This window comes from Vibrio sp. S9_S30 (assembly GCF_014694455.1).
Taxonomy (GTDB): domain Bacteria; phylum Pseudomonadota; class Gammaproteobacteria; order Enterobacterales; family Vibrionaceae; genus Vibrio.
Genome location: NZ_JAAUWT010000003.1, coordinates 1 through 57,671, shown reverse-complemented (window position 1 = coordinate 57,671; position 57,671 = coordinate 1). Strand labels below are relative to the sequence as shown.

The window sequence follows — 57,671 nt, the reverse complement described above, 5'->3', positions numbered from 1 at the left end:
CTTCTTCGTTATGGGGATTTTTCTTTCAGGTGGCGATTCTCTACCTTTGTATCGGCCAGAAGAGTTTGCTTGATCATGCAAGTTGGATTCATCAGCCTTTGAATGCGGGGGATCTTGCCGAAGCAAGAGAGAAAGTTGGTTGGATAGTCAGCCGAGAGACCAAGCAGATGTCCGAGTATCAAATCACATCCGCAGCCATAGAATCGGTACTAGAAAATGGCAACGATGCCGTTTTTGGTACGCTTTTCTGGTTTGTATTGCTTGGCGCACCAGGCGCCGTTTTATTTAGGTTAACCAATACTTTGGACGCAATGTGGGGTTATAGAAACCCCCGTTTTAACAGCTTTGGGTTCATTGCCGCCAAAGCGGACGACGTTATGGGGTATCTACCTGCAAAAGCTACCGCTGTCAGTTATGCGATCCTTGGTAACACTAAGCAGGCTATGGAATGTTGGAAGGCACAAGCTCCCGCTTGTTCTAGCCCTAATGGCGGTCCAGTCATGACGTCGGGTGCGGGTTCACTTAACATCAGAATCGGTGGTCCTGCGATGTATCATGGAAAAATGCATAATAAAATTCACATGGGATCCGGTGAGCTCGCAAAGCCAGAAGACATCCCAAGAGCTTGTCGACTGGTCGTACGAACCAGCTTATTGTGGTGTGGCGTGCTCATACTGCTCGGTCTTGTAATGCTGGATTGGAACACGCTGCTTTCAGGAGCCAACGTATGATTCATCATGGCGGCAAACTATTGGAATTTTCTGCTCGTTTTGGTATTCCTGTCGAAGATTGGCTGGACCTGTCCACTGGCGTGAGCCCATACACTTACCCAGTCAGCGATATACCAACAAACGTGTGGAATCGCCTACCAGAGGACGAAGATGGGTTGATCGAAGCCGCGCAGCAGTACTACCAATCACCTCACCTTTTACCGATTGCGGGCAGCCAAGCGGGGATTCAGTTATTACCCTCTCTGCTATGCGAGCACCGTGTGTTGACCGAAGTTCCAATTTTGCCGACGTTCAGCACTAAACCGCTTCGAGTCTTACTGCCCGCAGTGGGTTACAAGGAGCACCAGCACGCGTGGCAACAATGTGCGGCTAAAGGGTTGGCGGAATTGCATTTTTACGATGGCAAGCCAGACGAGCAATCCATTGCCAATTGTGATGTGTTACTGGTGATCAACCCAAACAATCCTCAAGGGGGGAAGATGGCACCAGACGTGATTCAATCGTGGCTGTCCATTCTGCCAGCGCACGGCGTTTTAGTGGTCGATGAAGCGTTTATGGATATGACGCCTAATGAGTCTGTTTTGCCACTCTACCCACAAGGTGTTCCAAGTAACCTTTTTGTTTTTCGCTCCGTTGGCAAGTTTTTTGGGTTGGCGGGAATACGGCTGGGCTTTTTGTTCGCGTCCACGAGTTGGCTAAAAAGGGTTCAGGTTCGATTAGGGCCATGGACGGTGTCTGGCCCCGCACGCTACGTCGCGAAGCAAGCCTTATCGGATCACCAATGGCAACAGCAGAACCGTGAAAAGTTGCTGAAAGACGGTGAAAAAATGCGAACGTTACTCCGCGCATTTTTCTGTGAGGTCGAAGGGCAAACCCTGTTCCACACTGTGGCATGCGAAGAGGCAGAAAAGCGGCATACACAGCTTGCCCAAAGAGGGATTTTAGTCAGATTGTGCGATGAAGGTGATGCCTTGCGGATTGGATTGCCTTATGGCGAAGCACAATGGTGCAGATTGGAAGAGGCGCTCAGAGCGATACTGAAGTAAACCAAGATGGACGATAACCCCTCGCTGGAGGAGGGGTTAGCTTTGTACAGCAAGGGATCCGGTGGTTCGTTAGCGCGGTGCTAGGAGTTCCACAGGTTGGCGTGTGATGCCAGAAACCTTATCCGCAATGAAATGGTTGTATGTGCCATTCATGTACTCCAAGCCTTGAATTCTTCCTTCTAAGCCGTAGTTGGTTTTATGGTCTACATCCGCCGCAATCACACGATAGTTGTACAGGTAAGAAGGCTTGTCAAAAACGGTGTGCCCGATAATGACCTCTTGTGCCCCAAATTCGGCAAGCCCCTGTTCTAGCTGAATTTGAGATAACGTTTCGCGTGGGACGGAGCGATCCCAGTAAAGCCGTGAAGGCAAGTAATACGCGTCTTTTATCAGTTTACCTTGATCGTCGTATCGGATGTAACCGGCCTCCATGTGTTCACGACCATAGTCATTGATGTCGCTCAGCAGTAAGGTTTTGTCTTTCAGTGCCGCCGTGAGATCGTTGTTAAACCCAGCATGCACAAACAGCGTGTCACCCGCCCTTTCCATGATGTTTTTCGAACGCAGCCATTGCCCGAGCACGGTGTTTTTAGCGTGAAGTTCTAGAAAGGTTTTGCCCATTAAACTGGCGTTTTCAAAATAACGTGGGTGTACGTAGCGGAAATCGCCATAAAAGTTCATTAAGTCGTGATTGCCTAAAATGAAATGCACATTGCCACCAGCACGTTGCGCTTGGTTTTCTAGGTGATAGAAAAGCCACAAGCTTTCCGTCACATACGCTCCTCGGTCGAACAGATCCCCTAAGTGGTACAAGTGACCAGAGCCATAGGTCCAGTTGTACTCCTTGTCCATGATGCCTGCCTGAACGAGCATGTAGACCAGTGCCTCGATATTGCCTTCGACATCGGAGGTCACAAAAAACGGATCGGGCTTAGCGTATTGATAGGGCGATGGTGTCTTGTTTTCTTTAAGTTGGACGTTAAAGCTGCCTAATTCACCAGGTAGATTGACGGTAATCCCTTCATCCGGCGCTTGGTTATAGGTGCGTTTCGTGACTCCCGATGCATTGACTGCTTCAACGCGAATGGATCCATTTGGAAGCTGAGTAACGTAAGGACCGTCTGGTTCGCCTTGGTAGTTCAGTTCTTTATTTAACGACGCATTGAATTGGACATCGTTCGTTGAATGGTTGACCTGATTGTAAACCGCGACAGCGATGACGTTCTCGCCTTTCAAGAAAGCGCTGGCTGGCAAAACAAAGGTGTTTTCTGCTTCTTCGGCGTATTTTGAGTAATTCATCGGAGACGTGGTATTGGTGAGCGCTTGATCGCGTTTCAAAAGGGGCGAGCGTGCTATTTCAATACCGTTCACCCAAACAACGGCGGCATCATCGACCCGCATTTTTAGGTACACATCTTTTAGGATAAGAAGGTTGTTTACGTTGATGGATTTCCGAAAGTAATAAGCGCTTGGCGTCGCCTCTGGGAAGCTCATGGTTTTGTAGTCTGTGAGGGCGGTATTGCCTTCCACTGGGTGCTCGTAGCCGTACGAAAATATGCCTTTGCCCTGTTTCCAATCGGCGTCGTCATAGCTTGGTTGGTTCCACTCTAATGAGGGTTCATACCCGCTATCCAAGTAGCGCCATTCTGAACCATAGTCGAAGAACATGTCTTCATTGTCTTTACACGCTGTCAAGGCAAGCACTGCGACAAGCATGAGCCAATATTTGATAGGCATCGTTTTGTTTCCTCTAGTAAAATTGTGTGCGTAGGGATGTGTGGGCACAGCATAGTGGTGAGTTACTGCACTGGTGTTAAGAACATATGAAAGCAAAGTGACAGAAGAACAAGACAACAATGAGGCTTTTGAGAATATGCACTCAGTTTTTTATGTATAATTCTTTGCAGTAACGAGCGAATTGGTAGCTTTATCTCGGAATTGATAGCTTTATCTCGGAATGGGCTGCGTTATCATTGGAATGGGTCGCGTTATCTCGGAACGAGAAGTTGCCTGATATCAAGATAAAAAAGAGGGGACTGAAGGTTCAGTCCCCTTTTAAAACACCTAATAGGGGGGTGGGTGTAAAAAGAAATGGCGCTGACTTGCTTTGATAGCGTGTTTTTTTAGATTTTTCCTTCGCTGCCGCACATGCGAATTTTATCGATGACGACTTGCTTCATTGCTGCTTTGCCCGGTGTAATGTATTTGCGAGGGTCATTTGCATTCGGGTTGTCGGCAAAATGTTGCTTAACCGCATCAGAGAAGGCGATCTTCAATTCGGTCGCCACGTTCACTTTGCATATACCCAAATCAATACAGCGCTTAACGACGTCATCTGGTATGCCGGAAGCACCATGAAGCACCAAGGGGATATCGACTTCCGCGCGAATTTTCTCTAGCCGGTCAAAGTCGAGTTTCGGTTCGGCTTTGTATAATCCATGAGCCGTACCAATGGCAACCGCCAGTGAATCAATCCCCGTTCTGTGAACAAATTCTGCCGCGAAAGCTGGATCGGTCATGAGGGCATCCGCACTGTCTACGATCAAGTCGTCTTCCTGACCACCAAGTCGCCCGAGTTCCGCTTCGACACTGGCATCATAGCGATTACATAGCTGCACGATAGACTGCACGATATCGATATTCTGTTCAAATGCGAAGTGAGAGCCGTCAATCATGACCGAACGAATGCCTTGCTCCACTTTATGGCGGATATCTTGTTGATCTTCGTGGTGATCTAAGTGCATGACTAACGGCATGGAGTGCTTGTGCGCGGCCTCTTTACAAATGCTAACAAGGTAATCGGTGCCTGCGTATTCGTAGGTGCCTGGAGTGCCGGCCAAAATAACGGGGGAGCCCATTTCAGAAGCGGTTTCCACAATCACTTGTACCGTTTCAAGATTATGAATATTGAATGCAGGTACCGCGTAGCCACCATGTTGCGCGCGTTTCAGCATTTCACGAGAAGAAATTAGATACATAAAGCCTCCTAATTGGGCGTCGAAACCGAATTGAATACGAGACGCCCGTTAACCCAAGTGTGAGTAATGGAACAATCTGAATTTAGAGCCACCATGGAAGCGCGTTTGCCGACGTCCAAAGTGCCGAGTTGATCTTGAATGCCAAGTGATTTGGCGGGAGTAAGTGATGCCATTAGCCACGCTTTTTCGAGCGGAAGTTTGAGCCACTGTTGAATGTTGTACACTGCCTTATTCAGGGTGAGAGTGCTGCCTGCCAAGCCGCCAGAGTCGGTTTTAACTACGCCGTCTTTCATTGTTACGGTGTATTCACCCAATGTGTACTCGCCGTCTGGCATGCCAGATGCGCACATGGCATCGGTGATCAAGGTTAAGCGAGACGAACAGCAACGGTGGGCGACATCGATAGCAGCAGGGTGAACATGATGGCCATCAGCGATCATTTCGACGTAGCAATCAGGATGGATAAGGCCCGCCCCAACAACGCCCGGATCGCGATGATGCAGCCCTCGCATGCCGTTATAGCAATGGACAATCCCGTTCGCCCCTGCATTAAGCGCGTGTTGCACTTGGTCAAAACTGGCATCAGTATGACCAAGCATGACCTTTATCCCTTGCGAACGCAGATACTGGATCGCTTCGATTGCCCCTTTCTTTTCTGGCGCTAACGCGAAGCTGATGAGTTGGTTATCGCTGTAAGAAATCCAATCGTCGATCTCCTCGTTGGAGAGCTCTCTAAACCATTGGGTTGGGTGCGCCCCTTTATGCTTCGAAGTGAAGTAAGGCCCTTCAAGATAAGCACCGAGGATTTCTGCGCCGTCTACCCCTTGTTTTTTACTTTGTGCGACTTGCGCTAATGCCGCCCGAATTTTAGCAACCGGTGCGGTTACCGTTGTTGCGACAAACGCGGTTACGCCTTGAGTGGCAAAGAACTCAGACATGGTATTGAGGCTGTTGTGGTTGGCATCCATCACGTCACACCCCTTCGCACCATGGACATGCGTATCAATCAGCCCCGGCAACAGGTTAACCTGACCAAGATCGACCACCGACGTGTGGCAGGAAGCGTCGAACGGCTCAATGGCACGGATTTCCCCATGCTCGTCTACGCTGATAATGGCGTCATCGAGCCACCGATGACCGTGTAAGATCCGTTTGGCACGATAGATGTTTTGAACATGACACGATGTTGAAGACGGATTCGTTGAATGCTGGCTCTTGGTATGCCGATTAGATCCCATCTTCGTCTACCGCTGTTGTTTGGTTGGCTTTTTGCGCCATTTCTGCGGCGAGGGACGTGATACCACGGTGAGCGCATTTCAATGCTTGGTCTCGAAATTCGGTGAGGTTTAGCTCGTCTCGTTCGAGCAGCATTTCAGCCACCATCTGCAAATTTGTGCCAGTCACCACTTCGATGTCACCGCGTTCTTGGCTAATCAGGGAAGCCGTGCGAAATGGGGTACCGCCAAGGAGGTCGGTAAGGAAAACGATGCCGTCACCCGAGTCAATATCGTCAATGGCTTTGCGCATCGCCTCTTCTAGCTGAGGTGTGGTGGCTTCTTCTGGAAAATCGATAGATTTAAATTGTGGTTGGTCACCAATAATTTGATGAATTGCTTGAGTAATACCGGAAGCGAACCCTCCGTGACCAGACAAAATGACAGCAATCATATGTTATTCCTTTTTTGGGGCTGACCATTCAGCCCCTCTTTTATTTCATGAAAAGCAGTGCTTCGTGAAAAACAATGTTCATTGAAAAAGCAGTGTTTCGTGAAAAACAGTGCTTCGTGAAAAACAGTGCTTCGTGAAAAATAATGTTCAGTGAAAAAGCGGTGCTTACAAGAAGCCCATAAAGCGACCCGTCACACCAAGCGTTACGGTGATGCCAATCAGTTTTAGAGGGCTCCAGCCTCGTTTTACCAAGGCATACATTGCTAATGTGTACAGCAGTGGCAAAAAGGCGGGCATGAGTTTGTCGATAACATCCGCTTGCAGTTTGACCACGGCATCACCCGCCGTAATTTCAGCTGTCGTCGATAAGCGAACGTATGTTGCGACCAATGCGCCGATAACGGTCATCCCAACCATGGAGGCGGCGTGCCCAACTTTTTTGGTGTTGGATTTAATGATAGGGATGGCAGCCACCCCCATGCGATACGCGTAGTGCGCTAGCCCAAATCGCAAGCCAAAGTGCACAACGTTGAACAAAACCATAAAGAACACGGCACCCATAATGGAGCCTTGCAGTGCCAAATCAGCACCGATGCCCCCACAAATGGGCAGCAATGTGAGCCAGAACATGGCATCACCAATCCCCCCCATCGGTGCACCAACGGCGATCTTGGTACTTTGGATACTGTTGATGTTCTGTTTAGAACGTTCCATAGCCAGCACAATGCCCATAACAAACGTTACTAAGAATGGGTGGGTGTTGAAAAAGCCCATGTGCCCTTGCATGGCTTTTGAAAGATCCGCTTTGTTGGTGTGAATCTTTTTCAGTGCTGGGATCAAGCCGTATAACCAACCCGATGCTTGCATACGTTCAAAGTTGAACGACGCTTGTAGCAGAAGGGAACGCCATGCCATTTTGTTGATGTCTGCTTTCGTCAGCTCAGCACCGATCTTTTTGTCTTCGTATTCGTCCTGTGCCACGCCTGATGCGGGTTGCACAGCGGTGTTTTGCGTGCGGAGGTCAAGTTCTTTGTTCACATTAGATTCCATCTTCAAGGTCCTCAGTGGGGGCAGTAACAGGGGTGGGTTCTGATTTGCGCATAAAGTCGATAATCGCCATCGCGGTTGCGGCGGCGGCTATTGCGAGGATAGGCAGCTCAAGCCAAGCCGCGGCCACAAAACCGAGAATGAAATACGGGATGTAAACGTTTTTCATCATGATTTTCATTAAGACAGCGAAGCCAATGGCGGGCATGATTCCACCGGCCACCCCAAGCCCATCAATCAGTTCTTTCGGAAGAGTGCTGACGACAGCACCAGCGTGTTCAGCACCCAGGTAAATGGGTAAGAAGGCACAAAGAAAATAGAAAGTTCCAAGTACACCGAGTGCAAAATAGTTCACGTTTTCAATGCCCTTCGTGTCGGCATTGCGGGCAAATCCGTCACACTTAGACATCACCGCAGACATCGCGGAAAAGAGTAAGGTAATCCCCATTTGAACCGCGACAGCAAATGGCACAGCAACCCCAACGGCCACATTGGGCTCAACGCTGGTGGAGATAGCAAAGGCAGTCCCCACGATGGTTCCGATGATGACGTTAGGCGGTTGAGCACCAGCGAGCGGAGCCAAACCCATCCAGATGAGTTCGAGTGTCCCGCCCACCAAAATGCCGGTTTGAACATCGCCAAGAATCAAACCAACGAGCGGACCAAGTACGACAGGCCGGTGAAAGTGAGTGAGACCATTGAACAAATCAAGTCCAGCAAAGAAGGCAAGGATGCCGAGCATCAATGCCTGTATGAGTCCTATTTCCATGAGTGTTTGTCCTTTTTTTGTGTAAAACTTATAGTTTGTCGAATACTTATTTATTGCTGAATAAGCGTAAAAAGATCCGTTGCGCTTTCAGTTGGAACACCTTGCACCGTGCATTTCACTCCAAGCGCGTTGAGTTTTTCAAATTCTTCGATGTCTTCGGCGTCGACCGACACCGTTTTCGCTATCTGCTTTTTTCCTTCTGCAAAGTGCATGTTGCCAACATTGATATTGGTAATCGGGACGCCGCCTTCCACCAATTGGCGAAAGTCTTTAGGGGTGCGGCAAACCAATAAAATACGTTGGCGGTCGGCGGCTTTATGGATGGTGTCGAGTGCCTTTTGCACCGTCCAGAATCGAATGGCGATACCATCGGCTAGCACCATCTCCATTAGGTTTTGTTGGATAGAATCTTCAGCAACTTCGTCATTGACCACGACGACAATATTGGCATCGGCAAAGCCGACCCATTGCACGCCTACTTGTCCATGAACGAGACGCTCATCAATTCGACTTAAAACGATATTTGGCATGATTAATTCCTTTTCATGACATGATTAAATGGGTGGATAGTGACACCTTGTACGACTCGGTTAACCTCACCTGTTGGGCATGGGTTGTCTGGCCCTAGCCCAAGTTGGAGTGATTTCTCAAACGCCAACATTTGGCAAAACACGATGTAAGGAAAGCAGAGCCATGCTTCATCCACATCCAATTGCCCAAGCTCGAATGCATTTGCGTTGTCTAACGTTTTTTCAGTTAGGGCAATGTGCTTCAAGGTTTGTTGGTCACGTTGGATTTCGTTGAACAAGTCAAGGTCGTATTGACGGGTGTAGTTGGCGCGGGAGAAAAGCTGAATAACCAACGCTTTATTGTTGATGGTGAACTTAGGACCGTGACGGAATCCGAGGGAAGAGTCGAACGCGGTCATGACGGCACCCGCACTGAGCTCCAGCGACTTTAATGATGCTTCACGTGCAAGTCCGGAAAACCCACCGCTACCAAGCACAATTAAGCGCTCATATGGCAGAGCAGCCAGTGATTTGATGGCGGATTGCCATTGGTCAACTTTGGCTTCGCATACGTTGGCAATCGTTTCGATGCTTCTGTTCAATTGAGGTGCCGTGCTGCGGCTCAGCAATGACAGTGTCGACATCAGCATGCAGCTGAAACTTGATGTCATAGCAAAGCTTTTATCGTTAGAGCCTTCAGGCATGATCATGCAATAGGCATTGGTCGCGGTATCTGCGTAGCGAGAAAGTGCACCGCTTTCATTGCACGTTAGAATCAGGTGAAAACATTCAGGAACGAGTTGATCAACCAGCTCGACCGCCGAGACACTTTCAGGGCTGTTACCAGACCGAGCGCAGGAAACCAGTAAAGTAGGGTGATCTGGGTTAATGTATTGCTCCGGATTTGAAACCAAATCCGTTGTTGGAATCGATTCAACCTGAAACCCCAGCCCTGCTTGAATGAAAGGCATTGCAGTGTCACCAATGAACGCCGAAGTACCAGCACCTGTGAGAATGATACGAATGTCGGTGCGCGATAACAGAGGCGATAAAAACGCGTTAATTGAATTCGATTGGCTTTCTAAATCGCTTGCTAACTGTCGCCATAAACGCGGTTGATGTTCTATTTCTTGAGCGGTGTGAATGCCATTGCGTTGGTCTAACCAAGTGGACTCGTAGCCTAAATAGGTCGTCATTAATTTGTCTCCTTACTCACCACGGAATTGGAATAACAAGCTGCGGAATAGATCTCAGTCACTTCCATGATCTTGTGTATAACAATGTCTGCGGGCCGGTTTTGAATTTGATTTTGAAGGATGGCTTTTGCCTGATTGGGTAAATACTGACTGAGCAAAGTCAGAGGTAATGGGTTTGCCAGTAGATTGCTAAATAATGCGTCTTGCGCCTTTCGAACGTTAGGGTGTGACCAGTAATAGCGAATTCGGTCGCTCAGGCTGTAGCTGCAATCCAGAAATTGTTGGTGTCCTTCGCTTAAGTAATGGGAACGCCAATAGCTCGGTTCTTCATGCATGACCTGTTCTACGGTATCGCGTAGATGAGAAGCGTGATGACTACCCAACCACTCTCGTTCAGCACGTTCTAGTCCGTAGAGTGCTTCACGCAAGGCAAAGGTTAACGCGGGTCCGACTTTGAGTATCGCGAAGTGGTCCACAACCAGCTCATGGTATGCCGTTGGTTTTTGGTAGTCGGTCGAGTGTGCTTCAAAAACGAGGTGGGGTTGATCTTCCACTACTTTGCTTAAAAGCTGAGCCGCACTGCTTTGGTAGTGATGAATCGAGTGGTGATCAAACTCCACCCCCGGCTGAACCACTAAGCCAATAATGCGTGACCACACATGCCCCAGCCCTAAATCATGAAATGCTTGGTGATGGGCGTCTAATGTGGCTAGTGCTTCTTCAGGTGTCGTAAGTTTGAGCTGTTCTGTTTCCAATGATTCAAGGGCACCGCCGGGGGTGGGGACTTCGGTACCAATAACGTACAGTGGCGGTTCTCCACCTGTGTTGCTCCAAGCATTTTCAGCCACAAGGCAGAGTTGTGCTGCCCGTTCTGCCATGATGGTTTCACACAGTGGGGTCTTGTCGTCGGCGCAGGGCATGGAGCAATCAAGGTGAATCTTCTTAAAACCCGCGCTCACGTAGTCGTGAATCATTTGCGCGGAATATTCCATGGCTTGACGTGCTGGTAAGTGCTGCCAGCAATTGGGGCCTAGGTGGTCGCCACCTAAAACGATGCGCTCGGCGGGGAAACGGTGTTTTTCGGCAAGCTGATAAACGTGTTCGGAAAAATCCTTCGGTGTCATACCGGTGTAACCACCAAATTGGTTCACTTGGTTGGAAGTCGCTTCAATTAAAACCAATTGGTTGTCTACAGCAGCCTGTTTGATAGCGGCTTCCAACACCAATGGATGGGCTGAGCACACGGAGTAAATGCCAGTTGTTTGCCCTTGTTTATGTTGTTTAATCAGTGATTGTAGCGTTTTCATTGTGGTTCCTAATTGATGGTTTGGTCTGCGAGAATGACGTCGACACCCATGTCGAGCAGCGCTTGGTGAGTGGCGTGAGGAATGTTGCTGTCGGTGACCAGTACATCGATTTGGTTGGCCGCTCGGATCATGCAAAAGCTTTTGCGTCCGAATTTGCTTGAATCGGTTACGGCGATAATTTGCCTTGCAACATCGCACATGGCACGGTTGATCTGAGCTTCGTGGTTGTCTGGCGTGGTGATACCCGCAGCAAGGTCGAAACCATCAACCCCTAAGAAAAGTTTATCGAACAGGTAGGAGCGAATTTGTTGTTCGCCATGATGCCCAGTTAATGAATACGACGCTCTGCGCAAGCTGCCACCGACGACGTGTAAATCGATTTTCTCGTTGTTGCTGAGTTGATATGCGGTATTGAGTGCATTAGTCAGAACAACGAGCTGCTGTTTGTTTGTCAGATATTGCGGCATTAGCCCAATGGTTGAGCCAGAATCGAGGATGATGGCTTCCCCATCTTGCACTAATGACGCTGCCGCGTGAGCGATTTTTTGCTTGGTACTGCGGTTGAGCTGATCTTTGCGATAAAGAGGCTGATCGAATGCAAAATTCGGATTCAAATTGGCGCCGCCATAACACCGAAAAACGCACCCTTCCTTCTCCAGCAGATTGAGATCATGGCGAATGGTGACCGCTGACACACCAAATTCATCGACGAACTCGTCCACTTTTCCAGAACCATGGGAACGAATGTGTTCCATGATTTTCTGTCGCCTTTCTTTACTGGTCATTACCGTTGCCCTTCTTTGTCTTTCATCAACAGCTGAAATGTAGCGTTGTCCGCTGTGTTGAATTAAATCAGGCATGATGAAACAAAAATGAAAGGTCGATCACAGGTCATTGCCTTTCGATTTTAGGGCTAAAACCCTTTCGTTTCACATTAAGTGAAAGGGTTGTCTTTCGTTTTTAATTTGATGATTCAGTCAGTAGGCACCATCACATCATTGTTCCGTGGTTTCAGAACTGAAAGCGAGAATGAAAGGGCCCCCAATAGTAGGATTTCGAAGAGCCGCATGCGTGAGATCACAATTTTAAAATTAAGGGAGGGGGAAGAAGGGAACAGTAAAGAGGTGAAGGATCGAGCTAGGTAGGCAAAAACAACCGCAATAAGATGGTTAAGTGCCCGTGACTATGTGCACATCAATGCCTTTGGCTTTAAGGGCTTCGGCGTAGCCAGCGGGAATACCACTGTCCGTAATCAGTATGTCGATCTGTTCTGGGCGTGCAATCGAGCAGAAGCTTTGGCGGTTGAACTTTGATGAGTCGGTAATAGCCACCACGGTTTGTGCAGACTCAAGCATCTTGCGATTGATGGTGGCTTCCCCTTGATGAGGCGTGCTGATTCCCGTTTCTTTGTCGAATCCGTCTACTCCAATAAACAAGATATTAAAGTGATGGTTCGCCAATAGATGCTCCCCAGCCGTGCCGTAAAGTGAGTACGAGTTTTTGCGGAGCGTCCCGCCAGTGACCATAACGTCTATTCCATCCTGATTGGCGAGGTGGTAGGCGATATTAATGGCATTGGTCATCACCGTTAAATTCTGTTTTCCCTTTAAGTGATGGGCAATGTGTTCTGTGGTGGAACCGGAATCCAGTAAAATGGTGTCACCATCTTTGATCAGGGTGGCGGCGTAAGCACCAAGTTCGGATTTGATGCGGTTGTTGATTTGCTGCTTTTCGTGCAAAGGCTGATCAAAGGCAAATTGACGGTTGAGTTTCGCCCCGCCATAGCACCGGCTGACACACCCTTGTTTTTCTAAGTAGTTTAAATCATGTCGAATGGTGACTTTAGAGACTTGGAATTGCTCCGCGAAGTCATTCACATCACCTTGTTGATGGATTTGGATGTGGTTTAAAATGGCATTACGACGCTGCGTAGTATCTGTCATAGATGGGGAGTCATATCGTTGTTATTAACCTCAGTCTAACTCACGCGCTGCCAGTATCAAATATCTTGCGCCGACCTAACATGTTACGCCGTGTCTGCGTTCATTGAGCACCTATTCAGACCGCTTTACTTGAATATCACAAAAGATCATTTAGAGGGGGCTTGCGCAACCCACAACCCCTAGCCCCCAACCCCTAGCCCCCAACCCCCGTTTTGCGAGTCTGAGCCCTCGGGTAGAAGGCTCAGTGATTGGGGTTCTGCTGTGGGGGAATGCGAGAGGCTATTGTTCAGACATCTCAACAAATGGATTTCGAAAACCGTTAGTTTTTCTCTTTCGGTTTGCGCTTATTCTTAGGCACATAATTCAGAATTGAAATGGGGACTTCTTTTTTTGGTGCGAAACCTTCCACTTCTTTACGCTCGATCAACTCACCCATTAGGCTTTCAATCATGCAAAGATTTTTGAAGTTGTCTTTGGATACAAAAGAGATCGCTTCACCGGATTTCCCCGCACGCCCTGTACGACCAATGCGGTGTACGTATTCGTCTGGCGGGAAAGGTAAATCGTAGTTCACCACTCGGCTGAGTTCGGTGATGTCTATCCCACGAGCAGCAACGCCTGTCGCCACTAAGTATTTCACTTTGCCGGATTTAAAATCGGCCAAGACTTGCCCACGAATGGCTTGGCTGCGGCCACTGTGGAACGCTTCCGCTTGAATGCCACGTTTCTCTAACTGAGAGACCAATTTTGCCGCCCCATGCTTGGTTTCAATAAAGATCAGCGCTTGATCCCAGTTATTCTCTTGAATCAAATGGCTCAATAAAGCGGATTTTTTGTCTTTATCTACTGTGATGAGCCATTGATCGATTTTTGGTTTTTCTGCGTTTTGCAGGTGCAGAGAGATTTCGACAGGGTTTGGGACGGCCGTTTTCGCCAAGTCGCGAACTTTACGAGAAAGCGTGGCGGAGAAGAGCAGATTTTGCACATCAACAGGCAAACGTTCGATGATTTTATTGATGTCGTCGATAAAGCCCATGTCGAGCATTTTATCGGCTTCGTCAAGCACCAGAATTTCCGCTTCTTCAAAATGCACGGCACGTTGTGTGTACAGATCCAGTAAACGCCCCGGTGTCGCCACCAAAATATCGATGCCTTCAATCAGCTTTTGCTTTTGAGGCTTATCATCTACACCGCCATACACCACAAGCGATTTTAGGTTTAGGTGCTTGGCATACACTTGGATGCTGTTATTAACCTGAACGGCGAGTTCACGAGTGGGGGTTAAGATTAAGGCTCTGAAGCGCTTTTTACGCTGAGTTTCTGATTGGCTCAGTTGTTCCAAAATCGGTAGCACGAAGCTGGCGGTTTTACCGCTTCCGGTTTGCGCGGCGGCAATGATGTTTTTCCCTTGCAGAGCAACCGGAATGGCTTGTTCCTGAATCGGCGTAGGGGAGTCGTAACCTTGCTCGGCAATAGCGGTAGTGATCGGACGGCTGAGTCCTAATTTGGAAAATGGCATGAGGAAATCCAATTGAATTATTAAGCGTGCACCGACAACTCGGTGTAAACAATGGCGCGGATTCTAGCATGGTTTGCTGGGTATTACTCTTACTACGTCCACCTAAGATTGGGGTAGAGCGAGTGCGCTCTACCCCAGTTGCATTACATGCAATTGTCACAATCAGTTTTAAAATATTCAACCATGGCTTGTTTAAGGTAACGAGACATATCGTCGCGATTGTATTTTCTCACGCTGTAACTCTGCTCAAGATGAACAAAGCGTTTCTGTGAGCTATTCGCATTGGTTTGGCAGGCATTGGATGAGTGATTGGTGAAGCGACCTTGTACGTTCCAAGTTCCGCCTAGACTGGTTGTGTCATTGCCATAAATACAAGCTTTAATGAGGTTTTCGCTTTCAACCTGACGGCGTAACGCGTGCATAAAGCTGGTGCTGCTGTCATTGGTTGGGTATCGCACGCCTTCGCTGACGTTAATCATCTTACTGCTGGTGGTATTACATTGATTTTGTAATTTCTTAAGTGTGGTGGAGCCAAATCCGTGGTATTGAATGAAAACTGTGTTCGGTGTGGCAAATTCATCAATGCTTTCATGCACAGATTGGAAGTAAGACGATGTTTGATGAGCCACATCACTTTCTTTGTAATTGCCGTTAGTACAAGAGCTGAGTGCCGTATTGCTGTTTCGGTGCGTCCCTGCCAGCATCAAATATTTGCTATCGGTGTAAAAAAAATCATCAATGGACTGAGTGGCGGTAAAGAGATCATGCATAGGATGCGGTGCCTGTAAAACTGCGCTGACGCCACTTGGGTTATAAACGTAGGTTCCACCACCGTTGGAGCGAGCGTCACTTAGTGGGTATATTTCCTGCAATACGTAAAACAGCTTCCCCGTTACCGTATCGTGGTATTCGAACATGCCGTAGCCAAGTGGAGAAAGTAAATCAGCGGCAGCGGAAGTGTTGTTATCCAGTAATGCTTGAAATGCCGATTTGAAGGTGGCGAGATCTTGAACCGATGGTTGTTTCCAAGCGTTGGCTTCTTTCTCGCCGTATTCGATTCCTTTTAAATGTGCTCTTAAATCCCCCAATACTATTTGTGTTTCATAACCTATGCCGATGTCCATGTCTATGGCATTGAGGTTGTTGGGCAGAGAGGGGAGTTCGCTAGCTGCTGCTGGGAAAACAGCTAAAGCGGAAGCGATGGCAATACCAACACACTCGGATTTGCATTTGGCTGAGAACTGACGGGTTGTTTCTATCAACATGGAGACTCCTTTCTAATATCGACCATTTCGTGGTTTATGAATCTAATGGTTATGGGATATGTAGAGTATAACCATGCAACATGCTGATTTTTAATTAACCTAGCGTTTTTCCATTATGTAGACACATGTTTCATGTTTGTGAAGAATTGTATTTGCTTTTGGAAAATGGTCAGCTCAAATTGAGGCAAAAAGCGCTTCTCAGCGTTTATGCCCAATTAATTCTCCCTGAATCAAACCTCTAGAGGTTACTTGGGTATATTGCCTGTAAAATGGCGATGGGAGCCATCATGCTCTTCAGCATGTCTAGAGCGACCACTCTTTTCGTTCCATTGGGCGAAGCGCTTTGTCATCTACTATCAATTCAACGTTGGGATGCAGTTTCAACAAGCTAGCAGGCAGTGACGTGGAAATGTCGCTCTCCAGCAATCGAGCGAGAATTTGTTGTTTGTGTTCCCCCGTTGCCACTAAGACAACTTTTTCACACTCCATAATGTCGCCAATTCCAATGGTGATGCCGAGCGATACCTCGTATTGATTTTTGACCATAGGGTGGTTTTTCGACATCGCATGCAAGGACACAACACTAGAGCGATAAGGCAAAGAGGGGGAGGGCTCAAGGAACCCAATATGCCCGTTCAGCCCTATGCCCAACACGCAAAGGTGCGCGGGCTGGCATGCCGCTAGCAGGCCGCTAACGCGCTCGGCTTCATTTAAAATATCATGTGCAGCGCCATCAAAAGAGAGGTAGTGATGGGGCTCGATCCTCCACGGTTTGATCACTTCATTCATCAACTGGTATTCACAACTGCTGCTGCTGGCTTCGGGTAACCCCACCCATTCATCCAACTTGATGATGGTAACGCGAGAGGTATCGACCCCCAAAAGTTGCTCCCCTGCCATCTCGTACGCTAACGATGGCGTACCGCCGGAAGCGAGTATGATCCGAGATTCCGGTGTCACTTGAATTTGATGAGTGAGCATTCGGGCTAGGTAGGCAGAGGCTTCTTGATGATTTTTTAATTGAGTGACGTTCATAACTTATCCTTTAATCGCACCAGCGGTTAGCCCCGATACAATCTTCCTTTGGAAAACCAAAACCAGTACCACGAGTGGTACGGTCACAATAACAGAAGCCGCCATAATGGCACCAAATGGCAATTCGTAACGGCTAGCACCGGAAATGAGCGCGATGGCAACAGGAACGGTGCGCATTTCATCATTGAGCACAAACGTGAGGGCAAATAGGAATTCGTTCCATGCGGCAATGAATGCCAGTAGCCCTGTGCTAACCAAAGCTGGTCCTAATATGGGGAAGAACACGTGAGTAATGATACGAAACGTGGAACAGCCGTCCATTCTTGCGGCGTCTTCCAGCTCTTGGGGCAGCTCCTTCATAAAAGTGGTGATGACCCAAACAGTAAAAGGCAAAGTAAAAATCATATAGGCAAGGATCAATGCCCAAAGCGTGTTGTACAGATCAAGCAAGTTGATCATGCCCAGCAGCCCAGACAAGATCACCACTTGAGGGAACATAGACACGCTCAAGATCGCCATCAATATGGTGGTTCTGCCTTTAAAGTTGACACGCCCAAGGGCGTAGGACGCGGTGACAGAGAGAAATAGGGACACAACGACAACGGCGGTTGCGACAATAACCGAGTTAAGAATATTGCGTAAAAATGTACCGTTGCTGAGTACGCTTATGTAGTTGTCCCATTGGATGCTTGGGAAAAATTCAACTTTGAATAAATCGGCACCTTGTTTAAACGAGGAGACGATAGACCAATAAAAAGGAAAGAGGGTATACAACGCGATAATCGCGACCAATATGTAAAACACCCCTCTACTGAGGCGAGTTCGGGTGGAGTTCTTCATTTCGACTCCTTAGACATTAAACCGTGGCGAGACAAATACAAATACCCAATGGTTACTAGCGCGACAATGAAGAACAGCAGGGTAGAGGCTGCTGCGCCGTAGCCCAAGTCTTGAAAATCAACCAATTGTTTCCGAGCAAAAATCGACATGGTTACCGTGGATTCACTGCTGCCTGTTAACACATACGCTAAGTCAAACATACGCAAGGCATCCAGCAGCCGGAACACCACCGCCACCAAAATGGCCGGTTTGATCAGGGGCAGGGTGATGTGCCAAAACACACGCCAAGCGGGGACGTTATCCACTTTCGCGACTTCGTAGATGTCTTTCGGGAGCATTTGCAAGCCAGCCAAAATTAACAGCGTCATGAATGGCGTGGTTTTCCATACATCGACAAAAATGATCGCCGCCATCGACCATTCTGGATCGGCGGTCCATGCGATTTTTTCACTGAGTATGCCAATCGACATGCCGATTTGATTGATTACGCCGTACTGATCGTGAAACATCCACTCCCACATTCTGGCAGAGACGATGGTGGGGATAGCCCAAGGCACTAATACGACAGCACGCATTATTCCTTTGGTTGGTAGGTTGGCATTCAAAATCAGCGCAATACCAAGCCCAATGAAGGTTTCCAATGCCACAGACACCACCGCGAAGTAGAGCGTGTTCCAAACGGCATTCCACCACGATGAATCGGTGATCAAGTAGGTGTAGTTTTCTAGCCCAACCCAATTGGCGAGTTCGGGCTCCATTAAGGAGGCATCGGTAAATGAGAAATAGAAGTTTTTAAGCAGTGGGTAAAGGGCGACCACCGCCAGTACTAGCGCCATAGGAAGAATATACATCCACGCTTCATACACTTTTTGTTGGTTTAACCTAAACCCGATCACCGATTGGTTTTTTCTATTCATACATGCTCAACCTTCTCACAAGTTATTTAGCGGCTGAGTTGCTGAGTGTCGATCTCTTTGGCTGGCAATGTTGATGCCATGCGTATCGAAACAATGGATTTGATCCCAGTTAACAGCTAAATGTACCTCTTCATTGGCATTAAAATGCTGTTGTCCATCAAGCGTCACCACAAGTTTGATACGTGAACCAAGGTTACAATATACGTAACTTTCATCACCCAATATTTCTGTATGGGTTACCTGAGCTTTCAAGTCGGCGTGTTTGGGGTGACTGGCGAGTGAGATGTCCTTTGGGCGAATACCAAGAGTCATTTTTTTATCCATCATCTTGGATTCCACCATATCGAGGCGGTAACCATGAAAATGAAAGCCGTCAGCCTTCATCTCTCCTTCAATAAAGTTCATTTTTGGTGAACCAATAAATCCAGCAACAAACTGATTTATGGGGTGGTTGTATAACTCCAGCGGCGATCCAAATTGCTCTATTTCGCCATTATTCAGCACCACAATTTTGTCGGCCAATGTCATGGCTTCAACTTGATCGTGTGTGACGTAAATGGTGGTGGCATTGAGTTTTTTATGCAGTGTGGCGATTTCGACTCGCATGTCCACACGAAGTTCTGCATCTAAATTGCTTAACGGTTCATCAAACAAGAAGATTTTAGGCTCCCGAACAATGGCTCTGCCAATGGCAACCCGTTGTCTTTGCCCGCCGGATAGTTGAGCGGGCTTTCTATCAAGCAGCGAACCTAGCTTTAAAATGTCGGCGGCTTTCGCGACTCGCTCTGAAATGTCGTGTTTAGGTAGCCGAGCCGTTTTCAAGGCAAACGCCATGTTGTCCCAAACATTCATGTGCGGGTACAACGCGTAGGACTGAAACACCATGGCTAGCCCACGCTGCCCAGGGGCGACGTCATTGACGTTTGTGCCGTCTATTCGAACGTCACCAGAGGTTTGCAGGTCAAGCCCAGCGATAAGGCGAAGGAGAGTGGATTTTCCACAGCCAGATTGGCCAACGAATACAATGAATTCGCCTTGATGAATCGACAAGTTAATGTCTCGCAAAACAGGGGTTTTGCTGTATGTTTTGTTTACCTGATGTAAAGACAAAACTTCCATGGGTTGTCTTCCTTTTTTAACTAGAACGTTAAACTCACGTATGACTGCGAACGTTAGTCCTTAACTTTTCGTCATTTTTGATGCGGCAAGCGCAGCACCAATCGTGCCGGCTTTGTTCGAAAATTGCGCTTTAAGGACGGGAATGTTTTTGCAGTCTTCGGCCCAAATTCGGTCTCGAAGCGTGGTTTCAATATAGCGATGGTAAAGGCCATCGGCGCAGCCAAGACCGCCCCCCAGAATAATGGCTTCTGGATCCAACATATTCACCATTTGCGCCAGCAGGCTGCCCAGCACCTCTCCAGCGAGTTTAATGTATTGGCGCTCTTTACTTGACCCCATTTCGGCTCGGAACAGAAGTTCAGGTAAATTGTGGTAGCGTTGCATGGGGTGCCTCATGTTCCAGCAATCAAGTAACCCCGCACCGGAAACCAACGCCTCAGGCAAATAACTCAGAGGCTGCATGTCGGGTGTACACCCAGTGAGTGTGCTGCTAGCAAAATGAATGGCGTAACCGTTTTTTCCACGCCAAGGTACGCCATTGTTAAATAAGGTATAAGACAACCCTGTTCCTAGAGAGACGTAGACGAACGACTGATAGGGCTTGCCTGCCCCCAGCATCGCTTCCGCTAGACCCGCCACCCGAACATCACTCTCAAACAAGACATTGTTGAGTGGGAAATCCGAGTTGCACAAAGAACGAAGATCGAAATTCCAATCACTGACGATGTTTCCCGAGTTGTTCACTAATTCAGGAAAGGCAATACCACACCCGTTTACCGGAATATTGTTGAGGCTTGCAAATTCAAGGTGGTAAGACAGCTGTTTGTGAATGTCAGTAATGATGTCTTTTGTTGGGCGTTGCTTTTGCGTGGCGACCTGCGTTTCGCAAAGGAGGTGCCCCGTGTCAGTATCGACTAATGCCGACGCCATTTTTGTGCCACCGATGTCAATACCGACAAAGGCATTGGCGGTTTGACAGCTGTACGTATTGGGTGCGTTTTGGGTCATGACACTCCCATCCCAAGCTGCTTGATGTAGGCGAGGCTGCTGCGGGCGTGCGTGAATGCCATATTGTGGATATCGGGGTAGATATCTTGTTCTATTACGGCATAGCCACAAAAGTTTTGCCTATCCAATTCGGCTTTAACGGCAGCAAAGTTTACGTTGCCTTCACCAAGAGGCACCATTACCCCGAGTTCAAAAGCCTCATCGTCGCTCAGGTTCTTCAGTTTCACTTTATCGCGAATAGCGGAACTCATGTCTTTTAAGTGGTAATAGCGAATGCGTGAACCGTATTCTTTAATGAAATCTTCTGGTATTCCGCCTGTGTACAAATGATGCCCTGTATCGAAACAAAGGTTGACGTAATCGGGATCGGTATCGTTTAGCAAACGAATAATTTGGTGTTCGTTTTCGATGCAGGTTGAGATATGAGGGTGAAACACATAGTCCAACCCATATTCTTCTCGGACAATCTTTGCCGATTCAGAAATCACCTTAATGACGTGTTTCCAGTCGTTGAGGTTGAGGTTGCGATCGCTTGGGTGTTGATACAAACTGTCGCCATCCATAAACACAAAGTATCGAGCTTCTAACGCTTCAAGCGTTGGGCAAATGTGACTGATGTCTGTCCGAAGGTTATTTAAGGCATTGGGCACAATCAAATCCGACATGTGAGCGGTGCTGCATACCTTCAAGTTATGGGCTTCCAGCTCGTACTTCAGTTCACTGATATCCGTGGGTAAATAGCCATAAGGACCCAGCTCAATCGTGCGGTATCCGCTGAGGTTGGCTTCATCCAGAAATTTCCGCCAACTGGGCTGCTGATGATCCTTGGGGTACCAAACTCCCCATGAGCAAGGGCAGGTGGCGAGCGTGATTTGGCTGGTCATTCGTGTTCTCCCATCCCATTCGTTGCATTATCACTGGCGATGTCCTCGATGCCGAGGTGGTATGCGATGGATTCAATGGCTTGCATGACCAGCTTGAGATCCTTCTGAGATTCTTTAAGTCCTGTTAAAACAGGGGCGCCCTTGACTAGGGTTTGATGCCAATGCAGAAGCTCCAAATCAAATTGATCTTGATGGAATGGACCATGAGTCTCGCTAGGGTGGTGCCCTTCACCGCTTTGAAATTCAAGGGTGGTGGGTAGGTTTCGGATATAAGGTGTTGGGTAGTGGATTTTGAGCCTTTTGGTTTCTGAGGTCAGTTCAATACTGGCATCCACTCGAGGAATGTTGTCGATCAAAATTTCATAGGTCGCAAAGAACGACCCATAATCCAGCGTCATTGCGATGTGTTCACCGCTGGAATGGGCAAATGCGCTCACCACTTTTTTAGGAGAATCAATCAAATGGCGTAGAGCCGCAAGATTATGAATGGCAGCCCCAGTGAGTACACGATAGGCTTTCCACAGTAAATTGGAGTGCGCTTTACTTCCGAGTAATTCTTGTCTTTGTTTTTGTTCTGCTTTTTTAGCGTGATCGATTTGCGCTTTATCGTGGTCGTCTGGGTAGTACAATTCCGACACTTGTGGAAGGTAATGATCGCCTTCGCGCTGTAGATCTCTCACTCGCACGCTTTTTATTTCGCCTAGCTCTTCCAATTTGTGTTGAGCCAATGAAAAGGCTTTAGCATAGACACGCATGTAGCCAACGGTGACCGAAACCTGATGTTGTTCTTCTAGTTTGATGAGCTCGTCCACATGACGAGGCAAAAGACAGCTGGGCTTTTCCAAAAGAACGTGCTTATTGTGCTCGATGGCGAGTTTTGTGTGCTCAAAGTGAAGAGGGTCGGGCGACATGACGATGAGGGCATCAACGTTATCGTCCGCTACGATTTCTTCGACCTTGTGATAGCCGTTTTCCACTTGGTAGCGTTGGCAAACTTCGCTGACCAACGTGGGGCTGATATCGAATACCGCGGTGACGCAAAATTTGTCGGGATGGTGAAACAAAGTCGGTAAATGCAGGCTTTGAGCGGCTTCACCTAGCCCAATCAGCCCAAGTCTTATAGGTGAGTTCAACATAACAGCTTGTCGTCCTTATCTATGTTCGATATCTATGTTCAATGTCCGATATCTATGTTCAATGTTCGATATCTATGTTCAATGTGCGATACGAAATTATTTTTTGATCCAGTAAAAGTATGGCAGGCAGCAATGCCATTCGCTTTACTGCCTGCCAAAGCATGGTTTACCACTTACCGCGTTTTTTCAGCTTTTTCAGCTCCGATTCCATTTGTTCAAGTGCTTTCTCGGCACTGATGTCTCCAGACAGTGCTTTGTGAACTTGTTGCCAAATGGCATTACTGACACGGCTGTACTGATCGCCAGTTACCTGTGAAGGACGGGCAACCACATTGGCGAACGATGTTTGCATGTCGGCTAAAAACGGGTTGGCTTTTAGGACATCCGCATCCTTATACAGTGCTGGCAGAGTTGGGCTGTAACTGGCTTCAATTGCGCGACGTTTTTGCTCGCTCATGCCCGTTAGGTAGTTCACTAAGCTCACTGCGGTTTCAGGAGAACGAGAGTATTTGGATACCCCAAGCAGCGCGGTGCCGTAACAGCCAGCGTTGATGCCATCAGGCGCGCCTTTCGGTAATGCCACCACACCCACTTTGCCTTTAATGACGGAGTCGTCTGAATTGGCAAGGCTCCATACATAAGACCAGTTACGGTGGAAAAGAGCGTTCCCATTTTGGAAGACACCACGAGACGACTCTTCGTCGTAGTTCAGTGTGCCCGGTGGGCTAATGGTATTAATCCAACCTGACGCTGTTTTGAGCATCTCGCGATTGGCAGCGGTATTGACCGTAATATCGCCTTTTTCATTAATAATGGTGCCCCCATCGGTAGAACCAAACCACTCAATGGCGTTACAGGTTAACCCTTCATATGAGCGCCCTTGCCACGCGTAGCCCCAAAAATCCGGATTTCCCGATTCTCGTTCTTTCGCTTGGACGTCTTGCGCAATTTTTGTGAGTTCTTGATAGGTACTGGGTGGGGTGTAGCCATATTTTTCCAGTAAGTCTTTCCGGTAAAACAGCATGCCGGTGTCCATGTACCAAGGAATGGAAAGGACTTTGCCGTTAACCGTTGTGCCTTCTACCGCCGCGCTGAAGTGCTGAGAAATACTCTCTGGCTTGGCGTACTCGTTCATATCGAGTAAATGAGATTTCAAGGCACCGGGCCAAATCGTATCTAAGATCAGTACATCAATATCTTTAGACTTGGCGGTCAGCAATTGTTGATAGAGAGGCAAAACATCATCCCAACTGGCTGGCAGGGTCACCACCTTTACTTGGTTGCCAGTCTCCTTTGCCCACGCGTCAGTTCCCTCTTGGCAGAGCTGTAACTCTACGCCAGATGAACTGCAAAACACTGTGACTTCTTCAGCTTGGGCATTAAGCGTATAACCGCTCGACAACATGCTCAGCGTCAATAGTGGTAAGAACTTATTCATATCACCTCCATGTGCTAGTTAACCTGATTGTGTAGATACGTTTGATTCACACTTTCTCGGGTTAAGTAAATAAATCCATTAAATGGAATTAAATGATAAAAAGGTCATTGTTGTATATTTTTTGATCACTTAATTGTGATCTCAATTGGAATTTATTTCCCATGCTCAACCAATTCAATAAGTTAGGCTCAGGATGGGGGATTGAGCGATGTTGCCCATTCGGACAATGAAACCGAACGGTTTTCCGGTAGTGGGATATGGGTAACTTGCTTCTCGTACAATGAGAGGTAACCTAGATAGGATTCGGCGGCATAGAGCTTTCGAAAATCAGCGTAAGACAAGGAAGTAAAATTGAAAGGCAAGAACCACGAACATACCAAGCGTTCAAACCTGAGTGTGGTTTTCGAAATCATTCGGCAGCACCCTCGGATCAGTCGTGTGAGTGTGGCGCAACAATCTGGATTGCGAAATCAGACCATTACAAACTTAGTGCGAGAGTTGATTCAAACGGGCTATGTTCTTGAAGTGGGTAAGGTACAAGGTAAACGAGGACAGCCTCAGACCTTGTTGGAAGTGAACCCAGCTTCGTGCTTGTCGATTGGGTTGCAGATTGATCAAGGGTTTGTGAGTGCCAGCTTGGTGGATTTAAATCTCAGTTTATTGGCGGATCTCCAAGCAGAGCTGGTGAGTTTGGAACCGGACTACGTGATTAATCAGCTTGATAGGGTAGTGAACAGCTTACTGGATAAGGTGCCAAATTCTCGCCAGCATTTGATCGGGGTAGGGGCTGCGGTAGCAACCTTGCTGAAAGATGATACAGAGCATCACCCTGTTGCGAATGCTTGGCAAGCTTGGGGGAAACTGGACTTAACGCATCAACTGAGTGAGAAATTAGGATGCCCTGTCTATTTAGAGAACGACGCGACGTCTGCTGCGATCAGCCACAGTTTCGGTTGCCGTGGAGACAGGCTAAACAACTTTATCTACCTCTATATTGGTAACGGATTAGGTGCAGGCATTATTACCAACAATCAGCCTTACAAAGGGGCATGGAGTAACGCTGGGGAAATTGGTCGAATTCATTGGCACAATTCCGGCTCGACAGATTACATTGAAACTCATTTGTCACTGCAAGCTCTAAAAACCATGTTGAGTTATTCGGGTTCGGATCTCCAACTCCCCGCGTTTATTGACGAACATTGGGAACACGATAAAGTGGTTCAGAATTGGATTGATGAATCGGGTCAACGATTAAGATTTGCCATTAACATACTCGAAAACTTGTTTGAGCCGGAAAGCATTGTGTTAGGGAGCCAACTGTCCGAACGGGTTATGGAAAGGCTGGTGGACGCAACATTGCCTCTTTTTCCTTCTATTTGTGAGCGCCACGAGCGAACCCGCAAACGTATTACGCTTGCCAAAGACAGCCTTCATACGGTTTCAATTGGTGCAGCATCACTCCCTTTGTTTGGCTTATGCCACCCCGATATGCACGATTTATTTGAATGTTCCCACCAACTCCCGCCGACGTTTAAAGCCGTAAATCTAGACATATAGGTCATAGTGAAGCGTAAGATAGTAATAATGAAGCGTAAGACAGCAATAGTGAAGCATACGATAGTAATGACTGGAAAAGCACTCTCACTCCTCTTTCTGAGGGTGAGCACCCCCAAGCGTATCCGATTTTTAAAACGTATATGAAGCCGATCATTGACCAGGCTTTAGGGTGGGATGAGGAATATCAATACAATGGATTCACCAACCGATTAAAACCAGAATGGTGCTATTGGTTGGTGTGTGAAGGAGAAAAAGCAGGGTTGGTTATTTATAAATCCACACCCGAGAGCGTGCATGTTCATTTACTGGTTGTCTTTAAGCAAGTACAGCGGAGCGGGCTTGCACAAAAGGCAATGAAGTGGATTGAACAAGACGCGAGAGACAAATCGCTGCCAGTGACACTGAGCTGTTTTAAGAACAATACGCCAGCGTTGAAGTTGTATCGAAGGTTAGGTTTTGACGTGACTTCAGAAGACGATCTCTTTTTCGACATGAAAAAGCGGGTGGACTCATCGCAAGGTAAACGGCTTGAGTGCCGCTAAAATGCATTAGTACCGCTAAAATACATTAGTATCGACAAGTGTGTTAGTACCGACAAATGTGTTAGTGCCAAAGAAGTATGTTAGTGCCGAAGAAGTGTATTGGTACAAATAATTAGTGTATTGGTACAAATAAAGGCCGACAACGTCAGCCTTTATCGATTTTCATCCCTTCAATTAAAGCAGAGCAAGAATCGCTTCGGCTTTACTGCCTTCAAAGGTTTGCGGTGGTTCGACGTTCAGCGTGGTCACCACGCCATCTTCAACGATCATCGCGTAGCGTTCAGAGCGCGTACCGCCAAATGAACCGGTTTCTTTTACTAACCCCAAAGCCTTGGTGAAGCTTGCATCACCGTCTGCTAGCATCAGGATTTCGTTGGCATTCTGTGCTTTGCCCCAAGCTTGCATAACGAAGGCATCGTTAACAGAAACGCAGGCAATAAAGTCTACCCCTTTTTCTTTAAACTGGTCAGCCAGTACGACATAGCCAGGTAAATGCGCCTCTGAACACGTGGGTGTGAATGCCCCAGGTACAGCAAACAGTACCGCTTTTTTTCCTGCAAATAGCTCGGTCACCTTATGGGTCGTCATGCCATCGGCTGTCAGCTCGCTTAGTGAACCTTCTGGGAGTTGTTGTCCTTGCTCAATCATTGCTGAAATCCTTCCTGTTATTGAATGATGTGCAATGAGTGTACGCCTATTTGAGTGATAGAAAAACACAAAACCTATGCGGCTATTTTAAAAAGGAGAATTCTGAGGATGGATAAAGGCGCCCAAGTATATAGTGATTCGCCATATAATTGTTATTCGCCATAATTATTGGGCAACTTATTATTATTTTTGTGAAAAATGTTGTTGGTCGTCTTATATTTAAGAGTGCGATCATGTTCGATGTACGATAAATAAATAAGTTTTTAAAGTGTGACTTTCAGCCACAGTGCATGCACAAATATCATATTTTTTTTTATAAATCGCCAGACTGAATTAATAATACTCTCATCTAAATAAGGGTGATTGCTATGAGTAAAATTATACTGTACTTCGTTTTAATTTCAGGTATGGCTACTGTGGTCATTCTCGATGAAAAAGAGCCTCTGCAAGACATCCAGAAAGTAAAACAAGGGACTGAAAATAATACTGGTACTCACTCGTCTCATCAATTTGACATGGGTCGCGACAGCGAAGACTTACCTGATGGCAGCACAGAACAAACGGTTACCCACATAGACGATAAAAGTCATTCAGATGAGACGTTGATTTCAGATATTCATTTGGAAGTGGATGAGCCATGGTTTGAAGTGACTGATACTTTGTCAATCGACAAAATTAAACCGTTAAGCGTCAGTGAAGAAAATATATCCGCAATTGAATTTCGTAATATTATTGAATTTTCGAATTTATCCTCGGGGGATAGCGTACAATTGCTGCTTCCTAATGGTGAGAATATTTCAATTTCAGTCACAAAATCTCAACAACAATTAAACAATACAAAAACTTGGTCTGGCATTTTTAAGTCGAATGGCTCGGATTATCCCGTTGCATTTACATTTGGTGAAAAGAATACTTTTGGCGTTATAGAGCACCCTGATGTGGAATATAAAATCACGGGGTTAAAAAGCACCGCATGGTTATATGAAGTACCTCAAAAGCTCTCCTATGAATCCTCTCCTTGATCATCTTCTTCACAAACACTTATCTTAAACTCATCGTATAAAAGGCTTGCTACGAAAAAAGTCGGTGTTGCGGCAGATTGACCGTAGGATTCTTTACGCCTGTCATTGACGCCTGTCATTTACGTACAGGCAGAGTAAATTCAGACAGAAGAGGTTATCGAAGGGGCGACCACTGAAATTGACTTGCTTGGTGTGCACACCTCGGGGTTAAAAGCGCATTACAGCGATTAACGTAAGCATCTTTTCCTATCCTTCCTGTTCCTTTCTTTAGGCATTTTAACTTTCAGAAAAATCAATGTTACGCCTCGACATGTTTATTTCTCGCTCATCAATCTATGCTTAAAGCGCTCTTTGTTAACATCATTGAGCTCTAATAAAAAGGCAACCCCAGCATTTGTTGCTGGGAGGTGACGCCAACGAACACACTGGAAACAATAAGGAAGACCTGATGAGCAAACCTGTAGTAGCTGATAACAAGCCCATTAAAGTTGATCTCAAAAAAGGAGACGACTACTACTTCTGCGCGTGTGGACGATCCAAAAGCCAGCCGTTTTGTGATGGATCCCATGCTGGAACAGAGATTAAACCGAAGCGATTTACCGCAGAAACTGACGGAGGGTGTTATTTGTGCCAATGTAAACACTCAGTGAATTCGCCTTTTTGTGATGGCAGCCATGCGCAGTTTACCGCTGAGCAAGTGGGTCATGAAGGACCGGGCGTATAAATCCAATACGCGAATGGGCGGTTAAGGGGGCGCATCCGAAATGTTCCGTCACATTCGTGTTCCAACCGTTATCACTGGTGGGTTACGAGTGCCATAACGCAATGGTGCAACGTTCAGTCGTTCGGTATTTAGGCCATGAGTGAGTTATGAACTTAATCCGTGCCCGCAACTGGCTTGCGGGCACGGTTTGTGTTGAAAACGATTCATTGGCTTTTCGGAATCTTATTTTTTTCGAAATCTTATTATCTTTTCGGAATTTCATTGATTTTTCGGAATTCGTCCAAAAGTGCGCTACTGCCGTATTCACTAAGATGATCATCGTCGAAGTATGCAGGGCGACCAGCAATGTCACCATAGCAATATTGGTCATCACAGAAGTACTGAGAGGTTTTCAGAACCTGCACATTACACTGATCTTGCAGTGAATTTAACATCTCGAATACGGCTTGGTTTCTTTCGTCGTATTCGCTTCTTGAAATGGAGACTCTAAAATCTGCTTTTCCCCATAACAGCTCTTTTGCCATGGTTTTTGGCACGTTGCGTTTTAGCTCTGGGATGGGTTCTAAAATATACACTGGGTTCGATTCCGAAATGGTGCAGATGGTGTCAAACATTTTCCCAAGTGCCTGCTTAGAATAAGCATCCCCGCGTTGTTCAATGATCTCTTCTCCTATGAAGAACTCTTCTACCTTATCTTTGCGGTGAGCCAGTTCTGGTTCATTTGGTCCTTGAAGTAACGAGGCGTATCGATTCAGAACCACGACGGGAACGTTAGGGTATTCAGTCAGTTTGGCGAGCTTGTCTTCGATAAACTGGCCACAAGAATTATCGGGGATACCGTGGTTTCGTGTGTTGTAGATACCCTTGATGGTTCGGCATCCCATCATCGTCCAATCCGCTACGCTTTTTCCGTCCAGAACCTTTTCAACGCTTCGTACAATGCTGGCAGCGTGGCTGTCGCCTAACACGATAGCCCCTACCTCTCCTTCACCATATTGACAAAACTCGGCTCGATTGCTTCGAACTAAGCATTCGTCTCTTCTTGGATTTTTGTTATTGGCTTCGTTGCTGGCAGCCAGCACGTTGGGCGCATAATGAAACTCGGCGCCTTTGGTGATAAAAATGCCAGTGCCTATTATCCCTACAACCGCCACCAACCAAAACGGTTGATACGTCAGTAATGGGCGAATATTGAATGCCGGTATAGTGCGACGTCGCGACTCAACCAGCGCATGGCTGAGCCACCCTAAAAGAACGGAAGTGGGAATGCCAATCCAAACCCAATAAGGCAATTCAAAATACACCCCAGCGACCACTAACGGCCAATGCCACAAGTAGATGGAGTAGGACCAAAGCCCGATTTTTTGCATGAATGCATTGTGTGTTAAGGCACTGTTATCCCGTTGTGCAGTGATAACTAAGTACGCGCCAAGGACAGGAAACAACGCCAAATACCCAGGCCACAATGATTGTTTAGACATCAAAAAATAGGAAGCCAGTATGAGCGCGAGCCCTGTGTATTCTGTTATCGCCTTGTGTTTCGAACTCAAAGAGAATGGATACAAAAAAGCGACCCCGCCGAGCAGCATTTCCCACGCTCGGGTTTGCAACATGTAGTAAGAAGCGTCTGGCCAGCGGGACGTCATGACCACACTGCCTAAAAAGCCGATCACGGTTGTGGTGAGTACGACTTTCTTTAAGGTTTCGAGTGAGAAGGCTTTTTTGAGCACCACCAAAACGATGGGGTAGAGAATATAAAACTGCCACTCAACCGACAGCGACCAAGTGTGAAGCAACCATTTCTCATAGGAGGCGGCGTCGAAGTAACCGGATTCTTTCCAATACACCAAGTTTGAGAAGAACCCGATGCTGCCTATGGTGTGTTTACTGAGAGCTTTGTAGTCGATAGGCGTTAAATAAAACCACCCAAAGACCAGCAAGAAAACACACATTACTGCCAGCGCAGGAATAATGCGGTTCGCACGGGCAAAGTAAAATCGAAGTATGGAGAAGTCGCCCGAATCTAAGCCTTTAAAGATAATGCTGGTCATCAAGAAACCGGAAATGACGAAAAACACATCCACCCCAGCAAACCCGCCGGGCACCCATGCTGGGCTGAAGTGAAACAATACCACTGCGATGACAGCGAGAGCCCTAAGCCCGTTTATGTCTTTTCTGAATGTCATATATGTTGTCTGAATCTCATGTTGTCGGTTCCACTTAATCTCTATTTTTATTACTGAGCTCTATATTATTAGAGAAATAAGTGAAGTTTTGATGTTGAATTAGGATTAGTCCTTATTTCAAACGTTTGTGTTAGAAATGGGTTAGCTTTAAGTCATCATTTCATTATGAAAGGCTCACTGCCTTCTTTGCAGTATTCATAAGGTAAAGGTAGTAAAGGATCTGGGATTAATTCGATACGTGAGAAAAAATACGCAGAAATAATGGCGAACAATGTTATTGGATTTTCGTCTCGATTGGTCTTGCCAAATGCATTGTGGTCCAAACTTTAAACAATTAATGCACGCCTTTCACAAAAACAGAGAGTCGCCGTTACATGCTTTGCCGTAATAACTAGTATAAAAAGCGCTAAATCAAGGATGGATAATATGGACTCGATGCTTAAAAACTTTCCTGTTGTGACTGAAATTCAGGTTGCTTGGGGGGAAATGGATGCACTTCAGCATGTGAATAACGTGGTATATTTCCGCTATTTTGAAACCGCTCGGCTCGATTACTTTAATAAAATCGGGCTATTGGTCGATATGTCGCAAACGCACATAGGGCCAGTACTTAGAGATACGCACTGTCACTATAAATTACCGATAACCTACCCAGACACGCTTTTTATCGGCAGTCGAGTGAGTGATCTTCAAGAAGATCGCATAACAATGGAGTACCACGCGTTCAGTAAAAAGTGGGGCAAAGTCGCGACGCTGGGCACCGCGACAGGCGTCATGTTTGATTTCAAAAACAAGGTGAAAGCCACCATTCCAGAGAATGTGCGAGCTTCTATTTTGGCATTGGAAGAACAGGCTGGAAACACACTGAAATAGGTTCAGTGAACATTGGATGCATCGGAAAACGTGAGCAAAAAAGCCAAACGTGGCTAACCGCGTTTGGCTTTTTGTCCGTTACTTTTTGTGATCGTTACTTTTTGCGATCGTGAGCTTTTATTTTCGTTGCCGTTTTCAATGATTCGCGTTTGCTACGTTTAGCGACGAAAGTGTCGGTTTTTCGAGGCGCGCTCTTTGTGAGCAGAGGCAGCCTTAGCTTGCGATTTCAAAATGGAATCCACTGTGAGTACCATAGGATCTTTCGGTTCAAGACCATGCGGAAACGTACGTGCACGTGGTGGTAAGTCATATTCTTCGGCGGATGCACGTGGCATGCGTTTGAAGCGGTACAAATAGAAGTTTTCGATTTTCTCTCTTGCCCAATCCGTTTTCTTCAGATATTTAACACTGCTTGCTATTGTGGGCTTGGTATGAAAGCAGTTAAAGCGCATTGCCGTGTCTAGAATGTCCCAGCCGTAAAAATCCACCAATTCTTGCAGTAAGGTTTCTAGTTTAAGTCCGTGCAACGGATTATTTTGTTGCAGTTCAATTCTTTCTTCATCTGTCATCATAGCAAGTTCCTAAATTCTTACGCTTACCGAAGCAGGTGGGTCCATATCAGAAAGGTAGAACTCTAACAGAAATGCCTCTGTTGCCCCACCGCTATTCTATCGGAGTGACTCAAATCTATCGGAGTTGATCAAATTTAGGTCAAATACGGATCCCAGTGATGACTTTTTCGCTTTCGAACCTCCTGCCTAACGACCGACCAATCTATTGTTCACTCTCTTTATCGGACAGATTTCAAAGCGATGGCGTTCGTGTATCCCCTTAGGTTAAGCAGGCATTGGTAGTGGTTAACTAAAATTGTTGTCCGAGTTGTTTCCATTGAGTTTCATTTAAAAGAGCAGTCTACTATTGAGAGGAGAGGAGAGGAGAGGAGAGGAGAAGAGAAGAGAAGAGAGGAGAAGAGAAGAGAGGAGAAGAGAGAAGAGAAGAGGAGCTGGACGTTCGTGCCAAAAGATATTGAGAGGTCTTTGTTTAAAACGATGACACAAAAACCTCTCGTTACGATTACAGCCCTTTTATCTCGAACCAAATGAACCAAGACAGGTCAGTAAACCTTACGGTACAGTGATATTTCATTTACTGTTACAAGCCTGCGTGTAGGACTCTACGCTTGAAAAACCGAGCTTTGAGAGTATGGTCAAGATCTCGTCGTCGCTAAATAAATAAAGTGCCTCACCATTTTCGTTCGGTAGTATGTATTGAATTGTGCTCAGACAAGTCTTTTTATTCGATGGATCCTTCACAAAACCTTCCACTGTCTTATTGACTGTCCAGCGTCCTGTAATGCAACCCCCAACACTTTCATGTCCCTGACAAACTGCAAGTTCGCTGGCTTGTGTATATTGGGAGCTTGGAATCGTGATATCCAGTTTGTCTTCGATGTATCTGAAGTAGTCTCGTGCACCGTAGATGTAATCACCGTGGCTAAGCCAGCGGTCAACCGTTGGAAAGTACAGCATCGAGTGACCAGTAAAAAATGGAGATTCAGTGGGTGGTAAGTAGCCGCGAGCCAATATAATGGATGAAGGGATATTCAACGTCTTTGCTAATGAGTGAACAATTCGAGTCGCGCTGTGACAGCCACTCATTGCCTTAGGTGGTGTTTTCGATCGAAGATAGGAAAACGGAACGGGCAGACCTTTCGGTATATCTAATCCACCCTCCACTCCGAGTTTAACCGGTTCCCCCAAATGGTTGTTGTAAGAGATGGTAAAGGTGGACCCATGTTCAAAGTTCTGGGTGACTAGAAACAACTCACGAAGCGCGTCTTCCTGAGAGCCTAAAGCTGAAATCTCTGTCCCAAAGCTCTCTTTCAACCATTGGTAGTTTTGATAAGGAGAAGAATTATAAATCGAGGAAAACTTAGGTAAGAAAAAAGCTTCAATGTCCCTTACCGTCACAGTGTCGAGAGAAGGGTGTAGGCTTGAGAAGCTTTGTGGGAGGGTATCCAACATAGAATATGATGAGTATGCCATCAGAACATTTTTCTCTTTCCACAATGAGTTAAGTTCTTCGGAGGTGTTGTTAGTGAGAGACCACGGAACATGATCGTTAACATCCATCCAAAGCGCTAATGCAATATGGCTTGCGATGATAGATGTTGTTTTATAAAAAGGTGTCGAATGTTCTTCCCAATTTGCGCAATCTGTCTTGATGATATCGATTTTGCAGGCAGTGTTGACTTTAACTCTTTCGGTATGAAACAGGGGTAGTTGTTCACTGCATGTTCTTCGTGAAGCATCGGCACATTGCTCAATATTAGGTTCTGGTCTGAAGTCAATGAGAGAGCCTTGTCCAGACTCCAAAAGCTCCAAAGCATCCCCAATTTTTTGAGTTAAAAGCGCATTCCTTTTATCTATCCAATTTTCGACCACTGGTTGAATTTGCTTTAATTCCCGCGCTCTTGATAGATAATATTCTGAATCAATGGCTGTAGTCATGGCATCAACAATGTGCTGATTGGTTGGCTGAGACAAGAAATCTTTGTATTTTTGGGGCATGGAACCCCAATTATATTGTTGAAAACTCTTTAAATCTTGTGCGTGTATCATGGAGGTTGATAGCAGGGAAACAGAAATAAATAACGTGGAAAAAGGGGATAAACTGATGTTCACAAAATGCCTTTCTATGTGATTGATGAAGCAAAGATTTTAGATTTGTCGATGTCTCCTTACCATTTAGCGATATTCCTTTTATGACGTCCATTCAGTAAGAAAATGAGAGTTGTAAGATATCTCATTTGTGAGCTTTAAATGAAAATAAAAAGTTGTTGCGTTGTTTTTGTTTGATAGGTTTTTAGTGAATATATTTTTAATGTTTTTTTGTTTTTATGGAGAACATAACAAGCACTTTTTAAAATCAAACTTGAGCTTTATTTATAATTGTTATGCAAGGGTAAGAAAATCGAACTCTCCAATTTTTTACCTGCGGGATAGGAATGAATCGGATTGTTTTATTAAAAATATTGAACCATCACAAGCAATGGCCGGCTTGTGATGGTTCGTTCATGCCCTAATCGAATGTCTTCTACAATCGATGCTTATGCGTTGTCGAATAAATGTGTGAAGACGGCTTTAATTTCGTTGTCCATTCTATTTTCTATTTTCTATTTTCTGTTTCAGCTTTCGCTCCCCTTACCCAACACTTTTAGTTCTTGAAAATTATTCCACCCTTGTAAATGCGTATTCACCGGATCGTTGTTTCCGTTGCAGGTAAGACGAATGAAATTCACCCCAGACTTCTGAATGGCGATAGGGATAAAGTCCGTCGTATTTCCAGGGGTGACAGCACTACCTAACACCTCAAAATCGACGCCGTTATTACTCACCTCAATATCCATGAAATATTGGCGAACATTTCCTTTTGCCTGAGCAATGAGCAGCTGAGTCACGTAGCTTGTACTGGAGAGCTCAATAAGGAAATGAATGCCTGTACCTTGTGCTGTCCATTTTGTGGTGATATCGCCATCGATCGCCATTTGTGGGGTGTGATCGACTCGGGTTGTTGAGGCACTCACGCTTTTTATTAACAATTCACTTTCTAGAGAGGCCGCTCGGTAATCTCCTAAAAAGCCTAAATATCGACTGTCAAATGGGTTCGTATTTTGCGGGTGGAGTGAAGGGAATATCACATCAACCCCTTCCTCACTTAACCCCATCCATCGACACAGAGTTGCCCCCATCTGTTCAGACGACTGAGTGGGAATGAACTTATTGCCATAGGCATCTGCTCCATCGCGCACAAACTCAGGAAAGGTTCCGTAATTCACACCACCATTAATGGCGCTGCCCACCACAATTTGATTGCTGCCCCAACCATGGTCGGTGCCTTTGTTGCTGTTATTTTGAATCGTACGACCGAAGTCCGACATCGAGAAAGTGACGACGTGATCCGATAAATTGAGGTCGTCTAAACTCATGTGAAAGGCACTTACGGCTTGGTCGATGGCATTGAGCAAGCCATCATGCTTATTTCGCTGATTGCTGTGATTATCAAACCCGCCCATATGAACAAAGAAGACTTGCCTACTGTGACCTAACGAACTGGCCGCTTGCATCATCCGGCGGACCATTTGAAGCTGTGTACCTAAATAGGAACTGGGAATTCGAGTATCGGCTGGATAAGTATTGAGTATGGTTTCAAATTCTACTTGGAAATCGAGAATGCCTTTTAATCGGTTTACGTATTCTTGTTGGAAAGGTGAATCGAACGCTGTCGCCGTTAGTTTTTTAAACTGGTTGTTTATGCTGTTCGAGTGGCTAATAGGGTACATCGCCCTTACGCCACCAGAAGAGACTTGAACGTCGTTCGAACGGCTGCCGGTGAGCAGCGAATTTCCCGTAAAAGAAATGGAGTCCGATATGATTGCGGCTTCATTACTCAAAATATCCATCATCATGCCTGCCCAGCCATATGGATGATACTCGCCATTCCCCCAGCTGGTTTGCCACGCATATTGTTGTTTATTGTGAGCCCCCAAATTGTTGGGCTTTCTCACGTTGTCCCAATTGGTTTTGTCTGTTGGTTCTATTAAGGTGCCAATGTTGACTAGTGTGGTCGCTGTTCCTTCGTTCATCATGGCCGCAAGGTTAGGCATGGCTGCATTAAGTGCGAGAGGTTGATTGGATTCGGTGTTAGGGATGGGTAACGACGCTTCTGGTAAGACGTGAATATCGGGTCTGGCTGCCACGTAATCGGAGTACGTCGTACCGCCACTGGGTATGAGCATGTTAAACGAATCATTGCCGCCATGCAGGAATAGGCAGACAAGCGCTTTGTAATCGTTGTGTTCATTCGCCAATGCCGTTGAGGTGGGTAATGTTAAGGACAAAGGAACCATGCCTGAAAGGGCGGTTGCAGATGAACCTTTTAAAAAATCTCGGCGTGTAATCGACATAAGGTTACTCCTGTACCATGAATTCTGGGGAAATCAGCGCGATAAACAGCATTTTTGGCACCGCGTAATACTTGTTGCTGTGACCATCGTAAATCGAGGTAATCCGGTCGAGCACATTAGGGGATCCGTTACCATTCAGAAAACGCACATTGATGGCTTCGATTAATTCATCTCGTTGCCCTGCGTTCGCCATGTTCTCTAGATCGATGGGGGCAATATAGAGTTCGGTTGGCGTATTGGAGTTGCTGCGGTTTCGGCCAAAATCTTGCAGCAAGCGGTAAACGATGTTGGATAAATCAATCAACGATTGCCAATCGATGATCGAAAGCTCTGGAGCGGTGAGGTTTTGATTCTTCAACTCACCTGATGGCATGTCATTGGGTTGGAAAAAATTAAAAACAGACGGCGCACCAAGTGGGTATTGTCGAAAGGTGTTTTTGTAGTCCATTGGGTTATAGACAATATCGCCATTCTTACCCGGGTAGGCACCCATTGCACGATATAGGTAGGTCATCGCCAATATCGGTTCACGCACCTTAGCGATCTGTCGAGCAGAAGGATCCAGACCGCCCGAAGGTTCCAGAATAGTAGGGTAGGTTAATATCGCTCGAATAACATAAGACAAGTCGCCATCCGATACGGTAAAGGCATTTGCAACGTGAGCGATGTAATCTTGAGTGGGGTTAGACGTTACTAAACGCTTAATCAAAAGGGTGCAGATAAAAGGGGCGGTATTTGGGTGTCGGCTAACTTGAAGGAGAAATTGTTCCAAATCTTGTGAAGCGCTTTGTCCCGCTGGGTAATGCTCGCCAAGAATGTGCTTCTCATTCATATCATGAAATTCGTTATTCTCACGCATCGGCTGCATAAGGTTGCCACCTTCAATTTCCCACCCTGTGAATAGGCGAGAAAGGGCTTCGACATCTTGGTCGGTATACGCTTCGAGCTGAGTACCGGTGCCATCGGATACCACGGTGCCATCATGATTGAGAGTGTAGAGACCAATAGAGAATAACTGCATTACCTCCCGAGCGTAGTTTTGATCCGGCAGTTGCCCTGTAACGCTTTGAGGTTTGTTGCCAGCCATGGTGAGAAACAGCCCCATAACGGGGGAAAGTGTGACGTTTCTGAGTAAATCGACGTACCGACCAAAAGCGCCATCGAGCAATAGATCATAGTAATTGGCAAGTGCTTCTGGCTGTTGGGTGAGATTGGCATCGCGATCGCTCACAACAAAGATTTGGCTGAGTGCAAATGCGACACGCTGCCTAAGCTGTGCTTTATCCCACAAGGCGGAATCGAACCACGCACCCACTCGGCAGTCTTGGGTGGGTTCGAGCAAGTTGCGTTGCGTTTGTTGATAGCGAGTACGTTCTAATTGGTTAAAATGAGGTAATTCGATTTGTTGGTTTAGCCAAGCATTTCGATCATTCAACGTTTGAAAAGTCGTGAGTTCGTCTTGTCTAACGCCCATGGTCGCCATGTCCAGAAAGCGCGATGCTTGCTGACGGGTTAAGTTTTCCATATTGTTCTCCTAACGATACTGACATTGTTTTACTCATTGGCTCATGCGTTATTTTGTGCTTCGAGCGCAATTAATAATAAGTATGAAATCAATTGCATTTTCTGTATTTATTTTGAACATAGAATGAAAAAGAATTTGATGGGTAGCTCGTTCGGAGTGAAATTAACTATGATGACCGAGTAAGGTTTTTGACCCTTGCAATGTTTCAAATCAAGAGTCGGGGGGAGGCTAATAATATACTGCTTACTTCTCTTATAAATATTAATGTTTCTCAACTGTCTAAGAAGGTTTTCAATTTATTTGCTTAACAAATGAGAATCTTTAAAAATATATCAATTATGAATCAGATCTCCATTCCAAATTACCCATACTTTGCCTAAGACTATGAGATGCTTTTGTCTTTTCTGGTGGGGAATTCAGATGTATCTGAAGAATAATAAAGTCGCTCATTTAGAGGCGTCGGTGAGAAGAAAATTGATTAATCTCATTCTCGTGTTAGGCAGTGTTTACAGCATTATTGGATTCTTTGCTCTCGCGATACGAACATGGAACTACGGTTTCAGCTTCACGTTGATGGTTAATTTTGTTTTAGTCTGCTGCCTATTGCTGGTTACCATTCGGCGCAAAAAAATCAGAACGCACAAAAAAGCCCTCTATATTGTAGGGATATTGTTTATTAATTTTTCTATTGGGTTTATATCGATAGGGCCAATGGCTGGCAGCATCTTACTTTTCCCTTTGTCGGTTTTTGTTGTTTCCATGTGTTTTAGCCAAGCGTGGACCTATTGCTATATCGCATCGGTGTCTTTTTTTTCGATGTTGGTGGGCACGGCATTTATATTTGATTATCTGACGCCAAAAATATTGATGGAGGATCTCATTCACAGTCCTTCACATTGGGCGGGCTATATTATTTGTATGGTGATGTTTTTCAGTATCACCAGTTATTCGTTATACAAATATCGAGATGCAACACGGCGTTTAATGCATGAGTTGCAGGTTCAAAGAGACTATATCCAATGGCAGGCTAATCACGACGACCTCACTCAACTACCGACCTTTAAACTCATGCGAGAATTGTATTATCAAGCCCTCAAGCGTAACCAATACACACAGTATCAGGTCGGGCTCTTATTTTTAGATTTGAATAAGTTTAAAGAGGTGAACGACACTTATGGTCACGATGCAGGTGATCATTGTTTGAAAGTGACGGCGGAAAGGCTGAAAACCGCAGTGAAGCATAAAGGTTTTGCGAGCCGAGTTGGTGGTGATGAGTTTATTGTGGTGCTGGAGCAAGTTCGAGGAAAAGAGGACATACAGGCAATAACCCAGAAAATTCAAACCTTGGTGACTGAGCCCATCGCATACGATGGTCACCATTATACCGTGGGTACCAGTATCGGTGCGGCCATTGCACCTGAACATGGTCAGGATTTAGAACAAGTGAAAAAGGCTGCCGATGGCGCGATGTATCAAGCGAAGGTAGCCGATCAGCAGCAATGCGTATTCGCTTCGGGCACCGAGTAATTTAAAGGTGAAATCCGAGGCGACGTGAGTCTTTAGTCTTTAATACGTTTATCTTTTTACTTTGCGTGCCAGCCTTTTTGTTTTGTGAGCTTATCTTTTTGACCCCAAAATTCGGCAAACTCTTTTAATGTCATACCGGCTTTATTTCGTATATCAGGGTCGCAATCATAGTCATACAGCGTAGTGGCGATGGAAAACTCCCCTTTAATTAAAGCGCCCATGATGGCCGTATTACCTCGTTTATCTTGTATGCAAGTATCGGCACCGTAACGGAGTAACGTCTCTACAATCTCAGATTGCCCATGATAGGCAGCCACCATCAGTGCGGTGTAACTTTGAGGGTTAATTTGGTTAATAGGAAACCCAGCGTCGAGAAAGGTGTTTATCACCTCTTTTTCTCCTGTTCGCGCAGCGGCAAAGAAATACTGAATTAACGATTGTTGCTGTTTTTCAAGGGCATCGTTGTTCAGGTCCGATTGGGTTGCAAAGCTGAAAAATGGCACCCAGATGGAAACAACAAGTAGTATCTGGATTAGCCTACATTTCATAGAAACCTCCTATTCTTATCTTAGCCACACCCCAAGCTGAGGTTGCCCGTACATCACCACTCTAATTGGCAGAAAAGAGCTGGGGGAAGTGATGCACGGGGCTTATGTTTATGTTGTCTATGTCATTTTTAGACTGGTTTACATACTGGCGATCTTTTTCACTTTATTGATGTCACCATCAACGGCATTGGTGATTGCCATACCAAAGTTTTCATCCGCTCGGTAAAAGTGGCTGAGCATGATGTGTTTGGTGTTGTCATCGCTCACTCGGCCAAGATCGCCCGCCAAATTCGTTACCAAGTCTTCTTGTTCTTGAGGGGTTAGGCTTCGGTAGAACACCCCTGCTTGGAAGAAGTTACGCGGGTTGCTGATGCTCTTTTGTTGAACTGTTCCTTGTAACTCTGTTTGTACAGCTCGGAACTGAGCATCTTCCGCCAGCGCTAACTGCCGACTTGGCTGATAGTTAATATCGGATTTCGTGTTACCGTAATTGGATGCGCCTTCCTGATTGTGATTAAGCACATCAACTCGTGCACGATTCACAGGTAATTGCGAATGATTCGCCCCAAGGCGATAAAGTTGAGTGTCGGCGTACGAGAAAACGCGACCTTGCAACAGACGATCTTCTGACGGTTCAATCCCCGGAATCAGATTAGACGGCGCAAAAGCCGATTGTTCTGTTTCTTGGAAGAAATTATCGGGGACGCGATTTAGCGTCATGGTGCCGACTTTCTTATCCGCCACATCGAGCCACATTTTGGTGGCATCCAAACCGTTGTAATCCAGCTTCATTAAGGCTTCAGGAGTAAGAACTTTCACGTACAAATCCCATTTAGGGTAATTGCCCTGCTTAATTTCACTGTAAAGATCATTCGTTAAATGATTGAAATCTTTCCCTTGCATTTCAACCACTTCTTTCGGGCGTAACCCCTGTGTGCCTTGTTGGCTTTTCCACTGGAATTTCACATAGTTGACTTCGCCTTCGGCATTGATCCATTTAAACGCGTGAACCCCAAAACCGTCCATTTTCCGATAACTGGCTGGTACGCCCATGTTGGAATAGACCCAAGACAGCATATGGGTGGATCCCGGCTCATGACTGAAAAAGTCAAAAAAGCGATTCGGATCTTGAACATTCGTGATCGGTGACGGTTTTAAAGAATGCACCATATCTGGAAATTTGATGGCATCGCGGATAAAAAAGACAGGGAGGTTATTTCCTACCAGATCCCAATTACCTTGGTCTGTGTAAAACTTCGTCGCGAAACCCCGTGGATCCCTTAATGTTTCAGGAGAGCCTTTTGAGTGAATAACGGTAGAGAAACGCACAAATACGGGCGTTTTCTTGCCTTTTTTTGCAAACGGCGCAGCGATAGTAAGATCAGAATAGTCCCCATCCGAGACAAATTCTCCGTAAGCGCCAGTTCCTCTGGCGTGCACAACACGCTCTGGAATTCGCTCACGGGCAAACCGTTGAAGTTTCTGAATTAAATGCGCATCTTGCAACAATACGCTGCCCATAGAACCCGCTGTAATCGAGTTTTGGTTATCTCCAACTGGCGCGCCGTTGTCACGTGTCATTGTTGTACTGTGTGCACTAAACGTAACGCCCATTGATAAGATAAGTAAGCTTTTGACGACCTGCATATTTGCTTCCTTTATATACAAGATTCAAAGCCCTTTTCTGCCAACACGAAGTATATGGCTTTTATATTTATGATTGGAAATAGGTTTCTTCTATAAAATCAATCGGTGATTTCTATTAATCCGATTTCTGTGCAACTGGATGTGATATTGGTTCGAAAGGAGGGAAGGAATACTATAACGTGAACTCAAATCAATTGACAAGTTACTCAAAAGAGTATCTATAAACGCCTTAGAAATCCGTAATGTAGGGCAGGTTGAGTTGACAGCCCCATTTTAATAAACGTCATTTGGGCAGTTAGGTGCATCGATTGGATACGTTTTTCTTGATCCGGATAGAAGCTTTCCTCCATTCCTATAACGATACAGCTTAGCGATCACCAGCTAAATACGCTGGAGCGTGAACATAACCCATGGTTGTTACTACAAGGAAAGAGCTATGTCGGACGCAATTCTAAATGCACTATCAGAAAGTTTGGGCAATGGTGGAGTTAAGGTCATCGACCTTACCCAAACATTGAATGAAGCATTCCCAGCCCTTCAACTCCCAGAAGAATTTGGTCAGGTTTGGGGGTTTAAAAAAGAAACGATTTCCCAATACGATGAAAATGGTCCAGCTTGGTACTGGAATAACTTTCGTTGTGGAGAGCATACGGGTACACACTTTGATGCTCCAGTCCACTGGATAAGTGGAAAAGATCACCCCCAAAACTCTGTCGATACCATTCCCGTTCATAACTTTGTTGCCCCTGCCGTTGTTGTGGATGCCAGCCAAGAAGTCGCCGACGATCCCGATTGGCTGCTCACGGTGGATTTTCTTGAATTGTGGGAGAGCCAACATGGCATTATTCCGGCCGGCGCATGGGTATTGTTCCGCACGGATTGGTCGAAACGAGTGAGCGACCCTGCCGCCTTTTTAAACACGAAAGAGGACGGGACTCACACACCGGGCCCGACTCAAGCGGCTGTGGAATGGATGATCCATCAAAGAGACGTACTGGGTTTTGGTGTCGAAACCATTAATACCGACGCAGGTCAATCTTTCACATGGTCGATGCCGTTGCCATGCCACACCTTAATGCACGGAGCCAATAAGTACGGTTTGCAGTGCCTTAAAAACTTGGATTTACTCCCGACCACGGGGGCGTTGATTGTGGCTGCGCCACTGAAAATCGAAGGCGGTTCAGGTAGCCCTCTCCGTGTTCTGGCTTTGGTCGGCGGTTAAGCAAGGATTGACTGGATTAGCTGATCTTTGAATAAAGGGTTAAGCAGGGAGGCAGTAGCATGAAAAAAAGCAGTATTGATGCCGATGTGATTTTTATTGGTAGCGGCATAAACACCTTGGTATGTGCCGCGATCCTCGCAATGAACGGCAAATCCGTTTTGATATTGGAACGCAATGCGATTTCTGGTGGGTGCATTCGTACGGAAGAGCTCTTTCCTGATTTTCATCACGACATCATGTCGATGTGGTACCCCTTATTTGTGGGGGGAGCAGGGTATGGCGAGCTCAAAGAGGCTCTCGATGGCAAAGGGGTCGAGTTTGTTCAAAATGATTACTCGACGGGCATTGTTTTTCCCGATGGTTCAGGGATAGCGCTCAAGAGTGATATAGAAGACACGGTGAAAAGGCTAGAAGCGTGCTGTCCTGGGGATGGCAGTGCCTTCGGAACCAGTGCGGAAACACTTTTCGGGACAGACGCGTCGCTCACCTTTGGTTTGCTCAATAACCAACCGTTCAGTTTGAACCTCGTGCGTTTGATGTTTCGCGAATGGCGAAAGCGAGGGACGAATGGCATGCTGGCTTTTATGTCTGATTCCCTTGAAAGTTGCCGACGCTGGTCGTTAAGAACGTTTAAGCATGATAAAACCCGAGCGTTGATCGCACCTTGGGTACTTCATACGGGGTTAGGGCCGGACGAAGCCAGTTCGGCGCTGATTGGAAAACTCACGTTTGCCGCGGTTGTTGCCGGTGGCATGCCCGTGGTGAAGGGGGGCAGCAACAAGCTTGTTCATGCGCTAACGCAAGTCATTGAAGATCACGATGGCATCATTATTCACAACGCAAACGTGGATGAAATCGTTACTCAATCGAAGAAACGCCTCTTTTCAGCTCAAGGCAGCACTGAAGTGGCTCAAGGCGTGGTCGCAAACCAAACCTTTTATTCCGCGAAGGAGCATGTGGTGTGTAATGTGGCTCCCGACCAGCTGTACGGGCGTTTCTTGAACGCCAAAAAGCACGCCTCATTAGAGGTGAGAAAGCGAGCAAAAGGTTACCAATTTGGCCGCGGAGGCATGCAAGTGCATTTTGCCCTGAGTGCCCCCCCGCCTTGGACAGAGCCAGAACTGGTGAACGTGCCTCTTGTGCATTTAACCGAAAGCATGGAGCAAGTGTGTTTGTCGGTCACCGAAGCCAATAACGGTCTCATACCCGCGAAACCGACACTGGGCATTGGGCAACCGACGGCTGTTGATCCTAGCCGAGCACCGGAAGGCTGTTGGATCTTGTGGGTTCAAATGCAAGAATTGCCTTCTAAGTTGAAGGGGGATGCATTGAATCAAATCCCAATACCGGAAGACGGGCAATGGACGGAGGCGGTTCGCGAAGCGGTTGCACAGCGTGTGCAAGAACGGTTAGAAAGCGTGATGCCGGGATTATCGTCATTGATTGTTGGGCGCAAATCCTACAGCCCAGCCGATTTGGAATCGTTAAACTGCAACTTAGTGGGAGGGGATCCCTATTCCGGTGTATGCAGCCCTGATCAGTTTTTCTGGTTGCGACCCTTTGCGCCTACTGGGTCGGCTAAGTGTCATCAAACCCCGGTTAAAAATGTGCTGCATATTGGTGCCAGTACCCACCCCGGCCCTGGCTTAGGGGCAACGTCGGGCTATTTGGTGGCGCGGCAACTGTTAAAGTAACACTTTTCCCCTCGTTTTAAGCCGTCATTTAAATCACGTCTCTATCGGATCGTTAGAGCGTGATTTTGTCTTTTATGACGCGATCGTATCGACGCTTCCAAACGGAATTTCTTCTTATACACGAAGATGTTATCCAGTCTCTGCACCCTCTATCCACTCCTCGCGAGAAAGCGATTTTCCCCCTCTCTTATTGATTGATGTTGAGCCTCAGGTGCTTTGTACTAATAAGACACAGCAACTCAGACACAGCAACGAGCGCTGTCGCAAACCGGACTGTCGCAAACATGTCTGCTGCAAACAAGGCTGCGGGAAATATGGCTGCTGGAAGCATCGCAGTAACGTCTGCTGAAACTAGGCAGTCAACAAGGAAGTGAGAGGAACACATGGCTGAACGATCTTTTGTAAACGAAATGAGCAAACTTCGTTTAGGTGAAGGAGAAGTGTTTAGCGGCGAAGGCATACTCGCCGTGACAAAGGCGCTTTTGGAATCGGGCGTGAATTACGTCGCGGGTTATCAAGGTTCGCCAATATCGCACCTATTGGATGTGTTAGCCGATGCGCAAGAAGTGCTGTCGGAATACGGTGTTCGATTTGAAAACAGCGCAAGTGAAGCCACCGCTGCGGCCACGCTATCGGCGTCTGTGAACTACCCCCTACGGGGAGCCATTACGTTTAAATCGACGGTGGGCACCAACGTTGCCAGTGATGCATTGGCGAACTTGGCATCTGGTGGCGTGAAAGGGGGGGCGCTGATCATTGTGGGAGAAGATTACGGAGAAGGGTCTTCCATCATGCAGGAGCGAAGCCACGCGTTTGCAATGAAATCGCAAATCTGGTTGTTGGATCCGCGGCCCAATATTCCGGCGATTGTGCAAGCGGTGAAAACAGGGTTCGAGCTTTCCGAAGCCAGCAATACCCCCGTTATGTTGCAAATTGGGATTCGCTCTTGCCATTTACATGGGCAGTTTGAAACATCCGATAATATCCGTGCGAAATACACACCTAAAGACGCCATAGACAACCCGTATCGGGATATCGACCGCATTGTCTTACCCCCTGCGAGCTTTTTGCATGAGGAAGAAAAGATCTCAAAGCGCTGGCCCGCAGCCATCGAATTCATACAGCAAAACCAGCTCAACGAATTTCTTTCCGGCAAAGAGAATAACCTTGGCATTATTCTTCAAGGTGGTTGCTACAACAACGTGATCCGCGCACTCGAAAAGCTGGGCATGAGCGACATTTATGGCGAGTCTGATATTCCGTTATATGTGTTGAACGTGACCTATCCACTGGTGGACGACGAGCTCGATTCTTTTTGCAAAAGTAAAGACGCGGTTCTGGTTATCGAACAGGGGCAACCCAATTTTATTGAACAGAACATCGCCAGCATTTTTAAACAAAGAGGGATCACCACCGAATTGCACGGCAAAGATGTGTTGCCGTTAGCCGGTGAATACCACGCCAAAACGCTGATGAAAGGCATTTCCCAGTTTTTGAGTCAGTACGACATCTCACACGATACCGCCTGCACCAACATAGACTCGCGCATTTCGGTGGTTGAAATCAGTGAACCCAGCCCAGTAAAGCAAGCCGAGCCGGAGCCGCTCGACTCGCTGATTAATCCCCGCCCCCCAGGTTTTTGTACGGGCTGCCCAGAACGGCCGGTATTTACCGCGCTCAAAATGCTGGAAAAAGAGGTCGGCACGCATCACATCAGCGCCGATATTGGCTGCCATTTGTTTTCTATTTTACCGCCTTTCAATCTTGGTAATACCACCATGGGTTATGGATTAGGCAGTGCTGGTGTCTCGGCTTTTCATACCGAATCGCAAAAGCGTGCCATCGCTGTGATGGGGGACGGCGGCTTTTGGCACAACGGTTTAACCAGTGGTATCGCCAACGCTGTTTTTAACAAAAGCGATCACGTGACATTGGTGATCGATAATCGCTATACCGCCGCGACAGGTGGGCAAGATATCTTATCGTCGGTTGCCCAAAACGAGACTCGCAGTACAGGGCATGATATTGAAAAAGCCGCAAAAGGCGTAGGCGTGAAATGGATAAAAACCGTTGAGCGAACGTATGACCTGAAAAACATGATGAACACGCTCCGCGAAGCGCTAACGACGAAAGAAGGCGGCCCCAAAGTTGTTGTTGCTCAAAGTGAATGCATGCTCAATAAGCAGAGAAGAGTGAAACGACAAGTTCGCAAAGACCTGGCCAACGGCGTAAGAAACGCCCGCGAGCGCTTCGGCATCGATCCGGATACCTGCACGGGCGATCACTCGTGTATTCGCCTTTCTGGCTGCCCATCGCTTTCCATAAAAAGCAACCCCGATCCGTTAAGGCACGATCCCGTCGCCACGGTATTAGATAGCTGCGTTGGGTGCGGTTTATGCGGCGAGGTGTCCCACGCTGCGGTGCTTTGCCCGTCATTTTATCGTGCACGAATCATTACTCACCCTAAAAAGCTAGAGGCATGGTGGCAGCGCATTCAAAACAAAATCATTCACTGGCTTCAAGCGATCTACGAGCGCCAAACCAGCCGCGCAGAAGGGTAAGGAGGACGCATGAATCTGAACAAACCCATCAAAATAGCCATTCTTGCCATGGGCGGCGAGGGGGGAGGCGTATTAGCAGACTGGATCGTCAATTTGGCAGAGGCGAATGGGTTTTATGCCCAAACGACTTCCGTGCCGGGTGTGGCTCAAAGAACGGGTTCAACCATCTATTATGTGGAGCTCTTTTCCAGAGCCATCGCAGAAAAACATAATGCGGTGCCTGTGTTGGCTTTAATGCCCATACCTGAAGACGTCGATATCGTGCTCACATCGGAATTGATGGAGGCTGGACGAGCCATTCAACGTGGTTTGGTGACACCGTCGCAAACGGTGTTGATCTCTTCGACACACCGCGTGTATTCCTATCAAGAGCGTTCCAACATGGGCGACGGGCGGGTAGACAGCCACTCCTTGATTGCGCACGCGGAAAAATCGTCCAAACGCTTGATCCAATTCGACATGGCGAAAGTGGCGGTGGAAAACAAAAGCGTGATCAGCTCTGTGCTGTTTGGAGCACTGAGCGAATCGGGGGTGTTGCCTTTTTCCAGAAAAGCGTTTGAGCAAACCATCGAACAAGGCGGGATTGGCGTAAAAGAAAGCTTGAATGCGTTTAACGCCGCCTGTCTTTTGACATCAAGGGAGTCGATAGACCAGCCTGACCCCCAGCCATCATCCCAACGTATTTCGCTCCACCCTTTAAGCCACCCCTTTCCAAAAGCGTGTCAGGCGACGATCAGCCACGGCATTGAGCGGTTACTGGACTATCAAGATCTGAGCTACGCACAAGAGTACGTCGATTTGCTGAACGGCATGTCACTGACGGAACACCCGCCATTACTTGAGGTTGTGGCGAGACACTTGGCACTTTGGCTCAGCTACGAAGACGTGATGAGAGTAGCGGATTTAAAAGTGCGAGCATCGCGTTTTCAACGAGTAAAAGAAGAAGTGGGCGCAGCGCAAACCCAACTGCTGCAAATTGAAGAGTTTATGCACCCTGGTTTGGATGAAATATGCGACTCGCTACCCGCGGCGGTAGGACGTTGGATAAAGGGTTCCACGAAACTCTCAAACCTAATCAACAAGCTGACTCAAGACGGTCGCGTGGTGAGAACGAGTTCTCTATCGGGATTCTTATTGCTGCTTTCACTGGCGTATTGGAAGAAATGCCGCCGAATCACTTTGCGTTACAAAAACGAAAGAGCCGCCATTTGGGACTGGATTGCGCGGATACAACACACCGCGCTCACCAACCCCGCAATAGCCAAAGAAATCGCGCTCTGCCAGCGGTTGGTGAAAGGCTATGGGGAGACGCACAAACGTGGAATGAATCACTACCAGCAGCTTATGTCGATTGCTGATCAGTACCCGCAGCAACTGACCCCCCACCTTTTGAGAGAGCTTAGAGAAGCGGCACTGGCCGACGAACATGGCGCCAAACTGACTGCCCTTAAAGCCCAATACTCATTAGATTAATTAGGAGGAACAATGGAACGTTCGTTTTCTTTACCTTATAAAATACGATTTTCGGACTGCGATCCGGCAGGCATCGTGTTCTATCCACAGTACTTTGTTATGTTCAATGACCTTTTAGAAGCTTGGATAGATTCCATACTCGAAGGCGGTTTTGCCGGTTACATTGGGCGCGCCAAGTTCGGCATGCCCATTGTCCACTTAGAGGCTGATTTCACGGCAGTGAGCCAGATGGGAGATGACGTTTACCTAGAGCTGGATGTTGTGCGCCTTGGCACGAAATCGTTCACTCTTGAATATCGCTGTGTCGGGCAAAAAGGCGACCCGAGAATGAAGGTTCAGCAAACCTTGGTGACCACGTCTTTGGAAACGCACGGTTCCATTCCTATCCCTGAAAAATTGAATGCGGCGATTCGTGGCTTTTTACCGTCGTCTGCCGAAAAACCCCCTTCACAAACGCCCGCTTCAGAAGCGCATTCTTCTTCTCAAGCGCCTTCTTCTTCAGAAGCACATTCTTCATCTCAACCACATTCTTCTTACAGAAGCAGCACAAAAAAATAAAGGAGCACCCTATGAATATTGTTTGCATTGGCGGGGGACCCGCTGGGCTGTATTTCGGCTTATTAATGAAGCTTGAAAATCCAGAAAATCGAATTGTGGTGATTGAACGAAACCGGCCGTATGACACCTTTGGCTGGGGCGTAGTGTTTTCCGACGCCACATTAGAGAACTTGCAGAAAGCCGATTTGGTGTCTGCAAAAACCATTGAATCCGAATTCAGCAAATGGGGTGACATTGACATCCATTTTAAAGATGAAGCGATTCGCAGTTCAGGTCATGGATTTATTGGTATTGGCCGAAAGAGATTGCTCAATATTTTACAAGCACGTTGCGAAGAGCTGGGGGTCGAGCTTGTTTTTGAAACCCATGTTGAGAACGAAAAAGAGGTGGCTCGTGAATACGATGCCGATTTGATTATCGCTTCTGATGGCATTAATAGCGCCATCAGAACCAAATACGAATCGGACTTTAAGCCAAACATCGACGTGCGAAAGTGCCGTTTTGTTTGGCTTGGAACGGAAAAGATCTTCGATGCCTTTGCCTTTTTATTTATGCCTACCGAGTACGGCTGGTTTCAGGTTCATGCGTATCAGTTTGAAGAAGGGCGCTCGACGTTCATTGTGGAAACGACAGACGAAACGTTCCACAAAGCCGGTATTGATAAGATGAGCCAAGAAGAGGGCATCGAATTTTGTGAGCAGTTGTTTTCACCATGGTTAGACGGCCATAAGCTGATATCCAACGCTTCCCATTTACGCGGTTCGGCCATTTGGATCCAATTCCCGAGGGTGATTTGCGAGAACTGGGTGCACTGGATACAACCGGACGAACACTCACAGAAAACCGTACCACTGGTGCTTATGGGCGATGCTGCGCACACCGCGCATTTCTCGATTGGCTCTGGCACCAAGTTAGCGTTAGAAGACGCCATAGAACTGACTCACTGTTTAAGGCAGTCAAAATCGAACATTCAATCGGGTTTGGAATACTACAAAAAAATCCGCAATGTGGAAGTCATGAAGATTCAAAACGCCGCCAGAAACTCGACGGAATGGTTCGAAAACGTGGCACGTTATGAACACATGGAGCCTCAGCAATTTGCGTATTCTTTATTGACTCGTTCACAGCGGATCTCCCATGAAAACCTCCGTTTGCGCGATCCTGTTTGGATTAACCACTACGAAAAATGGTTGCAACAGTCTCAGTGTGATGTGTCTAGCAATGGCAGTTCGGTGCCTTTGTTTTCCCCATATAAGGCTCGGGGAGTCACCTTGGCTAACCGAGTGGTTGTGTCGCCAACGCTTTTATACAGCGCCAATAATGGCATGCCATCAGACCTGCATTTGGTGCACCTAGGCGCTCGCGCTCTAGGCGGTGCAGGGCTAGTGATGACCGAGATGGTGTCGGTGTCGAAAAATGGACGTGTCACTGAAGGGTGTGCTGGGATTTGGAATGAAGAACAACAGCGAAAATGGGCAGGCATCACCACCTACGTTCATGAAAACAGTGCGGCGTGCATTGGGATTCAATTAGGGCATGCGGGGCGGCGCGGTTCTACTCAGCTCGGTTGGGAAAAGCCGGATCACCCTCTTAAGGAGGGCAACTGGATGACGGTGTCGGCTTCCCCCATTCCTTATCTACCGGACGTCAGCCCTGTGCCGAGAGAAATGACGGGCGAAGACATGGTCAACATGATTCAAGATTTTGTGGATGCCGCCAAACGAGCTGATGAGGCTGGATTTGATTGGCTAGAACTTCAAGCAGGGCAGGGCTATCTGTTATCGAGCTTTATTTCGCCTATCAGCAATACGCGCTCGGATCGCTATGGGGGATCGTTAGCGAACCGAGTCCGCTTCCCTATTGAAGTGTTTACTGCCGTTCGCAAGGCTTGGCCGGAAGACAAGCCGATTTCCGTTCGCATCTCGGCAACCGATTGGGTGGAAAACGGTACAACGGTGGATGAAGCAATAGAAATATCCCGCCTCTTTAAACACGCTGGTGCCGACATGATCGTCGTGTCGACTGGTGAAGTGACACCGGAACAACAACCGATCTACGGACGCATGTATCAAACCCCAATGTCGGATCGGATCCGCAATGAAGGCGGTGTGCCGACGGTTGCGGTGGGCAATATTACCGACGCTGACCAAGTCAACAGCATTATTGCAGCAGGGCGGGCAGATTTGTGCGCGTTAGCGCGTCCTTTCATGCTGAATCCTAACTGGTTGATTGAAGAGTGCAATCGAATGGATTGGCCAGTGCCTCTGCCTCGCCCTTATCTCGCGGCTTTGCCTAAAGATCGCAGAGCCTTGGAGTGAGCTTTTTCCAACGCAAGAACGTTGCCTAACAATACGTTACCCAACAATGCATTACCTAACAACATGTTACCCAACAACAACACGTTATCCAATTAAAGGAGATACACCATGTCTACCGAAAATTACGATGATTATATTGAAGATGTGATCGGCAGGGCCAATGTAGCCGATACCCCAGAGTTGGTTTCTTATTACAACGATCTCAAAGGGCTCAATACTGGTGCACTTTGGACGGTGGCGAACAAAATAGAGCCGTGGGAACCCAAATCGGAATCTGAGCCGGTGCTGTGGCGTTACGAAGACCTTCGCAGCAAAGTGCTTAGGTCAGCGGAATTGGTTACCCCAGAACAAGCGGGCAGACGCGTTGTTTACCTGAATAATCCTGGTCGTCAAGAGGTGGCGGCTGCGGTGGGGTGGTTGTATTCAGGGCTGCAAGTGATGTTCCCCGGAGAGGCGGCCAGTGCTCATGCGCATTCTTCTTCCGCTCTCAGGTTCATTATGGAAGGCCGTGGTGCTTACACCATTGTCGATGGGCAAAAAATGCCGCTAGGCGCTAACGACTTTGTATTAACGCCAAACGGAACGTGGCACGAACATGGGGTTGAAGAGGGGGGGACGCCGTGTATTTGGCAAGATGGGCTTGATATTCCTTTGGTTAACGCGTTCGAGGCGGGTTTCTATGAGGTGCACCCAGACCTAAATCAGGCAATGACTCAGCCCGTCGATAACTCCATTGGTCTTTGGGGAGGGCGAGCTCTGCGTCCACAAAATGTGCATTGGGACAAACCGTATTCCCCTCTATTCAAATATCAATGGGAGCCAACCTACGAGGCTTTAACACGAATGGCTGCCGTGTCCGATGGCAATCCTTACGACGATATTTTGATGTATTACACCAACCCCGTGACGGGTGGGCATGTTATGAAAACCATGGGCGCAAGCATGCAGATGTTACGTCCTGGGTTTAAAGGCAAGGCACACCGCCACACAGGCAGCTTCATCTACCACGTTGCGAAAGGGAAAGGTCACTCCATTATTAATGGCAAACGTTTCGATTGGAAGGAGAGAGACATTTTCTGCGTACCTTCATGGGCATTTCATGAACACGTGAATGCCTCAGATACGGAAGAGGCGTGCCTGTTTTGCTTTAGCGATCTGTCAACCATTGAAGCTCTGGGTTTATACCGAGAGGAAGCGCTAGCAGAGAACAATGGGCATCAGCCTGTTTCTAACCGCTAGCGTTAATAGACCACCAAAAGAATGTTTATACGAAAAAGAATGTTCACACGAAAAAGGAATTTATTATGCGTCTTGTTACTTTCCGCCCGCACCTACAATCGGAATCGCGTTTAGGGGCGTTGGTCGATGACCAAGTTATTGATCTCGCCAAACTCGCAAGCCACCACAGTGTCGATTTGCCAAGTTGTATGCAGTCTTTTATCGAACTGGGCCCGAATGCGGTTCGCGTTGCTACTGAGCTGCTTGAAAGTCATGGTAAAAGTTGGCCAACAGACAGCTGTACGCCGCTTGCCAATGCGTTGCTGCTGGCTCCGATCCCTCGCCCCAAGAAGAACATCTTTGGCATCGGTTTGAACTATGTTGAGCATGTTGCCGAATCGAGCCGTACGTTGGATACCGACAAAGCTCTGCCAAAGGAGCCCGTTATATTCTCTAAACCCCCAACGACGGTGATCGGCCCGAATGATGTGATTGAGCACAATGCGGAGATCACCCAACAATTGGATTGGGAAGTTGAGCTGGCGGTTGTTATGGGCACCAAAGCCAAAGGGGTGTCGAAAGAATCGGCGCTGGATTATGTGTTTGGCTACAGCTTGCTTATTGATATGAGTGCCAGAGATTGCCGCCGTGCAGGGCAATGGATTTACTCCAAGGGGCAAGACACGTTCGCACCATTTGGACCTTGTATTGTAACGGCAGATGAAATCCCTGATCCGCAAAATTTGGATTTAAGCTTAAAGGTGAACGGTGTGACAAAGCAGGATTCCAATACGCGCCATATGCTGTTTAAAGTGAACGAACTCATCCACGATATAAGCAAAGGGATCACACTCGAACCTGGCGATATTATTGCAACGGGAACGCCCGAAGGTGTCGGGGCTGGCCGTGAACCTCAAGAGTGGGTTTGGCCTGGTGATGTGATTGAAGCCGAACTTGAGCACATAGGGCACCTTAGACATTCCGTTGTTGCGGCGAAGTAGGGGGCGTTATGCCAGCATTAGAACTGAACGTTTTTAAAGCCGCCGCCATTCAAGCTGCGCCTGTTTTCCTCGATACAGACGCGACGGTTGATAAGGCGTGCGATCTTATTGAGGAAGCGGCGTTAGAAGGTGCCACTCTGATCGCGTTTCCCGAGGTCTTCATTCCCGGTTACCCGTATTGGAACTGGATTATGACGCCTCCACAAGGCAGCCCTTGGTATGAAAAGCTGTGCAAGTGCGCGATTGAGATCCCTGGTCCTGAAATCGAAAAAATTGCCCAGCAAGCGGGGCGCTACAAAGCGAATGTGGTGATTGGTGTGAACGAGCGAAGTGCGGTGGGCGTTGGGACACTCTATAACACCATTGTGATCATCAGCGACGAAGGCAAGATCGTGGGTAAGCACCGCAAGCTGGTGCCGACGTGGGCTGAAAAGCTGACTTGGGCACCAGGGGACGGTTCACAATTGAAGGTGCATAAAACGTCGATTGGCCCACTTGGCGCATTAGCTTGTGGCGAAAATACCAATACATTGGCACGCTTCGCTTTGCTTGCTCAGGGGGAGCTGATGCATGTAGCTAACTACATTTCACTGCCTGTCGCCCCACCGGATTACAACATGGCAGAAGCCATCAAACTTCGATCTTCTGCCCACTCGTTTGAAGGAAAGGTGTTTACGGCGGTGTCTTGCTCGACCATCTCGCAGCAAATCATCGACACGTTTAAAGAAACGCACCCAGAATCTGAAGCGTTGTTAACGCGGAAAAGCAGTGCGTTCAGTGGGTTTATTGGCCCCGATGGGCGTGTCATTGGGGAGCCCCTCATTGATGAAGAGGGCATTGTTTATGCGGATATTGATTTAAATAAGTGCATTCAGCCAAGGCAGATGCACGATATTACAGGGCATTATAATCGATTCGATGTGTTTCAACTTCATGTGAATCGCAACCCAATCAAGTCCGCCTATTTTCATGAGGATGAAGCACAAGTCTCGGACAATTTCCCAGAGACGAGCGCAGATAAAACACATTCAGCAAAGGAGAGCGACTTATGACGGCATCGTTACGTTTTCGTCTTGGTCAAATTGTTCCGTCGTCCAACATTACAATGGAAACGGAAGTGCCAGCGATTTTCCGAGCGCGGGAAACGGTTCACCCCGAGCGATTTACGTTTCACTCTTCTCGTATGCGAATGAAGAATGTAACGAAGTCTGAACTGGAAAAAATGGACAGCGACAGTTTGCGATGTGCGTTGGAATTATCCGATGCTCATGTCGATGTGATGGGATACGCCTGCTTGGTCGCAATAATGAGCATGGGGAAGGGGTACCACCGCGAATCGGAGAAGCGTTTAAGTGAGGTGGCGACACAGAACGGATCCCCTTGCCCTATAGTGACGAGTGCAGGGGCCTTGGTTGAAGGGCTTCATGCTTTGGGTGCGAAACGAATCTCGTTGTTGGCACCTTATATGAAACCCCTTACCGCCCTTGTTATTGATTATATTGAAAGTGAAGGGATTGAAGTGGTTGATAGCCTTTCATTGGAAATATCGAATAATTTAGAGGTAGGCTCCCAAAACCCGAACGCACCGATTGAGATAACCAAAAAGCTGCAAACGTCTGGGGTGGATGTGCTGGTGGCTTCTGCGTGTGTACAGATGCCTTCTTTACCCTCTATTCAACCTATTGAAGATCGTATTGGTTTACCGGTTATTTCGTCTTCTGTTGCAACCGCCTACAAAATGATGAAGGTGCTGGGTATTGATACTTGTGTTCCTGGTTTTGGGTCGCTTCTTTCAGGCAACTATTAGACGCTGTATATCTGGGTGCTAGGAAATCGAGCTTAGGTGATGGCCTTGCCCTATAACCGAGCGCTACCTTTCTGCCTGTCTCTCCTCAGGCAGGCAGCTTTTTTACACTTTATGACTCCCCATTTTAATGACCTGATCACCCACTAAGGTTTACTGTATACATAACCAACGAGATACTTTTTTGTACAATTGTGTTTTAGCTCGACATTTTCCAGATTTCTAAACCCGACGAAAGTAATTTCGTGGCATAATCGTATGATTTTTAAAAAATAAAGATTTAGGTTTTAACACGTTAGATGGATACGGGCTTTTAAGATAGACGTAAAGTATCGGTCTAATAAGCTGTTATAGCGCTTTGATAATTCAAGGGTTGTCAGGTTCTCGAAAGTTGCTGGCTTCAGTGTTTTCGAGTTCGATTCCTCAACCATATCTAAGGTGGGAAATTCTCTACAAGCCAAGTTGCTGTGGGATTTCATGCCAATTAGAAATTCCGGATTTTGAAGTTTGGTTTTCGGATCGTACTTGTAAATTTTTCGACTGGTTCGGTGTTTTGGGTATCGTGGTCTGGTTGCAGAAGCTCACTTTGGCTAAGATGTCGTTCATTGGATGCAATCTAAGTGCTTCATTGCCAAGCGAGTTTTTTGTTTGTATCGCTCTAACAAAAGCTTCAAACCGACAAACAACGCGTGGCATTTTTGGTTTGCAGTGAATTTAGCGTTTATGGTGCAATGCAGCGGCTTGTTTTGTGCGTTGTCTGCGGTTTAAGCTGGCGTTAGGAGTTTGCGAGGCAATATGGGACGCAGAAGGGAGTTAGGTAGTATTGCGAGTGGTATCATTGGTTCATTCTGTAGTAGGAACAATGATGTTGATGGCTACTGGGGAATTGGTAAGTTATATAAGCATGTGGACTTGCTCGAATCTAAAGTAGTATCAATTGATCTCTTATCTCAAACAATTGAACCATATGACCCGTCTTTTGAACTGATGGTCAAGCAGTACTCCGAAATACTCCACAAATTAGTTGCTAAAAGGGAACTTCGGCGGAATTGGCTTCAGGCAGTTTGCGTTGAGATTGAGTTTGAAGTGGCCTATGAGCATCGCCATCACTATTGGCGAAGTGCATTAGGTAACCCATGTAACATGAAATGTATTATCGAGGACGACCTTGGTAAGAGGTATACGGCTTTTTCATATACCAATTGTTATCCGCATGACCCAAACAAAGAAGCTAGAAGCACTCGTTCAGCCCACTCCTAACAAACGCTTCAAGCCGACCGCCAACGCGCGGCATTTTTGGTTTGCAGTAAGAATTGTGTTTAAGGCGCAATGCGGTAGCCGTTGTATTGCGTTGGCAGCGGCTTAAGCGGGCGTTATAGCGCTTTGATCATTCAAGGGTTATAAGGTAGTCGAAAATTGCAGGCTTCAGTGCTTTTGAGCTCGTTTCCTCAGCCATATCCAAGGTGGAAAATTCTCGCAAGCCAAGTCGTTGTAGGTTTCAAATCTATTCAGCTTCATCAGGTTTTGAAGTTTGGTTTCCGGCTAGCTTTCCTAAATTCTCGACTGAATCGCTGTTTTGGGTTCTGTGGACTGGTTGCAGAAGATTTTGTTAGCTAAGATGCCTTTCATTGAATGCAAGCTAAGTGCTTCATTGCCAAGCGAGTTTTTTGTTTGTATCGCTCTAACAAAAGCTTCAAACCGA

General features: G+C 46.9%; 48 protein-coding genes and 1 pseudogene (1 of these 49 running past the window's edge). 19 read left to right on the top strand and 30 right to left on the bottom strand.

All coding sequences use genetic code 11. From position 1 onward, the window contains the following. Positions 1-731, top strand: the 3' portion of a protein-coding gene (cbiB, locus tag HC752_RS04340) for an adenosylcobinamide-phosphate synthase CbiB (RefSeq protein ID WP_202987881.1). Its footprint begins 262 nt before the window's first position; 731 of the gene's 993 nt are visible here — the last part of the coding sequence; its start codon lies off the left edge, out of view; its stop codon occupies positions 729-731. Continuing rightward, positions 728-1,777 (top strand): threonine-phosphate decarboxylase CobD, encoded by a 1,050-nt coding sequence (gene cobD / locus HC752_RS04335; RefSeq protein ID WP_190333904.1) that lies wholly within the window; start codon positions 728-730, stop codon positions 1,775-1,777. The genes cbiB and cobD overlap by 4 nt, the downstream gene beginning before the upstream one ends. A 69-nt stretch (positions 1,778-1,846) precedes the next feature. Here the strand turns inward: cobD and HC752_RS04330 are convergent, their stop codons facing one another. From HC752_RS04330 to HC752_RS04230, 21 genes are all read right to left on the bottom strand, one after another. Continuing rightward, complete coding sequence (locus tag HC752_RS04330; RefSeq protein WP_190333903.1) at positions 1,847-3,514, bottom strand: metallophosphoesterase; 1,668 nt, start codon at positions 3,512-3,514, stop codon at positions 1,847-1,849. 386 nt (positions 3,515-3,900) lie between these two features. Continuing rightward, a complete protein-coding gene (locus HC752_RS04325; RefSeq protein WP_190333902.1) occupies positions 3,901-4,755 on the bottom strand; it encodes a tagatose bisphosphate family class II aldolase in 855 nt (284 codons plus the stop codon). A gap of 8 nt (positions 4,756-4,763) precedes the next feature. Beyond that, positions 4,764-5,993, bottom strand: coding sequence for an N-acetylglucosamine-6-phosphate deacetylase (nagA, locus tag HC752_RS04320; RefSeq protein ID WP_190333901.1), 1,230 nt, complete (start codon positions 5,991-5,993; stop codon positions 4,764-4,766). Then, entirely contained in the window at positions 5,983-6,423 is a 441-nt protein-coding gene (gene agaF / locus HC752_RS04315; protein ID WP_190333900.1) for a PTS galactosamine/N-acetylgalactosamine transporter subunit IIA, read from the bottom strand. The genes nagA and agaF overlap by 11 nt, the downstream gene beginning before the upstream one ends. Before the next feature lie 165 nt (positions 6,424-6,588). Beyond that, on the bottom strand, positions 6,589-7,473 hold the full coding sequence (gene agaE, locus HC752_RS04310) for a PTS N-acetylgalactosamine transporter subunit IID (RefSeq protein ID WP_190333899.1): 885 nt from the start codon (positions 7,471-7,473) through the stop codon (positions 6,589-6,591). Then, on the bottom strand, positions 7,463-8,239 hold the full coding sequence (gene agaW / locus HC752_RS04305) for a PTS N-acetylgalactosamine transporter subunit IIC (protein WP_190333898.1): 777 nt from the start codon (positions 8,237-8,239) through the stop codon (positions 7,463-7,465). The genes agaE and agaW overlap by 11 nt, the downstream gene beginning before the upstream one ends. Positions 8,240-8,289: 50 nt before the next feature. Then, on the bottom strand, positions 8,290-8,769 hold the full coding sequence (agaV, locus tag HC752_RS04300; protein ID WP_190333897.1) for a PTS N-acetylgalactosamine transporter subunit IIB: 480 nt from the start codon (positions 8,767-8,769) through the stop codon (positions 8,290-8,292). A gap of 2 nt (positions 8,770-8,771) precedes the next feature. Then, entirely contained in the window at positions 8,772-9,944 is a 1,173-nt protein-coding gene (locus HC752_RS04295) for an SIS domain-containing protein (RefSeq protein ID WP_190333896.1), read from the bottom strand. Continuing rightward, positions 9,944-11,251 carry a D-tagatose-bisphosphate aldolase, class II, non-catalytic subunit gene (locus tag HC752_RS04290; protein WP_190333895.1) on the bottom strand — a complete coding sequence of 436 codons (1,308 nt, stop codon included), beginning with the start codon at positions 11,249-11,251 and terminating at the stop codon, positions 9,944-9,946. The genes HC752_RS04295 and HC752_RS04290 overlap by 1 nt, the downstream gene beginning before the upstream one ends. Positions 11,252-11,259: 8 nt before the next feature. Next, complete coding sequence (gene agaR / locus HC752_RS04285; RefSeq protein WP_190334149.1) at positions 11,260-12,036, bottom strand: transcriptional repressor AgaR; 777 nt, start codon at positions 12,034-12,036, stop codon at positions 11,260-11,262. A 384-nt stretch (positions 12,037-12,420) separates the two neighbouring features. After that, positions 12,421-13,194 (bottom strand): transcriptional repressor AgaR, encoded by a 774-nt coding sequence (agaR, locus tag HC752_RS04280; protein WP_190333894.1) that lies wholly within the window; start codon positions 13,192-13,194, stop codon positions 12,421-12,423. A 319-nt stretch (positions 13,195-13,513) separates the two neighbouring features. Continuing rightward, on the bottom strand, positions 13,514-14,713 hold the full coding sequence (locus HC752_RS04275) for a DEAD/DEAH box helicase (RefSeq protein WP_190333893.1): 1,200 nt from the start codon (positions 14,711-14,713) through the stop codon (positions 13,514-13,516). 143 nt (positions 14,714-14,856) lie between these two features. Further along, the gene (locus tag HC752_RS04270) at positions 14,857-15,978 is read right to left on the bottom strand and encodes a hypothetical protein (RefSeq protein WP_190333892.1); all 1,122 of its coding nucleotides are present in this window, start codon (positions 15,976-15,978) and stop codon (positions 14,857-14,859) included. A gap of 303 nt (positions 15,979-16,281) precedes the next feature. After that, complete coding sequence (locus HC752_RS04265; RefSeq protein WP_190333891.1) at positions 16,282-17,013, bottom strand: 6-phosphogluconolactonase; 732 nt, start codon at positions 17,011-17,013, stop codon at positions 16,282-16,284. A 3-nt stretch (positions 17,014-17,016) separates the two neighbouring features. Then, positions 17,017-17,853 (bottom strand): carbohydrate ABC transporter permease, encoded by an 837-nt coding sequence (locus tag HC752_RS04260; protein WP_190333890.1) that lies wholly within the window; start codon positions 17,851-17,853, stop codon positions 17,017-17,019. After that, entirely contained in the window at positions 17,850-18,770 is a 921-nt protein-coding gene (locus HC752_RS04255) for a carbohydrate ABC transporter permease (protein WP_190333889.1), read from the bottom strand. Before HC752_RS04255 ends, HC752_RS04260 begins: the two co-directional genes overlap by 4 nt. Before the next feature lie 15 nt (positions 18,771-18,785). Beyond that, positions 18,786-19,889 carry an ABC transporter ATP-binding protein gene (locus tag HC752_RS04250; protein ID WP_190333888.1) on the bottom strand — a complete coding sequence of 368 codons (1,104 nt, stop codon included), beginning with the start codon at positions 19,887-19,889 and terminating at the stop codon, positions 18,786-18,788. A gap of 60 nt (positions 19,890-19,949) precedes the next feature. Further along, positions 19,950-20,897, bottom strand: coding sequence for an ROK family protein (locus HC752_RS04245; RefSeq protein ID WP_190333887.1), 948 nt, complete (start codon positions 20,895-20,897; stop codon positions 19,950-19,952). Then, a complete protein-coding gene (locus tag HC752_RS04240; protein ID WP_190333886.1) occupies positions 20,894-21,781 on the bottom strand; it encodes a sugar phosphate isomerase/epimerase family protein in 888 nt (295 codons plus the stop codon). Before HC752_RS04240 ends, HC752_RS04245 begins: the two co-directional genes overlap by 4 nt. Continuing rightward, positions 21,778-22,917, bottom strand: coding sequence for a Gfo/Idh/MocA family oxidoreductase (locus HC752_RS04235; protein WP_190333885.1), 1,140 nt, complete (start codon positions 22,915-22,917; stop codon positions 21,778-21,780). The genes HC752_RS04240 and HC752_RS04235 overlap by 4 nt, the downstream gene beginning before the upstream one ends. A gap of 166 nt (positions 22,918-23,083) precedes the next feature. Next, the gene (locus HC752_RS04230) at positions 23,084-24,355 is read right to left on the bottom strand and encodes an ABC transporter substrate-binding protein (RefSeq protein WP_190333884.1); all 1,272 of its coding nucleotides are present in this window, start codon (positions 24,353-24,355) and stop codon (positions 23,084-23,086) included. 351 nt (positions 24,356-24,706) lie between these two features. Between HC752_RS04230 and HC752_RS04225 the strand changes: the two genes are divergently transcribed. Together HC752_RS04225 and HC752_RS04220 are read left to right on the top strand one after the other, a co-directional pair. Then, entirely contained in the window at positions 24,707-25,912 is a 1,206-nt protein-coding gene (locus HC752_RS04225; protein ID WP_190333883.1) for an ROK family transcriptional regulator, read from the top strand. Between the two features lie 140 nt (positions 25,913-26,052). After that, the gene (locus tag HC752_RS04220; protein WP_190333882.1) at positions 26,053-26,454 is read left to right on the top strand and encodes a GNAT family N-acetyltransferase; all 402 of its coding nucleotides are present in this window, start codon (positions 26,053-26,055) and stop codon (positions 26,452-26,454) included. A gap of 174 nt (positions 26,455-26,628) precedes the next feature. On the opposite strand, the gene HC752_RS04215 is transcribed toward HC752_RS04220, so the two are convergent. Continuing rightward, positions 26,629-27,102, bottom strand: a complete 474-nt coding sequence (locus HC752_RS04215) for a peroxiredoxin (protein ID WP_190333881.1) — start codon at positions 27,100-27,102, stop codon at positions 26,629-26,631. A gap of 368 nt (positions 27,103-27,470) precedes the next feature. Here HC752_RS04215 and HC752_RS04210 point away from each other — a divergent pair, with 368 nt between their 5' ends. Continuing rightward, positions 27,471-28,124, top strand: a complete 654-nt coding sequence (locus tag HC752_RS04210; RefSeq protein ID WP_190333880.1) for a hypothetical protein — start codon at positions 27,471-27,473, stop codon at positions 28,122-28,124. A 448-nt stretch (positions 28,125-28,572) separates the two neighbouring features. Then, positions 28,573-28,845, top strand: a pseudogene (locus HC752_RS04205) (CDGSH iron-sulfur domain-containing protein); the annotation flags it as partial. 245 nt (positions 28,846-29,090) lie between these two features. Here the strand turns inward: HC752_RS04205 and HC752_RS04200 are convergent. Further along, positions 29,091-31,034 (bottom strand): acyltransferase family protein, encoded by a 1,944-nt coding sequence (locus tag HC752_RS04200; RefSeq protein WP_190333878.1) that lies wholly within the window; start codon positions 31,032-31,034, stop codon positions 29,091-29,093. Positions 31,035-31,460: 426 nt separating this feature from the next. Here HC752_RS04200 and HC752_RS04195 point away from each other — a divergent pair, with 426 nt between their 5' ends. Next, positions 31,461-31,907, top strand: a complete 447-nt coding sequence (locus HC752_RS04195; protein WP_190333877.1) for an acyl-CoA thioesterase — start codon at positions 31,461-31,463, stop codon at positions 31,905-31,907. Between the two features lie 158 nt (positions 31,908-32,065). Here HC752_RS04195 and HC752_RS04190 read toward each other — a convergent pair whose 3' ends face one another. From HC752_RS04190 to HC752_RS04175, 4 genes are all read right to left on the bottom strand, one after another. Then, complete coding sequence (locus HC752_RS04190; protein WP_190333876.1) at positions 32,066-32,479, bottom strand: VF530 family protein; 414 nt, start codon at positions 32,477-32,479, stop codon at positions 32,066-32,068. A gap of 570 nt (positions 32,480-33,049) precedes the next feature. Further along, on the bottom strand, positions 33,050-34,477 hold the full coding sequence (locus HC752_RS04185) for a hypothetical protein (protein WP_190333875.1): 1,428 nt from the start codon (positions 34,475-34,477) through the stop codon (positions 33,050-33,052). Positions 34,478-35,094: 617 nt separating this feature from the next. Next, positions 35,095-36,873, bottom strand: coding sequence for a DUF1501 domain-containing protein (locus HC752_RS04180; protein ID WP_190333874.1), 1,779 nt, complete (start codon positions 36,871-36,873; stop codon positions 35,095-35,097). A 4-nt stretch (positions 36,874-36,877) separates the two neighbouring features. Continuing rightward, positions 36,878-38,398, bottom strand: a complete 1,521-nt coding sequence (locus HC752_RS04175) for a DUF1800 domain-containing protein (protein WP_190333873.1) — start codon at positions 38,396-38,398, stop codon at positions 36,878-36,880. 420 nt (positions 38,399-38,818) lie between these two features. Here HC752_RS04175 and HC752_RS04170 point away from each other — a divergent pair, with 420 nt between their 5' ends. Beyond that, complete coding sequence (locus tag HC752_RS04170) at positions 38,819-39,925, top strand: GGDEF domain-containing protein (protein ID WP_190333872.1); 1,107 nt, start codon at positions 38,819-38,821, stop codon at positions 39,923-39,925. Positions 39,926-39,981: 56 nt separating this feature from the next. Here the strand turns inward: HC752_RS04170 and HC752_RS04165 are convergent, their stop codons facing one another. Then, the gene (locus HC752_RS04165) at positions 39,982-40,473 is read right to left on the bottom strand and encodes an ankyrin repeat domain-containing protein (RefSeq protein ID WP_190333871.1); all 492 of its coding nucleotides are present in this window, start codon (positions 40,471-40,473) and stop codon (positions 39,982-39,984) included. Between the two features lie 138 nt (positions 40,474-40,611). Continuing rightward, positions 40,612-42,120: a catalase gene (locus HC752_RS04160; RefSeq protein WP_190333870.1), complete on the bottom strand. Its 1,509-nt coding sequence runs from the start codon at positions 42,118-42,120 to the stop codon at positions 40,612-40,614. A gap of 436 nt (positions 42,121-42,556) precedes the next feature. On the opposite strand from HC752_RS04160, the gene HC752_RS04155 reads away from it, so the two are divergent. Continuing rightward, positions 42,557-43,342: a cyclase family protein gene (locus HC752_RS04155; RefSeq protein ID WP_190333869.1), complete on the top strand. Its 786-nt coding sequence runs from the start codon at positions 42,557-42,559 to the stop codon at positions 43,340-43,342. Between the two features lie 59 nt (positions 43,343-43,401). Next, positions 43,402-45,036, top strand: coding sequence for a phytoene desaturase family protein (locus HC752_RS04150; protein ID WP_190333868.1), 1,635 nt, complete (start codon positions 43,402-43,404; stop codon positions 45,034-45,036). A gap of 187 nt (positions 45,037-45,223) precedes the next feature. Here HC752_RS04150 and HC752_RS04145 read toward each other — a convergent pair whose 3' ends face one another. Then, positions 45,224-45,421, bottom strand: coding sequence for a hypothetical protein (locus HC752_RS04145; protein WP_190333867.1), 198 nt, complete (start codon positions 45,419-45,421; stop codon positions 45,224-45,226). On the opposite strand from HC752_RS04145, the gene HC752_RS04140 reads away from it, so the two are divergent. The 9 genes from HC752_RS04140 to HC752_RS25395 all read left to right on the top strand — a co-directional run bounded on the left by HC752_RS04140 (position 45,420) and on the right by HC752_RS25395 (position 57,229). After that, on the top strand, positions 45,420-47,597 hold the full coding sequence (locus HC752_RS04140; RefSeq protein WP_190333866.1) for a thiamine pyrophosphate-dependent enzyme: 2,178 nt from the start codon (positions 45,420-45,422) through the stop codon (positions 47,595-47,597). The two genes, HC752_RS04145 and HC752_RS04140, sit on opposite strands and share 2 nt — an antisense overlap. Before the next feature lie 9 nt (positions 47,598-47,606). Next, positions 47,607-49,070, top strand: coding sequence for an indolepyruvate oxidoreductase subunit beta family protein (locus HC752_RS04135; RefSeq protein WP_190333865.1), 1,464 nt, complete (start codon positions 47,607-47,609; stop codon positions 49,068-49,070). 12 nt (positions 49,071-49,082) lie between these two features. Beyond that, positions 49,083-49,628 (top strand): acyl-CoA thioesterase, encoded by a 546-nt coding sequence (locus tag HC752_RS04130; protein ID WP_190333864.1) that lies wholly within the window; start codon positions 49,083-49,085, stop codon positions 49,626-49,628. A gap of 11 nt (positions 49,629-49,639) precedes the next feature. Continuing rightward, positions 49,640-51,946 carry a bifunctional salicylyl-CoA 5-hydroxylase/oxidoreductase gene (locus HC752_RS04125; protein ID WP_190333863.1) on the top strand — a complete coding sequence of 769 codons (2,307 nt, stop codon included), beginning with the start codon at positions 49,640-49,642 and terminating at the stop codon, positions 51,944-51,946. A 108-nt stretch (positions 51,947-52,054) separates the two neighbouring features. Next, the gene (locus HC752_RS04120; protein WP_190333862.1) at positions 52,055-53,185 is read left to right on the top strand and encodes a cupin domain-containing protein; all 1,131 of its coding nucleotides are present in this window, start codon (positions 52,055-52,057) and stop codon (positions 53,183-53,185) included. Positions 53,186-53,250: 65 nt separating this feature from the next. Next, entirely contained in the window at positions 53,251-54,165 is a 915-nt protein-coding gene (locus HC752_RS04115) for a fumarylacetoacetate hydrolase family protein (protein WP_190333861.1), read from the top strand. An 8-nt stretch (positions 54,166-54,173) separates the two neighbouring features. Beyond that, entirely contained in the window at positions 54,174-55,217 is a 1,044-nt protein-coding gene (locus HC752_RS04110; RefSeq protein WP_190333860.1) for a carbon-nitrogen hydrolase family protein, read from the top strand. Continuing rightward, positions 55,214-55,972, top strand: coding sequence for a maleate cis-trans isomerase family protein (locus tag HC752_RS04105; RefSeq protein ID WP_274602104.1), 759 nt, complete (start codon positions 55,214-55,216; stop codon positions 55,970-55,972). The genes HC752_RS04110 and HC752_RS04105 overlap by 4 nt, the downstream gene beginning before the upstream one ends. A gap of 792 nt (positions 55,973-56,764) precedes the next feature. Continuing rightward, complete coding sequence (locus HC752_RS25395; RefSeq protein WP_446751420.1) at positions 56,765-57,229, top strand: hypothetical protein; 465 nt, start codon at positions 56,765-56,767, stop codon at positions 57,227-57,229. Positions 57,230-57,671: the final 442 nt, after the last annotated feature.

Excerpts from the sequence above, each read along its gene's own strand:
- cobD (WP_190333904.1), top strand. The coding sequence starts at position 728 with ATGATTCATCATGGCGGCAAACTATTGGAATTTTCTGCTCGTTTTGGT.
- HC752_RS04330 (WP_190333903.1), bottom strand. The coding sequence starts at position 3,514 with ATGCCTATCAAATATTGGCTCATGCTTGTCGCAGTGCTTGCCTTGACA.
- HC752_RS04325 (WP_190333902.1), bottom strand. The coding sequence starts at position 4,755 with ATGTATCTAATTTCTTCTCGTGAAATGCTGAAACGCGCGCAACATGGT.
- nagA (WP_190333901.1), bottom strand. The coding sequence starts at position 5,993 with ATGGGATCTAATCGGCATACCAAGAGCCAGCATTCAACGAATCCGTCT.
- agaF (WP_190333900.1), bottom strand. The coding sequence starts at position 6,423 with ATGATTGCTGTCATTTTGTCTGGTCACGGAGGGTTCGCTTCCGGTATT.
- agaE (WP_190333899.1), bottom strand. The coding sequence starts at position 7,473 with ATGGAATCTAATGTGAACAAAGAACTTGACCTCCGCACGCAAAACACC.
- agaW (WP_190333898.1), bottom strand. The coding sequence starts at position 8,239 with ATGGAAATAGGACTCATACAGGCATTGATGCTCGGCATCCTTGCCTTC.
- agaV (WP_190333897.1), bottom strand. The coding sequence starts at position 8,769 with ATGCCAAATATCGTTTTAAGTCGAATTGATGAGCGTCTCGTTCATGGA.
- HC752_RS04295 (WP_190333896.1), bottom strand. The coding sequence starts at position 9,944 with ATGACGACCTATTTAGGCTACGAGTCCACTTGGTTAGACCAACGCAAT.
- HC752_RS04290 (WP_190333895.1), bottom strand. The coding sequence starts at position 11,251 with ATGAAAACGCTACAATCACTGATTAAACAACATAAACAAGGGCAAACA.
- agaR (WP_190334149.1), bottom strand. The coding sequence starts at position 12,036 with ATGACCAGTAAAGAAAGGCGACAGAAAATCATGGAACACATTCGTTCC.
- agaR (WP_190333894.1), bottom strand. The coding sequence starts at position 13,194 with ATGACAGATACTACGCAGCGTCGTAATGCCATTTTAAACCACATCCAA.
- HC752_RS04275 (WP_190333893.1), bottom strand. The coding sequence starts at position 14,713 with ATGCCATTTTCCAAATTAGGACTCAGCCGTCCGATCACTACCGCTATT.
- HC752_RS04270 (WP_190333892.1), bottom strand. The coding sequence starts at position 15,978 with ATGTTGATAGAAACAACCCGTCAGTTCTCAGCCAAATGCAAATCCGAG.
- HC752_RS04265 (WP_190333891.1), bottom strand. The coding sequence starts at position 17,013 with ATGAACGTCACTCAATTAAAAAATCATCAAGAAGCCTCTGCCTACCTA.
- HC752_RS04260 (WP_190333890.1), bottom strand. The coding sequence starts at position 17,853 with ATGAAGAACTCCACCCGAACTCGCCTCAGTAGAGGGGTGTTTTACATA.
- HC752_RS04255 (WP_190333889.1), bottom strand. The coding sequence starts at position 18,770 with ATGAATAGAAAAAACCAATCGGTGATCGGGTTTAGGTTAAACCAACAA.
- HC752_RS04250 (WP_190333888.1), bottom strand. The coding sequence starts at position 19,889 with ATGGAAGTTTTGTCTTTACATCAGGTAAACAAAACATACAGCAAAACC.
- HC752_RS04245 (WP_190333887.1), bottom strand. The coding sequence starts at position 20,897 with ATGACCCAAAACGCACCCAATACGTACAGCTGTCAAACCGCCAATGCC.
- HC752_RS04240 (WP_190333886.1), bottom strand. The coding sequence starts at position 21,781 with ATGACCAGCCAAATCACGCTCGCCACCTGCCCTTGCTCATGGGGAGTT.
- HC752_RS04235 (WP_190333885.1), bottom strand. The coding sequence starts at position 22,917 with ATGTTGAACTCACCTATAAGACTTGGGCTGATTGGGCTAGGTGAAGCC.
- HC752_RS04230 (WP_190333884.1), bottom strand. The coding sequence starts at position 24,355 with ATGAATAAGTTCTTACCACTATTGACGCTGAGCATGTTGTCGAGCGGT.
- HC752_RS04220 (WP_190333882.1), top strand. The coding sequence starts at position 26,053 with ATGAAGCCGATCATTGACCAGGCTTTAGGGTGGGATGAGGAATATCAA.
- HC752_RS04215 (WP_190333881.1), bottom strand. The coding sequence starts at position 27,102 with ATGATTGAGCAAGGACAACAACTCCCAGAAGGTTCACTAAGCGAGCTG.
- HC752_RS04210 (WP_190333880.1), top strand. The coding sequence starts at position 27,471 with ATGAGTAAAATTATACTGTACTTCGTTTTAATTTCAGGTATGGCTACT.
- HC752_RS04200 (WP_190333878.1), bottom strand. The coding sequence starts at position 31,034 with ATGACATTCAGAAAAGACATAAACGGGCTTAGGGCTCTCGCTGTCATC.
- HC752_RS04195 (WP_190333877.1), top strand. The coding sequence starts at position 31,461 with ATGGACTCGATGCTTAAAAACTTTCCTGTTGTGACTGAAATTCAGGTT.
- HC752_RS04190 (WP_190333876.1), bottom strand. The coding sequence starts at position 32,479 with ATGATGACAGATGAAGAAAGAATTGAACTGCAACAAAATAATCCGTTG.
- HC752_RS04185 (WP_190333875.1), bottom strand. The coding sequence starts at position 34,477 with ATGCCCCAAAAATACAAAGATTTCTTGTCTCAGCCAACCAATCAGCAC.
- HC752_RS04180 (WP_190333874.1), bottom strand. The coding sequence starts at position 36,873 with ATGTCGATTACACGCCGAGATTTTTTAAAAGGTTCATCTGCAACCGCC.
- HC752_RS04175 (WP_190333873.1), bottom strand. The coding sequence starts at position 38,398 with ATGGAAAACTTAACCCGTCAGCAAGCATCGCGCTTTCTGGACATGGCG.
- HC752_RS04170 (WP_190333872.1), top strand. The coding sequence starts at position 38,819 with ATGTATCTGAAGAATAATAAAGTCGCTCATTTAGAGGCGTCGGTGAGA.
- HC752_RS04165 (WP_190333871.1), bottom strand. The coding sequence starts at position 40,473 with ATGAAATGTAGGCTAATCCAGATACTACTTGTTGTTTCCATCTGGGTG.
- HC752_RS04160 (WP_190333870.1), bottom strand. The coding sequence starts at position 42,120 with ATGCAGGTCGTCAAAAGCTTACTTATCTTATCAATGGGCGTTACGTTT.
- HC752_RS04155 (WP_190333869.1), top strand. The coding sequence starts at position 42,557 with ATGTCGGACGCAATTCTAAATGCACTATCAGAAAGTTTGGGCAATGGT.
- HC752_RS04150 (WP_190333868.1), top strand. The coding sequence starts at position 43,402 with ATGAAAAAAAGCAGTATTGATGCCGATGTGATTTTTATTGGTAGCGGC.
- HC752_RS04140 (WP_190333866.1), top strand. The coding sequence starts at position 45,420 with ATGGCTGAACGATCTTTTGTAAACGAAATGAGCAAACTTCGTTTAGGT.
- HC752_RS04145 (WP_190333867.1), bottom strand. The coding sequence starts at position 45,421 with ATGTGTTCCTCTCACTTCCTTGTTGACTGCCTAGTTTCAGCAGACGTT.
- HC752_RS04135 (WP_190333865.1), top strand. The coding sequence starts at position 47,607 with ATGAATCTGAACAAACCCATCAAAATAGCCATTCTTGCCATGGGCGGC.
- HC752_RS04130 (WP_190333864.1), top strand. The coding sequence starts at position 49,083 with ATGGAACGTTCGTTTTCTTTACCTTATAAAATACGATTTTCGGACTGC.
- HC752_RS04125 (WP_190333863.1), top strand. The coding sequence starts at position 49,640 with ATGAATATTGTTTGCATTGGCGGGGGACCCGCTGGGCTGTATTTCGGC.
- HC752_RS04120 (WP_190333862.1), top strand. The coding sequence starts at position 52,055 with ATGTCTACCGAAAATTACGATGATTATATTGAAGATGTGATCGGCAGG.
- HC752_RS04115 (WP_190333861.1), top strand. The coding sequence starts at position 53,251 with ATGCGTCTTGTTACTTTCCGCCCGCACCTACAATCGGAATCGCGTTTA.
- HC752_RS04110 (WP_190333860.1), top strand. The coding sequence starts at position 54,174 with ATGCCAGCATTAGAACTGAACGTTTTTAAAGCCGCCGCCATTCAAGCT.
- HC752_RS04105 (WP_274602104.1), top strand. The coding sequence starts at position 55,214 with ATGACGGCATCGTTACGTTTTCGTCTTGGTCAAATTGTTCCGTCGTCC.
- HC752_RS25395 (WP_446751420.1), top strand. The coding sequence starts at position 56,765 with ATGGGACGCAGAAGGGAGTTAGGTAGTATTGCGAGTGGTATCATTGGT.